We start from the raw sequence: 57,671 nt of genomic DNA on the forward strand, positions 1-57,671 counted from the left end.
ATGGCGGTGCTGCCGGGGATGGCGGGGCGGCCGTCGGGGGCGCTGTCCGTACCCAGGCAGTGCTCGTACGGCGGGATGGCCGGCGGCTTGGCGGTGGTGCGGACGTCGTCGGGCAGCGCGTCGAGGTCGCCGTACGCGGCGAGCACCCGCAGCCGCTCGATCTCGCTGCCGTCCTCCGCGAACTGGACGAGGCTGGCGGTGCCGGTCGACATCGTGCGGCCGCTGCGGACCACGTCGGTACGGATCACGGCGGGGCCGGGGACCGAGGCCGTCAGGTAGTGCGCGGTGACGGAGAGCGGGTCGGGGTGCGGGAGAGCGTCGCTCAGGGCGCGGCCCATGAGCGCGAGGAGGTAGCCGCCGTTCACCGCCTGGATGATCGTCCAGCCGGCGGAGAGGTGGGCGTCGTAGACGCCGGGGGCGCGGCGGGTGACCGCCGTATCGCGGTCGAACTCGCTGTTGCCTTGGGTCACCAGAGCCATGGGTTGCACGCTACACCGGATAGTTACCGACCGGTAGTGTCAACTTTCCCGGCCTCGGGCGGAAGCGCTCGTTCCGCGCCTGCCATGATGTGCGCCATGCTTCACGTCCTCTACCTGGTCGGTGTGGCCGCCTTCGCCGCGAGCGGGGTGCTGGCCGCCTACCGCGCCAACATGGACCCCTTCGGCGGCCTGGTGCTCGCGTTCGCCGCGTCGATCTCCGGTGGCACGCTGCGCGACGTCATCCTCGACCGGCGGCCGCTGTACTGGACGCACGACTGGGTGCTGCTGACCGTGATCATCTGTGTCGGCGTCGGCACCATGGTCTATCTGCGATTCTGGCAGCTGCCGCACAAATCACTGCTGGTGGTCGACGCCATCGGGCTGTCCGTGGTCACGGTGATCGGGGCCCGGGCCGCGATCGATGCGGGGGCCACCCCGCTCGCCGTGATCATCCTGGCGGTCCTGACCGGGGTCGCCGGCGAGGTCATCCGCGATGTGCTGTGCGGGGAGTTCCCGCCGCTGCTGCTGCGGGAGGACGTCTATGCGATCGCCGCGCTGGCCGGCGGCTGCTGCTATCTCCTGCTGTACCACCTCGGCACCGGGGCCACCCCCGCCGCGGCGATCTCGGCGGGGGTGGTGTTCGCGCTGCGGATGGGGGCGGTCTACCTCGGTCTGCACCTGCCGCGCCCGCAGCAGCTCCGCAGCCGCCGCGGGCAGCAGGACTCCGGCTGACCGCGGCGGCCGGTGCTCACTTCGCCGGGAGCGCCGGCTTGCTGTCCGTATTCAGCCAGGTGGCGAAGAGGTCGTCCAACTGCTGCCCGGAGATCTTCTCGGCGAGCGCGATGAACTGGGCGGTGTTGGCGTTGCCGTAGCGGTGCGCGGAGGTCCAGGCCGGCAGCAGCTTGAAGAACGCCCGGTCCCCGATCCGCTCGCGCAGCGCCTGCAGCGTCATCGCCCCCCGGGAGTAGACCGCCTGCGCGAACATGGTGTCCCGCTGCGGATCGCCGACCTTCACCTTCCAGAAGGCATCGCCGGCCGGCCGGGCGTCGTACGCCCTGCGGAAGGCGTCATGGGCGCTCAGGGTGCCGCGGTGCTCGGTCCACAGCCACTGCGCATAGCTGGCGAAGCCCTCGTTGAGCCAGATGTCCTTCCACTGCTTGACGGAGACCGAGTCACCGAACCACTGGTGCGCCAGCTCGTGGACGATGGTCCCCTCGCTGCGCACGGCCGAGTAGGCGGGCTTGGACTGCACTTCCAGCGAGAAGCCGGCCTGCGGCATGTCGTCGACGATCGCCCCGGTCTCCTCGAAGGGGTAGGGGCCGAAGACCTTCGACCAGTAGTCGGTGACCTCGGCGGTGACCCCGTAGACATCGACGGTGCCGGTGGGCAGGGTCGGGTCGATGGCGACGTAGACGGGAGTGCCGCCGGGGGTGGTGCCGGTACGGACGTCGAACCTGCCGATGGTGGCGGTGGCCAGGTACGTCGCCATCGGGCGGCTCTCGCGCCAGTGGGCGTACGAGCGCCCGTGCGCCTCCCCGGAGCTGATCAGGCGCCCGTTGGAGACACCGGTCAGGCCCTTGGGGGCGTCGATGCGGATGTCGTAGGTCGCCTTGTCGCCGGGGTGGTCGCTGGAGGGGAACCACGTCGAGGCGGCGTTCGGCTCGCAGGCGACGAAGACGCCGTCCTTGGTCTTCATCCAGCCGTAGTCGGAGCCGAAGACGATCGGACCGCTCAGCGCCCGGGGGACGCCGTGGTAGGCGAGGGTGACGGTGAACTTTGTGCCGCGGCGCAGCGGGAAGTCGGGGCGCAGGGATATCTCGTCGCCGGATCTGGAGAAGTGCGCCCGCCGGCCGTTCACCCGCACCGAGTCGACCGTCAGCTTCTGCAGGTCCAGGTCGAAGGCGGAGAGGTTCTGGGTGGCCCTGGCGGTGAGCGTGGTGCGGCCGTCGAGGCGGCCGCTGCCGGGGTGGTAGCTGACGCCGAGGTCGTAGTGCAGGGCGTCGAAGCCGCCGTTGCCCAGCCGGGGGAAGTACGGGTCGCCGATGCCCGGGGCGCCGGGGGACGCGGCGGGTGCGGCGGCGATGGTGGCGGCCGAGGCCACCGCGGTGGCCAGTGCGAGCCAGCGGGAGGTGCGACGTGCGGAACGGGAGAGTGCCATGAGCCATCCCTTCGGACACACGGATGAAGTTCGCCTCAAGATCGAACAACCGTGCTGACTCTGCACTCTCCCGCCGCGTTCCACCCAGGACTTTGCCAAGTCCCAAGTGTTACTTGCCGGTTGCGGCCTTACCGCCCGCCGGTCCGGTGTTCCCCGAGCCTGCTGTGTCCGCTGCGCCTGCCGTGGCCGCTGCGCCTGCCGTGGTCTCCGCGTTCTCCGGGTGGTGGCAGGCCACCTGATGCCCCGTCCGCAGCGCGACCAGCGGCGGCTCGGTGGTGGCGCACACCTCGGTCGCCTTCCAGCAGCGGGTACGGAACCGGCAGCCGGAGGGCGGGTTGATCGGCGAGGGCACATCGCCCTTGAGCAGGATCCGGTCGCGCTGGGTGCGCCGCTTGGGGTCGGGCACCGGCACCGCGGACAGCAGCGCCTTGGTGTACGGGTGCATCGGCGACTCGTAGAGCCCCTTGCGGTCGCTCAACTCCACGATCTTGCCGAGGTACATCACCGCGATCCGGTCCGACACATGCCGGATGACCGAGAGGTCGTGGGCGATGATGACGTACGTCAGGCCCAGCTCCTCCTGCAGGTCGTCCATGAGGTTGACGACCTGCGCCTGGATCGACACGTCGAGCGCGGAGACCGGCTCGTCGGCGACCACCAGCTTGGGCTTGAGCGCCAGCGCACGGGCGATGCCGATGCGCTGCCGCTGGCCGCCGGAGAATTCGTGCGGGTAGCGGTTGTAGTGCTCCGGGCTCAGGCCCACCAGCTCCAGCAGCCGCTGCACCTCCTTCTTCACCCCGCCCTCGGGCTCGACGCCCTGGAGGCGGAAGGGGGTGGAGACGATCCCGCCGATGGTGTGCCGCGGGTTCAGCGAGCCGTACGGGTCCTGGAAGATCATCTGGACGTCCCGGCGCATCGGCCGCAGCCGGCCCGGGGACAGATGGGTGATGTCCTGGCCCTGGAACTCGATGGAGCCGCCGGTCGGCTCGTCGAGCCGGGTGATCAGCCGGCCCATCGTCGACTTGCCGCAGCCGGACTCGCCAACGACGCCCAGGGTCTCCCCGGGACGGACGTCGAAGTCGATGCCGTCGACCGCCTGCACCGCCCCGACCTGCCGCTTGAGCAGGCCCTTGGTGATCGGGAAGTGCCGGACCAGACCCCGGACCCGCAGCAGCGGCTCGGCGTCGGAGGAGGTCTCCGCGGCAGGCCCCGCGGGGGCGTCCGCCGTCTTCTGGAGCGGAAGCTTCTTGTTCTGGTCGTCAGTCGTCTCGGTCACAGCTTCGGCGCAATCTCTTCGGTCCAGATACGCTCCCGCTCCTCCTGCGACATATGGCAGGCGGAGAAGTGCCCGCCGCCGGCCTCGCGCAGTTCGGGGCGGACCGTACGGGTGAGGTTGTCCTTGGGGACGTCCGCGTACGGGCAACGGGGGTTGAAGGCGCAGCCGGACGGGACGTTGATCAGGCTGGGCGGGGCACCCTTCACCGGGATCAGCCGGTCCGTCTGGTCACGGTCGATGCGCGGCATGGAGCCGAGCAGACCCCAGGTGTAGGGGTGCTGGGGCTCGTAGAAGACCTTCTCGGCCGGGCCGCGCTCGATGCACCGTCCGCCGTACATCACCAGCAGGTCGTCGGCGAGTTCGGCGACCACCCCGAGGTCGTGGGTGATGATGATGACCGCGGAGCCGAACTCCTTCTGCAGATCGCGGATCAGGTCCAGGATCTGCGCCTGGACGGTGACGTCCAGGGCGGTCGTGGGCTCGTCCGCGATCAAGAGCTCCGGGTTGTTGACCAGCGCCATCGCGATCATGGCGCGCTGGCGCATACCGCCGGAGAACTGGTGCGGATGGTCGTCCACCCGCTTGTCGGGCTGCGGGATGCCGACCCGGTCCAGCATCTCGATGGCCCGCTTGCGCGCGGTCTTCTTGTCCACGTTGTTGTGGACCCGGTAGGCCTCCACGATCTGGCTGCCGACCGAGTAGAAGGGATGCAGCGCGGACAGCGGGTCCTGGAAGATCATCGCCATCTCGCGGCCGCGCAGCCGGCGCACCTCGTCCGGATCGGCGGAGACCAGCTCCTTGCCGTCCAGCCAGATCTCGCCGGACATGTTCACCTTGCTGCGCTGCTGGCGCGAGGCGCGGTGCAGGCCCATCACGGCGAGCGAGGTCACGGACTTGCCGGAGCCGGACTCGCCGACGATGCCGAGCGTCTTGCCCTTCTCCAGGGTGAAGTTCAGGCCGTCGACCGACTTCACGATCCCGTCGTCGGTGTTGAAGTGGACCTTCAGGTCCCGCACTTCGAGGAAGGCGGAGGGGGGCCGGGAGCCTGCCGCGGTGGGTTCGCCCACGGCGGCCTCGGTCTTGTCCTCGGAGGAGTCGGTCACGAGAGCCTCACCCGCGGGTCGACGGCGGCGTACAGAACGTCCACCACCAGGTTGCAAATGACGATGAAGAACGCGGCGAGCAGGGTGACGCCGAGGATGTTCGGGAGGTCGTTGGCGTTGATCGCCTCGACGGCGAAGGCACCGACCCCCTTGAGCGAGAAGACCTGTTCGGTGATCAGCGCACCGCCGAGCAGCAGGCCCAGGTCCATGCCGAAGACCGTGATGATCGGGGTGAGCGCGGCCCGCAGGCCGTGCCGGACGACCACCTTGCGCTCGCGCAGACCCTTGGCACGGGCCGTACGGATGTAGTCCTCGCTCAGCGTCTCCAGCATGCCCGCCCGGGTGAGCCGGGCGTAGAGCGCGGAGTAGAGGAAGGCCAGGGTGACCCAGGGCAGGACCAGGGTCCGGGCCCAGCCGAACGGATCGTCCGTCAGATAGATGTAGTCGCTGCGCTCGAAGATCGGCCACTGGTAGGTGAACAGGGCCAGGGCCAGGGCTCCCGTGAAGAACATCGGGAGGGAGACGCCGGCCAGCGCGACGCCCATGGCCATCCGGTCGAAGAGCGAGCCGGGGCGCAGCGCGGAGAGCACGCCGGTGGCGACACCGGAGACGACCCACAGCACGGCCGCGCCGGCGGCCAGCGAGAGCGTCACCGGAAGCCGGTTCTGGATCTCCGGCCAGACCTCGATATGGGTTTTGAAGGAGTAACCGAAGCACGGCACATGGCACTTGGCCGCTTCCGGACCGAATTTGTAGTCGACGCCGACGAAAATGCCCTTGAGGAAATCCCAGTACTGCTCGTACACGGGCTTGTCCAGGCCGAGATTCTTCTTGACCGCGGCGATGTCCGCGGGCGTGGGGGCCTTTCCGATGTACTGCTGGGCAAGCTGGTCGGTGCTCTGCCCGGCCAGCTTCGGCAGCAGGAAGAAGATGCCGAAAGTGACCGCGCTGACGATCAGCAGCAGGACCACTGCGCTGATCAACCTGCGGATGATGTACGAGAACACGGGGATGCGGCGTCGGCGCCGCGAGCCGGTTCACCACCGGCCCGCGGACACCAATGCCTTCACCTGCCTTCCAGGGCTGCTACTTCTTGACGCCGATGTTGAGGTAGTCGTACTGACCGCTGAAGGCCGAGGTGGACACCAGGTTGGTGGCCTTGGGCGAGCGGTACATCAGAACCTTGAAGTAGGTGAGCGGGACCAGCGCCGCCTGCTCCATCGTCTTCTTGTCGATCTCGGCGTACGCCTTCTCGCGGGCCGCCTTGTCGGTGTTGGCGATGGCGGTGTCGAGCAGCTTGTTGATCTCCGGGTCGTCCAGCTCCGAGAGGTTGGCGTTACCGGACTGGCTGATCGCCTTGCCGTTCAGGATCTGCTGGAGGTAGCCGTAGCCGGTCGGGAAGTCCGAGCCCCACTGCATCATGATCATGCCGACGTTGTTCTTCTTGTTGAACTTCGGCACACCGGCGTAGTCCGAGAAGTACTTGCTGGTCGGGTACGACTGGATCTTGGCGGTGACGCCGATCTTCTTCAGCGAGTCGATGACCGAGGTGGCCGCGTCGACCTCGTCCTGGCGGTCGTTGCGGGCCAGGATCGTGGTCGTGGTCTTGCCGGCGCCGCACTTCGCCCAGTGCTTCTTGGCCTCGGTCAGGTCCAGCTTGTCGCCGTCGTACTTCTGCGGGTACAGGTCGTACTTCTGGTAGCCCTCGATGTCGGTCGGCAGGACCGTGGAGGCCAGCTCACCGCGGATCGGGCCGCCCAGGGAGGTCTGTACGGCCTTCTTGTCGATGGCGTACTCGACGGCCTTGCGGCACTCGATGTTGTCGAACGGCTTCACGTTGGTGTTGAGCGCCGTATAGACCAGGCGCTGCCCCAGGGTGTTGTCGGTGTTGCCCTTCTCCTTGGAGTTCGTCAGGAGCTGGGCCTGGGTCTGCCCGTCGACACCGCGGCCGGCCAGGTCCACCAGGGTGTTACCGGACTGGAGGTCCTTGTCGATGGTCGACTGGGCGACCTTCAGGTTCAGGACGATCTTGTCCGGCAGCTGCTTGCGCAGCGGGTCCGTCTTCGCGGACCACTGCGGGTTGCGGACCAGGGTGAGCTTCTTGCCCTCCTGGTAGCTCTCGAACTTGTACGAGCCGGTGGACACCACGGACTTGGTGTAGTCCGCGCCCTTGTCCTTGGCCTGCGGGACCGGGGCGGTCTGCGGGGCGCTCACCAGGTAGTCGAACTCCGCGAACGGCCGCTTGAGGTGGAAGACGACGGTCTGGTCGTCCGGGGTCTCGATCGACTTCAGACCGGCCTTGCTCTTGTCCTTGTAGGGACCCTTGTAGCCGCCGTCGTTGTCCTTGAGGAACTGCTGGAAGTAGTTCGGGCCCAGCGAGAGGGTGTCACGCGCGAAGTTGCTGCGCTCGACGGCGTACTTGACGTCCTGCGAGGTGACCTCGGTGCCGTCGTCGTACTTGACGCCCTTGCGGAGCTTGTACGTCCAGGTCTTGCCGCCGTCGGTGGGCTTGCCCATCGACTCGGCGAGGTCCGGGACCAGCTCGTTGCCCTTGGCGCCGGGGCCCGGCTTGAAGGTGGTCAGCGGGCGCGCGTAGAGCCGGCTGAAGTTGTAGATGAAGGCGTAGTAGGTGTTGCCCGGGTCGAACGACTCGGGGGCGTCGCTGATCGCGTAGGTGACCGTGCCGCCCTTCGCGTCCGAGGCGTTGACGATGCCCTTGGTGGCGGCGTTCGCCTCGCCGGAGCCCCCTGAGGAGCCCTTGCCCCCGCTGCAGCCGGCCAGCAAAAGGCCCGCACTGGTGATGGCCGCGACAGCCGCGACCGGAACTGACCTTCGCATGATGGTCGGTGTCCCCTTCGTTCGTCGAGAAAGGTCAAACCTCAAAACGCAGTAACGCAGTAACACGGAAACGCAGTAATGCAGTTGGGGGCGTCGGAGCGGGCGCCCGCGGCAGCCGTCAGCGGCTGCGCGGGTCCAGCGCGTCCCTCAGTCCGTCACCGAGCAGGTTGAACGCGAGCACGGTGACGAAGATCGCGAGGCCGGGGACGATCATGTACTGGGGGTCGACCTCGTAGTACTTGACCGCCTGGTTGAGCATGCCGCCCCACGACGCCTGGGGCGGCTGGATGCCGACGCCCAGGAAGCTCAGGGCCGCTTCGAAGAGGATGTTGGAGGGGATCAGCAGCGTCGAGTAGACGATGATCGGCCCGACCAGGTTGGGCAGCAGTTCCCGGAAGAGGATGAACGGCCCGCGCGCGCCCATGCCGCGGGCGGCGTCGACGAATTCCCGCTCACGCAGCGACAGGGTCTGCGCGCGCACGATCCGGCCCATGTAGGGCCAGTTGAAGAAGCCGATCACGAAGATCAGCACCGAGATGTGGAGCGGCAGGCCGTCCATGCCGAAGGCGCCGCCCTGCAGCGAGGCGGAGATCGCGATGGCGAACAGCAGCAGCGGGAAGGCCAGGAAGACGTCCATCATCCGGCTGATGAAGGCGTCCACCCGCCCGCGGTAGAAGCCGGCGACCACACCGAGCACGGTGCCGATGGCCACCGACAGCAGCGTCGCGCCGAACGCCACGATCAGCGACACCCAGGAGCCCTCCAGGATCCGGGCGAGCAGATCGCGGCCGAACTTCGGGTCCACGCCCAGGGGATGGCCCCCGCTCATGCCACCGAGGTCGCCCTTGGGGAGCGTGGTGTTGGGGTCGATCAGCGACTGGTTGGGATTGTTCGGGTCCAGCCCCAGCAGGGCCTGGATCGGACGGGAGAGCGCGGCGACGACGATGAGCAGGATGACAACGATGGCACCGGCCACCGCGACCTTGTCCCGCCTGAAGCGCAGCCATGCGATCTGACCGAGCGAACGCCCCTCGATCCGCTTTGCCTCGACGCCCTTCAGCACCGCTTCCGGCTGCGCCTCAGCAGCCGCCCCGGTGGTCTCGATCGGTGCGGTCACAGTGCCTTTGACCCCTCTCGGCCGACGGTGGCCGGCCCCTGCCCGCCGCGGATTGCGGCCTGGTTCACATCACTGGTGCAATTCGGTGCAGCAAGCGCTGCGGGCATCGCGGAAGTTCGCACTATGGAAGTTCTCAGGCTTACGCGACGCCGTTGGGATGACGCTCGTACAAAGGACCGAGGTCCGTTGTTTCCGGAGTCTTCATCCCTTTCTCGATCAGTCACCAGTCCTGACGGGGAATGGATGCGCAACTGTGATGTGCTCCACGGCTTTCCGTTATACGGACAGCAGTTCGGGCTGAGCGGAGCGATCGCCCGCGGGAGAGGTCCTCAACCGCGGGGCATACAGGGGCGATTCACCACAAGACCGGCGCCCGGGCGTTACTCCCGGGGCGCCGGAGACAGACTGTCAGTAAGCGCGCGGGTAGCCGTAGCCGTACGACGGCGCGGGAGCCGGCTGACCCGGTGGCTGGGCGTAGCCGTCACGGTCGAAGAAGGGGCGCGTGGAGGCCCGCATCCACATGCCGACCGGGTCGAACTCGTCGTTCATCGCGACGGTCGAGACGGGCAGACCGTCCGGAACCGCGCCGATCGACTGCTGGATCATCAACCGCACCGAATCCACCGCTTGTTGGCCGGTGTCGTACAGATCCAGACCAATCGCCAGATAGGGGGCACCGAGGGCCGGCTGCACCCAGGCCCGGCGCAGCGACCGCACGGCGGGCGTCCGGTGCGCGTTCTGAGCGAGCAGCGCGTAGAACTGCGGGATGTCGATGACCGGTTCGGAGATCCGCAGCGGGCCGGCCGGCAGCCGGTCCAGACCACCGGCGATACGGCGCAGATCCAGCCACGGGATGCCGATACCCCCGCCGGGGGCATGCGGATTCAGCCACAGGCCCCAGCGGTCGGGGAAGAGCGAGGCGGCGATCTCCGGGCCGGTGACGACTTCGTGGTCGCGGTTCCAGCCGGAGGCGGCGAGTTCGGGCGCCGAGGTCACACACGGCGCGTAGCCGAGGCCTTCGACCTCCATGTTTCCGTACTGCGCATCGGGCGAACCGGCCCGGCCGTGCCACAGCAGCATCCAGACCTGGCCCGCGGCGAGCGCGTGCAGCAGCGCCTCATAGGCGTCGTAACGGCCGGGCGAGACCTGCTGGAGCAGTTGCTCCAGCGCTCCGGCCGCCGCCGGCCCCTGATGCGCACCCGCGCTCACGTGGTCCGTCCCTTCTGTCCGCAGGGCACGTCATGGGTGCGCCCGCCCGTCATCCGTCCAGCTTACGAGTGGTCCCGAGAGTAGAAGGGCCGCACACGCTCCAGCATCCAGTCGGCGACCGGGTCACCCTGGGCGAGGTCGAGCATGACGAGCTGTACGGGCCAGGGCACCGGCACTGCGCCGAGCGCACGTCCGAGGGCTGACAGTACCGCCTCGCGGGCGGTGCCGTCGTGCAGTGCCGCGGCGTCCGCACCGATCTGCACACCGACGAACAGCGCGGGCGTGTCGCCCTCGACACTTGCCAGGGCACGCCGGGCAGTCAGGACAATTCCGGCGCCGGAGAACTCCAGTCCGGCGGCGGCCAGGAAGTCCACCGGCTCGTCCTGCCAGTCCGGCTCGAAGAGCCGCACCCGGCCGCCGCTGGGCAGACCGGCCTGCTCCTGGCGCCCCTCCCGGCACAATTCGGCCACCGCGGGGGGCGGCAACGGGACGCCGATCGTGCCGTCCGGGTTGACCGCGATGCCGATGCGCGGGGGCAGCCCGCGGGCGAACTCCCGGGCCGGGGCGACGGTGAACGACATATGCGCGCCGACCACCCGCAAGAACTCCTGCTCGGAGCTGTAGACCGGGACATAGGCCGCACCGTCGAGCTCGACGGTGGGCAGATCGAGGCCGCGGGCGCCGGGACCCGCGCTCTCCGGTCCACCGCCGTTGGGCAGCGGCACCCAGACCCTGCTGCGGCCCAGCACCTCGACGATCCGGCCACCGGCGCCCGGGTGCCCGGCCGAGGCGGCCAGCACCTCTTCGAGCTCGTTCGCCGGCCACGCCAGCTGCGGTATCCCCTGCTGCGGAAATGTCATGTGCACCCACCCGTTCCGAACCGCGCCATCTGGCCAAAGACCCTAGACGAGAAGGCGTGCGGAGGGACCCTCGGGGCACGGTGGCGGTGCACTCAGTCGAAGCTGACCGTCTCCAGGGCGCTCGCCGCCCGCCGGTCGAGCAGAACGGCCGAGTCGCAGCCCTTCGGCAGCCGGGCCGACTCCGCCGCGCCGACCAGCCTGCCCACCGCCCCGCGGTGCCGCGCGAAGGCGTACCCCGACACCCCGCGCCCCCGCGACTCCTGGCCGGACAGCGCCACCTCGGGCGCCACATCGAGCAGCACCAGATGCAGCCCGCGGCCGCGGCGCACCGCCGACCGCGCGATCCAGCCACGCACCCAGGCCAGGGTGCCGCAGTCGTGCACCACCACGCTGTCCCCCGAGCGCAGCGCACGGCCCAGCGTCAGGTAGTGGGCGGCCCGGACCAGCGGACGGTAGAGGGCGTACGGCAGCCGGCGCAGCCTGCCGTGCTCCCAGCGCTCGCGGACGTCCTGCGAATCGATGCGGTGCACCACGGCGCCGTGCGCGTCCAGCGGCGGTACGACACGGTGCATCAGGGTGCTCTTGCCGCTGCCCGGCAGACCGGAGACCACCACCAGGTCGCCGGCCGGGAACCGCAGCTCGGTGGCCCCCCTCACCCGTCCGTGGCCCCTCAGATCCACGATTTTCGCACCGCGCCCCGGCCGGACGACGGGCCGCGGCATCCGGCCTGCCCGGGGCCCGGCGGCGGGCGGCACCGCGGGCGCGGTGGCCGGAGGCGCGACGGCCGGAGGCGCGACGGCCGGAGGCACGAGGCCTGAAGTGGCTCCGAATGCCGCTTCACTGTGCACGCGATCGTCCTCCCCGTCCGGTTCTGCTCCGGTTCGAGTCCGTCCCCTACCCGCAGAGTGTCAAGAAAAGGTAATGCCCATCAAGGCTATTGTCCGATCTGCCCACGTCATGGGCGGGGCGGCGGCGGGGGCTCCTCTATCGGGCGATCCCGTGCAATGATGTGGCCGCCACGTGCACATCTCGTCTCACCTGTGCACCGCCAACTGCATACCGGCCGCTTGTAACCCGCGCGGGAGAGTCCCCGGCCGCCATGGCGGGGCGCCGAAGGAGCAAGTCCTCCCTTGAATCTCTCAGGCCCCTATACCGCGCAGGCGAGGCAGATCTGAAAAGCGAGCCGCAGCCCGGCACACGGGGCGGCTCCACCCAAGGTGCAAACCGGGTCCGTTCGCGGGATCCCGGTGAACCTCTCAGGTTCCGATGACAGATGGGGAGAACGTCTTGTCACCCCTGCCTGGGAGCCCGGAACCATGACTGATGCCCCCCGCCGTACCGCGCTGGACGCCACCCATCGTGCGCTCGGCGCCACCATGACCGACTTCGCCGGCTGGGACATGCCGCTGCGCTACAGCAGCGAGCGTGACGAACACGTCGCCGTCCGGACCCGCGCCGGCCTGTTCGACCTCTCCCACATGGGCGAGATCACCGTCACCGGCCCGCAGGCCGCCGACCTCCTCGACTATGCGCTGGTCGGCAACATCGGCGGCGTGAAGACCGGCCGCGCCCGCTACACCATGATCTGCGAGGCCGGGGGCGGCATCCTCGACGACCTGATCGTCTACCGCCTGGCCGACCAGGAGTACATGGTCGTCGCCAACGCCTCCAACGCCCAGGTGGTGCTCGACGCACTGACCGCGCGGGCGGGCGGCTTCGACGCCGCGATCCGCGACGACCGGGACGCCTACGCGCTGCTCGCGGTGCAGGGCCCGGAGTCGCCCGGCATCCTCAAGAAGGTCACCGACGCCGACCTGGACGGCCTGAAGTACTACGCGGGCCTGCCCGGCACCGTCGCCGGCGTCGAGGCGCTGATCGCCCGTACCGGATACACCGGCGAGGACGGCTTCGAGCTGTTCGTCCGGCCGGCCGACGCGGTCGCCCTCTGGGAGGCCCTGACCGAGGCCGGCAAGGACGCCGGTCTGGTGCCCTGCGGCCTGTCCTGCCGGGACACCCTGCGCCTGGAGGCGGGCATGCCGCTGTACGGGCACGAGCTGACGACCTCGACCACACCGTTCGACGCGGGTCTGGGCCGGGTCGTGAAGTTCGAGAAGACGACCAACAACGGCGACTTCGTCGGCCGCAGCGCGCTGGCGGCGGCCGCCGAGCGCGCCGAGGCGAACCCGCCGCGCAAGCTGGTCGGCCTGATCGCCACGGGCCGCCGGGTCCCGCGCGCCGGCTACCCGGTCGTCACGGCCGACGGCACGGTCATCGGTGAGGTCACCTCCGGGGCCCCCTCTCCCACCCTGGGCAAGCCGGTCGCCATCGCCTACGTCGATGCCGCCTACGCCACACCGGGCGCCGAGGGTGTGTGCGTGGACATCCGTGGAAGCCATGAGCCGTACGAGGTCACCGCTCTGCCGTTCTACAAGCGGCAGAAGTAGCAGAAGCGGGAGCTCACCCGGGGCGGACCCGGCAGCGGCGCGCACCCGCGCGCACCCGCGTGTTTCACCGTGCAAGACCCTCCCCCTTGGCGTCACCAGGGGCGACCCCCTTCACGACCACACCCTCGCGTACAGGAGAATCGAGCCATGAGCAACCCCCAGCAGCTGCGCTACAGCAAGGAGCACGAGTGGCTGTCGGGCGCCGAGGAAGGCGTCTCGACGGTCGGCATCACCGAGCACGCGGCCAACGCGCTCGGCGACGTCGTCTACGTGCAGCTCCCCGAGGTCGGTGCCACGGTCGCGGCGGGCGAGACCTGCGGCGAGCTGGAGTCGACCAAGTCGGTCAGCGATCTCTACTCGCCCGTCGACGGTGAGATCACCGAGATCAACGAGGATGTCGTCAACGACCCCTCGCTGGTGAACTCCGCCCCGTTCGAGGGCGGTTGGCTGTTCAAGGTGAAGCTCAGCGGTGAGCCGGGCGAACTGCTCTCGGCCGACGAGTACGCCGCCTTCATCCAGAGCTGAGCCACCCGGCCCCCTACGCCACCGCCCCCGTGGAAGCTCCCCCGGGCTCCGTCCGGGGGACCCCCTCGCGCCCCTGACTCCCCCAGGAAGACTCATGTCGCTTCTGAACAGCTCCCTCCACGAGCTCGACCCCGATGTCGCCGCCGCCGTCGACGCCGAACTCCACCGCCAGCAGTCCACCCTCGAAATGATCGCGTCGGAGAACTTCGCCCCCGTCGCCGTCATGGAGGCCCAGGGCTCCGTCCTCACCAACAAGTACGCCGAGGGCTACCCCGGCCGCCGCTACTACGGCGGCTGCGAGCACGTCGACGTCGTCGAGCAGATCGCGATCGACCGCATCAAGGCCCTGTTCGGTGCCGAGGCCGCCAACGTCCAGCCGCACTCCGGCGCCCAGGCCAACGCCGCCGCCATGTTCGCCCTCATCAAGCCGGGCGACACCATCCTGGGTCTCAACCTCGCCCACGGCGGGCACCTGACCCACGGCATGAAGATCAACTTCAGTGGCAAGCTCTACAACGTGGTGCCCTACCACGTCGACGAGAAGACCAACCTCGTCGACATGGAGGAGGTCGAGCGCCTGGCCAAGGAGCACCGCCCCAAGCTGATCGTGGCCGGCTGGTCCGCCTACCCGCGCCAGCTCGACTTCGCCGCCTTCAGGCGCATCGCCGACGAGGTCGGCGCCTACCTCATGGTCGACATGGCGCACTTCGCCGGCCTGGTCGCCGCCGGCCTGCACCCCAGCCCGGTGCCGCACGCCCACGTCGTGACCACCACCACCCACAAGACCCTCGGTGGCCCCCGCGGCGGCGTGATCCTCTCCACCCAGGAGCTGGCCAAGAAGATCAACTCTGCGGTCTTCCCCGGCCAGCAGGGCGGGCCCCTGGAGCACGTCATCGCCGCCAAGGCCGTCTCCTTCAAGGTCGCCGCCTCCGAGGACTTCAAGGAGCGCCAGCAGCGCACCCTCGACGGCGCCCGGATCCTGGCCGAACGCCTCGTCCAAGGCGACGTCACGCAGCACGGCGTCTCGGTCCTGTCCGGCGGCACCGACGTCCACCTCGTCCTCGTCGACCTGCGCGACAGCGAGCTCGACGGCCAGCAGGCCGAGGACCGCCTCCACGAGGTCGGCATCACGGTCAACCGCAACGCGATCCCCAACGACCCGCGGCCCCCGATGGTCACCTCCGGCCTGCGCATCGGCACCCCGGCGCTGGCCACCCGCGGCTTCCAGGCCGAGGACTTCCGCGAGGTCGCCGACATCATCGCCGAAGCCCTCAAGCCCGCCTACGACGCCGAAGCCCTCAAGGCCCGCGTCACCGCACTCGCGGAGAAGTTCCCGCTGTACCCGTCCCTGTGACGCGACTCACGCACTGAGCCCGCTGCCCGCCGGTGACCGGCGGGCGCGGGGTGCACGACGGCGCACGACGGTGAGCCCGGGGTCGTCGGTCCCGGGCTCATTGCCTGCGCTTCGCGCGGGTACCGTGCCGCCGGTGGGGCGGGCGTGGCATGCATGACCGGTGCGGTGGCGGGCAGCCGCCCTCTCATGGAAGGGAAGGCGGTTTCCGGCCGGTTCCCCCGCAACGCGGATCAGGACCGGGCACGAAGCAGGCACGGCCGAACACCACCGGCCACACGCCTGCTCGACAGGCGGACCGGCCGGTGCACGGCCCGGTACCGCCACCTGCCCCTGGTCTCCAGGCCTCCCCGCCACCCCGGCCGCTCTCCACACCCGCCGCTCTCCACACCGACCGACGACGCCCGCTGCCCCCAGCGCCACCCATTACCGCCCGTCACCCTTCGTTACCCGCGGCGTCGCGAACCCGACGGCTTCCGTCCGACGGCACCGGACCGCGTCCGCGTTACGCTCGACCAACGGCGCAGAAACGTCCCCTCTGCCCCATAACTCCACCGCTTCACCGCTCCACCGTCCACCACGAGCAGACAAGGGAGTCCGCCCCCGTGGCCATCTCCGTCTTCGACCTCTTCTCCATCGGCATCGGCCCCTCCAGTTCCCACACCGTCGGCCCGATGCGCGCCGCCCGGATGTTCGTGGGACGCCTCAAGAAGGACGGTCTGCTCGCCCAGACGACCACCGTGCGCGCCGAGCTCTTCGGTTCGCTGGGCGCCACCGGCCACGGCCACGGCACCCCCAAGGCCGTCCTCCTCGGCCTGGAGGGCCACTCCCCCCGCACCGTCGACGTCGAGTCCGCCGACGCCGAGGTCGAGCGCATCCGGCAGACCAAGCGTCTGCGGCTGATGGGCGCGGAGATAGGCGCCGCGCACGAGATCGACTTCGACGAGTCGGCCGAACTGATCCTGCACCGCCGCCGGGCCCTGCCCTACCACGCCAACGGCATGACGCTCTTCGCGTACGACGCCTCCGGCGCACCCCTGCTGGAGAAGACCTACTACTCGGTGGGTGGCGGTTTCGTCGTCGACGAGGACGCGGTCGCCGGCGAAAACCCGATCGTGCCCGACGACACCGTCCTGACCCACCCCTTCCGTACCGGCGACGAACTGCTGCGGCTGTCCCAGCAGACCGGCCTGTCCATCTCCGCCCTGATGCTGGAGAACGAGAAGGCCTGGCGCACCGAGGAGGAGATCCGGGCCGGGCTGCTGGAGATCTGGCAGGTCATGCAGGCCTGCGTCACCCGCGGCATGTCCCGCGAGGGGATCCTTCCCGGCGGCCTGAAGGTGCGGAGGCGGGCCGCCAACGCCGCCCGCGCCCTGCGCTCCGAGGGCGACGCGGCCGCCCGCGCGATGGAGTGGACCACCCTCTACGCGATGGCCGTCAACGAGGAGAACGCGGCCGGGGGCCGGGTGGTGACCGCCCCCACCAACGGCGCCGCCGGCATCATCCCCGCGGTCCTGCACTACTACATCAACTTCGTGCCCGGCGCCGACGAGGACGGCGTGGTCCGCTTCCTCCTCGCCGCCAGTGCGATCGGCATGCTCTTCAAGGAGAACGCCTCCATCTCCGGCGCCGAGGTCGGCTGCCAGGGCGAGGTCGGCTCCGCCTGCTCGATGGCCGCCGGCGGCCTCGCCGAGGTCCTGGGCGGCTCCCCCGAGCAGGTCGAGAACGCCGCCGAGATCGGCATGGAACACAACCTGGGCCTGACCTGCGACCCCGTCGGCGGCCTCGTCCAGATCCCGTGCATCGAGCGCAACGGCATGGCCGCCGTCAAGGCCGTCACCGCCGCCCGCATGGCCCTGCGCGGCGACGGCCGCCACCACGTCTCCCTCGACAAGGTCATCAAGACCATGAAGGACACCGGCGCCGACATGAGCGTCAAGTACAAGGAGACCGCCCGCGGCGGCCTCGCCGTCAACATCATCGAGTGCTGAGGGAACAGGCCCTGACCAGCGCGTTCGTGCCTTTCGGCGCTGTCGGGGCCTTCCCTGCTTGCGCGGTGGGAAGTCCCTGAGATCTCCCTCGGGCAGAGCTGAAAGTCCCTGAAAAGTCCCTGGGAAATCCTTCGCGGATCGGTGTCTGACCTGGGGGTTCATCGCACCTGCTCGACGACCTGCCCTCCCTCTGGCGCCCTTCGAGCAGTACCACTACGACGACTAGGTAGGCGCTGTCTGCGCGAGGACCGGCCACGGGTAGCGAGCACCCAATAACAAGAGTTTTGTTAAAATGGATCCATGGCTATCTCCTCCGCTCCCGGCGAAGGCCCTGTCCGTCCGGTCTCCGTCTCCCTCCATGAAGGCACCATCGCCGCGCTCAAGGCACGTACCGGCAAGCGAGGCATGTCTGCCTACGTCGAAGCCCTCATCCAGCGCCAGTTGGAGCGGGATCGGCTGCGTGAACTCATCGAAGACGCCGAAGCCGAACACGGCCCGGTGGACCAGGCAGCGGTCGAGGCCAAACGAGCCATCCTGCGCGGTGACACGGCCGGCTCGGCGGACGCCGCGTGAGCGGGACACTCATCCTGGACTGCGAGGGGCTCTCCAAACTCGTGCGACGCTCCCCTGAACTCACCGAGTGGCTGGGTGCCGCCGAGGCCGAGGACATCCGCGTGGTCACCAGCTCCGTCACGCTGGTCGAAGCCCGCGACCCCAAGGTCAACCAGGCCCGCTTCGACTACGCCGTCTCCCGCGTGAACATCGTCCCGCCCACTGAAGCCATCGCCCGCCACGCCAGCAAGCTCCTCGCCGCAGCTGGGCTGCACGGCCACAAATACGCCCTCGACGCCATCGTGACCGCCACCGCACTCGCCTCGCCCGCCCCTGTGACCGTCCTGACGTCGGACCCCGAGGACCTCCTCATGCTGTGCGGCCCCGGCATCCGCATCGTCAAGGTGTGACCGCGAGACCGCGGCTCAACGGAACGCGGGTATCCCTGCGTGTGGAGCGCGCCGCGCACAGCCCGCAGCCCGTCTTCGTCCCATCCTTCGGCCACGGCCCCGACGGTAGCGTGCCACCGAGGACGTACGACGCCGGGACCCATCCGCTTCCCGCTGCCCGATCCGTACACAGGCGCCGGTCTCGCCCGGCGCCGGCGGGGTGGACGATATTGTTCCACTCAGCGGCGCCGCTGGCGGCCGCTCTTGCCTGCGGGGCGCCTGGGCTTCCGGGCGCGGCCGAGGAGAGCACCGGGGGTACCCAGTGCCCGTGCCGCCAGCTGCCTGAGCTCGTCGAGTCCGGACCGATCCGGGTGCGCGGAGTCCAGTGCGGCGGCAACCGCATCCCTGGCCTCGATGCCCTGGGCGCGCAGCGCCTCCTCGGCGCCGTCCCGGCCGCCCGCCAGCTCCACGAGCTGGAGCAGGCTCTCGGCGAGCACCAGCAGATGCTCGGCGTCGGTCATGTCCTCGGGAGGCAGCAATTCATGGTGCGCCAGTTCGCTCAGCGCGAGCGGCGCGAGCTGAGCATCGCCACGCAACTGGCGCAGCAGCCGTTCGCCCTCGCCGTCCGGCAACGCCGCCAGAAGTACAGCGAGCATCGCCTGCGCACGCACCCGGAAAGGCATGGAACCTACGGCTTCGACGAGTTGACGCAGTGCGGCATCCCGCTCGCCGCGTGCCGAAATCCAGCCGGCCAGCTCCGCGCGGGCGGTGTCCGGGGGGTAATCGTCGGCCAGCACGCCCAGCAGGCCGGCCGCCGAGGCATGGGTCAGTTCGCCGACCAGCGGCGCGTCCCGGCCGACCGCCAGGAGCCGCTGCCGTACCGCCCGGGTGCCCAGGTCAGTGAGGCGGAAAAGCTCGACCGGCCCGGCGGTCAGCTCCTCACGCTGGGCGCGCGCACGCTCCTGCGCCGCCGGGTCCGCGGCCGCCCCCGCGACGCCCAGCAGCTCCGCGAGTTCCGGCGGTAGGTCCGCAGGCAGCTCGTCTCCGGCGTCGGAGAGGTCGGTATCGAGGAACACCGGATCGGCCATCCCCCGATCGCGCTTGATCGCACCCAGGTTGACCAGCACGTCGAGCACCGTGCGCAGGTCCCGGTCGGCATGCTCGAACCACATCCGGTGCGCGGCGTCCGACCCGCCGTCCAGCTGGAACTGGGCCCGGTAGCCCAGGTATACGGAGTCACGCAGCCGCGGCCAGGGCATCGGGTACGGCAGGCTGTAGAGCGTGTTCAGTACGTCCTCCAGCACGTCCTCGTAGAATGCGAAGAGCATCGACTCCAGATGCCAGCCGCTGCGCGCACCTTTCAGGGCCTGCCGCAGCTCGACGCACGCGTCGAAGGCGCGCAGCCACAGCTGAAGCGGGTCGGCCAGCACCGGCCGGGCCTTGGCCACCGCGTACAACCGCCCCTTGACCACCCGGACCAGCCGCGCCTTCTTCGCCCACTCCACGAGCAACTCCAGCCGGGGCAGGTCGGCTGAGGAGCGTACCCCCTCGGCGTTGTCGCCGGTGCCCAGCACGTCCACCAGCTCGCGGGCATCGGCCATCCGCAGCCGCCCAGCCGCCGTCACCGCACGGCCGTCCCGCCCCGCCCACTCGGCGAGCCCCCGCAACTGCGCCACGATCGCTGACTCCTCGGCCCGTCGGCGCAGTTCGCCGTCCGGAGGGAGTGCCACAGGCAGCTGTGGCTCTGCACGGGCCGCGTCGGACAGCGCACAGCCGGTCATCCGCCGTTCCATGATCGCGCCGAGAGCCTGCTCGTCGTAGGCGGCCTCCCCTCGCTGGGCCCGCTCCGCGAATCGCTGCAACGCCGCCCCGTTTCGGACGTCCACGCCCTGCTCGGCAGCCGCCGTCGCCCAGAACTTCGCCAGACCCCAGCGGCTACGGTCCGCCATCGCCGCCGGGTACTGCTCCGCTGCCGCGTCGACCGCTGCGAGGGAGTCCTGAAATGCGGGACCGCGCGGGTCCGCCAGTTGCGCGGCGTGCAGATAGCGCAGCAGCGTGCGCAACGTGCCCGGGGCGTCGCCGCGTTCCTCCCCGGGGAGTTCGGTGACCGTCTGCGGCAGCCAGAAGAGCACCAACTCCTCCACATGCCGCGGCTCCCACAGCCCCAGCCGACCGTCGGCAGTCGCCTCGTGCCGGTAGTCCAGCGCCACCTCGGCCAGGAACTCGTCCACCGGCAGCCCCTGCTCGCCAGCCCACCGGACCAGCCGGTCGACCAGCAACCCGCGCGCCGCCTCGTACTCCTCCTCGGCCCCGGCTTCGAACCGCATCCGCATGAGCCCATCCAACGTGTCCGCAGCACTCCTTGCCACGCAACGCTACCGCCCAGCCGCGACGCGCAACGGTAGCCGAGGACAAGTCGCCGGCTACCCCATGGGCAGCACATAGTGGTGGTTGCCCTCGCCCGACCGCGGCTTCGAGCGTCCGGATGACGACAGACGGGGCCTCGTCGTACGGATCTGCGACGTAGAACGGTACGCAGTCCCGGCCGAACTCGATCGGCACCGCGCCGCGTGCGACGACCGTTACCTGGTACCGGGACAATGCACATCCTGGTGGCGGGCGTGCATCCCTTGAGCAGGCCCGTTCACCAAGTGCCGGCAGCCAAGTCGCGGGCCTATCCGCCCGCGACCACCACCCGCACCGGAAAGTCCGGACTGGCGCTACTCATGCCTTCCTCGAATCCGCGCGGATTATCAATGCGGCGGGCGGGATCGTAAATGACGGCGAACAAGCCGGCGGCTTCCGGGTGGTGTCGATACCCGAAAATGTCGGCCACAAGCTGATCCCGAATCTTCTTGGCGCCCAGCGACGACGAGGCCATTTTCGCTTCCACCGCTACCCTCTCCCTCTTGAGGAGAAAGTCGATGCGATAGAAGCCGCCGGCCCAGCTGGGGGTGGACTCCTCCGGGCGGACATCCGCAAAGTGCAGTACGAGCAGCGCATGGAGAAAACGCTGTAGATCGTACTCATCTTCGAGACGAAATCCAGGTCGCCCCCGGCTCTCGCGCCGGACGATCGCCAGCCCCTGCGCCAACCGCTCCGACATGCCAGCAAGACGCTCCAGCGTCCCCAGCACCCCGGCCTCTGCAGCCACCTGCCCGAGCGCCAGCAACAGAAGCCGCTTCTGCTCCCGAAGCGGCTCGAGGAAGCTGCTGTCGACGGGATACTGCCATGGGCCGTGACCCTTCAAGAATCTTGGAACCTTCGTGTATAGCACCCACTTCTCGCGGGGATTTTTCATGAAATGCTTGATCTTCGGCCGGATCGGGTAACTTCCTTCATGCTCCCCCTGAAACCGCGCACGCAATTCACTGGGCAATGCGCCGAGGGCCAGCGCATACCACCGCGCATAGCGCTCTTGCAGCTCGCGGACAAATAATTCGACTTCCTCCGCCTGCTCACACTGCGACAGCCGCCCGAGCTCCTCCAGCCGCTGCACCTCGTCCACCAGAGAACCGAGCTGGTGGACGCCACCGGGAGATTCCATACAGCGAGGTTACCGCCGGGCCACCAGGAGCCCCTCGGGCCAAGTGAACCCGCACCGTCGCCCCCCCTTCGGCCTGACGCAGGCACACAACCCCGCACACCATGCACGCCCGCCCCAACGCAACGAACCAGCCAACCCTCGCCGCTCCAGATTCGGCCCGGGCGCAGCGCTCACGACAGCCAACACGCCGTATTGACGGTTGAGTTAGACGCTTCCTCCGTCCGGTCTCAAGCGATGGGTTTCAGACACCTTGGAATCTCTCCCCGAGAGCCGACAGCCATGGCCCCTAACCTGGGTCGCCACATCGCGCCCTCCGGGGCGCTGGCGCCACGTGTCAACGGGGGAAGGGACTCCACGGTCATGGAGCCGATCACAGCAACTGCCCTCGCGGCAGCAGCTCTTGTCGCCAAGGGCGCACTCGAGTCAGCGGGTGGCGAGGCAGGGCGGAGCACGTGGCAGGGAGTGACACAGCTGGTCGAGCGGATCAGACAGCGCTTCGGTGGCGACGCGGATGCCACGGCCGCACTCGGGATTGCCCTCGACAGTCCGGACGATGAGCAGGCGGTGGACGCACTGAGGCGCCTCGTCCACGCGTACATGCTGAGGGACCCGCAGTTCGAGGCAGACGTCACGACGCTGGTCCACGCGTCCGTGGCGGCCCGAGCCTCCAAAGGGACGGGTTCGGTGAACGCCGCGGTCATCAAGAACGCGACAACCTTCAATGAGAAGGTTGAGTTCCAGGGCGACTTCAACATCAACTGACCGCGGCGTAGTCGACGCCGCGCCTCTCCCACCTCATTTTGCCCCTCAGCGACTTTTGTCTGTCCGCGGGGACACAAGGCCGGAAGGTAGTACATCGATGACCGGCTCCACCGGCACTGAGCCCGGAGCGTCCGATGAGCGTGATCGTGAGGACGGCGCCCCGGGGCCCGGTGCCGAAGGCGCCTCGAAGGCCGCCTCGGACACCAGCCTCACCACCGAGACCACCGAACCCGCCGATGGGGACGGTCCGGTCGACGAGGCCGATGCCTTGCGTCTGCTGACGTCGGGCAGCGAGGACGCGGCCGAACGTGCCGAAGCGGCTCAGGCGGCCTCTCTCGCCGATCTGATCACCGAACGTCTGCAGAAGGACGCGTCCGGCCTCCGCATCGGGACGCTCGCGCTCTTCCAGGACACGGTCTCGTTCGGCGGAGGATTCACCGTGGGTGGCGGGCTGCGCGGCAGCGGTCCCTCCGCCGTCGAGTGTGTCCCTATCGAGGAGGATCAACAAGACGCCCACAGTACCGACTTCGTGCCACCCGCCCATTACACCGCGATGCTGGAGTCCTTGCGCGCGTCGCGTCTGCTGATCCTTGCCGTTCCCCCTGGAACGGGGCGTGAGGCCTGCGCGGTCAACCTGCTCGCGGAGGCGCTCGCCGAGGACGGAGCGGGCACCGAGACCACGTGCCACCGCGTCACCGACCCCGTCGCCGTCCTGAGCCCCGGCTGGAAGCCGCATCGCAAGTACGCCGGCTATGTGACCGCCCTCGACGAGACGGATATGGAGGCGACCCGTGCGCTGGACCTCAACCAGCTCACCTCCACCGCCGCCGCGCTGAAATCCGCCGACTGCTTCATGGTGGTGGCGACAGGCCCGCCACGGGGCGCCCTCGCAAGGGCCGCCGACCGGTCCTCGTATGTCTGGCGGGAGCTGGGCGCCCTCGACCCGTACCGGATCGTGGAGCGTCGCGTCCTGGGGGCGTCGCCCGACGAGTCGGCAATCGAAGAACTCCAGCGCGCCCTGGCCTCATCGGGCGCACGGGATCTTCTGCGCGAGCAGCCTCAGCCCGACATCGCGGCACGCGTGTCCTCCGCTCTACGCGCCGGCCGGGACCTGGCCGCAGAGGTGGCCCGGATGCGTGATCCCAGCGATCAGGTGCACCAGTGGTTCGTACGGCACGACAACCCGGCCGCGGTCTGCTTCGCTCTGGCGGCGGCGGTACTGGAAGGCTCCGGCTATCTGACCGTCGCCGACGCCGCGTGGAAGCTGTACGCGGCGGTGGCCACGGATCTGGGAGCCTCGCCCGCGCCGTCCCCGGTCGCCCTGCGCTTCAGCGACCGGCTGGCCCATGAACAGCCGTGGATCGTCGTGGACCCGCCGGCAGCGGGGAAGGGCTGGCCGCCACAGGTCAGATTCCGCAGCCCGCTGCTGCGGCAGACCGTCCTCACCTATGCCTGGACCTCTCTCGACGGCTACCGGGGGCTCGTCGTGGACTGGCTGCGCCAACTTCTGTTCCGTGGGCGGGACACGGAGGTGCGGGCGAAGGCCGCCGTCGCGGCCGGTGTCCTCGCCTGGAGCGACCCGCAGCACGCGCTCCACCGCTACCTCAGATCCTGGGCGGGAAGTCAGTCGTGGCCCTTGCGGCAGGGCGCCGCCACCGCCCTTTCCGTCGTCGCAGGCCGGCCGGAACACTCCGCATGGGCCTGGGACCTGCTCGACGAGTGGGTGACCCCCGGCGGCTCGGCGGCCGACCGCCGACTCGCCAAGACCGCGGCGACCGCGGTCGGCGGCCTGCTCGGCAGGCAGGATCCCCGGCGGGCCATGGACGTCTTGCGCACCGCCCTCGGCTGGCGGGACGACTGGGCCAATCTCCTGCCCGTCGCGTGGAGCGCGGTGCATCTGATCGACCAGGGATGTGGCCGGGACGTACTGTCGGCCTTCCTGCAGTGGTCGGTCCCGCAGGACCGGTCGCCCATGGTGTCCAAGACCCTCTCGGCGTTCTTGTTCACCGCACTTCAGCCGGGTTCGGACACGGGGACCTCCGGCGCACGGCGCTCCGAGCCGCTGCCGTATCTCCTCGCACGCTGCTCGCACTTCCAGCCGCAACTCGAGGAACTCTGGGCCCGGTCTCTTGCCCGTAGGCCTGTCCAGGACAGGGCGCTCGAAGCGCTGCGGACATGGGTCACCACGTACGGAAACGGCGACCGGGACGTCCTTGCTTCGCTGCGCCCCTTGGTCACCGGAGTCGCCAGAAGGCCGGGCAAGCACCGTGACCGGCTCGACTACTACCTCGGCCAATGGGCCGCCGACCCCGACCGGCCGTCACCGGCCGCGGCGGAACTCCTGCACGCCGTACGCCGTCTCCCCTGACTTCCGGCCCCCGTTCGCACCCCGACCTCGCCGCCTCTCTCTGCCGGTCCAGCCCCGTCCGGAGGACACCGTGCAACAGACCACCTACGATCCGATCCTGGAGACCGAGGACCTCTCGGCCTTCCGGCTGCTCAGCCCCCTGCGGCCGCCGGCGCCCGGCCGCGCCTTGGTCCTTGTCCCCCACAGCGGACCGGCGCTCACGGTACGGCCTGGTGAGGCCATCCCGTCATCCCGCTTCGGCGCCTACCAGACGGCCTACACCGTCGACACCGGGGACCACTGGCTTGTGCTCGACCTTCCGCTGCTGAGCCGGGACGCCACCTTCGCCTTCCAGAGCTCGGTCGCCCTGACCTGCCGGGTGACCGACCCGGCGGCCGTGGTCGCCCGAGGCATCCGCGATATGAGCGCCGCCCTGGTCGAGCACATGCGCCGCATGCTGCGGCAGGTCTCGCGGCGCTACGACATCGCGGAGTTCCACGAGGCCGAGGAGGCGCTCAACGAGGCAGTGCGGGACTTCGAAGGGGACGATGCCGTCCGGCTCTCCTCCCTCCATGTCGAACTGCTGGTCGATGCAGATGAAGTGTCCTCCAGCGGACGGCAGTTCCGGGATGTCGTACGCGCATCCCGCCTCGCCGGGATGCGGCGCCAGCGTCACTTGGACATGATGCGCGCGGACGGCGTGGAGGGCCTGATCGCCGAGATCCTGGAAAAGGACGGCGCGGCGGCCGCGATGGCATACATCGAGAAGGCGGAGGCCGCCGAACGCGCGGAGCTGCGCGACACCCTGCGCATGATTCTGGAGCGCGGGGACAAGGACCGGGAGCCCTTCGAGATCGCCGAGGCCGAACGGGCCGTACTGGGCCGGGTCCTTGGCGGGTCGGAGGCACCGTTCGGCGGAACGCGGCGAAGCAGGATCCGGGGGGCCCTGCTGCCGTCCGACCCCCCGTCGTCATCCGTCCCGCGGGCGCATGAGTACGCCGCGGAGCCGGAGGTGCCGGCCACGTATCTCCCCGAGCCCGACGAGCCGGGCCACACAAGTGCCGGGGCTCCGGCAGACAGCGTGCACGACGGCGGAGCGTACGGGTCGTACGAGGGCCCGCATACGGTCACCGCGCCGCCCAAGGACGGACCGCCCGAGGATGAGCCCATCGGTGCACCACCGGAAGCGGACACGGGCGACGGCTATGGGAAGACGCCGGTCGACCGCCGCTACGATCCGCGTCGCCGCCCCGGCACGGACGATGCGCCCATGGACGCCGGTGCCGCCCCCGCGGGAACGGGAGGCACGTCAGGGGCCACAGCTCCACCGGCCAGCCGGGTACGCGGCATCCGTCGCGGGAGCGGCCGATGACGCTGCCACTGACCCACCATGCTGCCCGGCGCCCGGTCAGCTCCCACACCGAGCCGGGTCTCATGGCCTTGGGAGTCTGGACCGAGCGGCGGCCCGGCCAGGGAGAGGACGCCGACCCGCTTCTTCTGCACCACCGCCCCACCCGCTGCGGTGTGCTCGGCGTCTTCGACGGCCTGGGCGGCGCGGGCTCGTCGATTGCGTGGCACGACGCCGACGGCAACGCCCGGACCGGCGCCTGGGTGGCCTCGCGCATGGCCCGCCTCGCCACGGAGTCCTGGTTCGCCGGAGAGATGGACGACCGTACGGCCTGGGACAGCGAAAACCAGGCTTCTGATGCCTACACCGACCTGGGCGCACACCTTCGGCAGCTGTTCGCGGGCGTCCGGCCGATCGGGCGGCGCAGCAAGGTGGTCGGTACCATGCGCCGCCGGCTCCCCACCACCGTGGCCGCTCTCCGGTACACGGCACGCGATTCCGACGTCGTATGCGAGGCGCTGTGGGCGGGTGACTCCCGCGCGTACGTCCTGACGCCTGATGCCGGACTGCAGACGCTCACCCGTGATCATGCCGACGATCCGGATGCGCTCAGCCAGCTCGTCCAGGACCCGCAGATGACGAACATGGTCAGCGCGGACCGGGAGTTCTTCGTCCAGCGCCAGCCATACGGCCGCATTCCGCTGCCGTGTGTGCTGCTCTGTGCGACGGATGGCTTCTTCGGCTACGTACAGACTCCTGGAGACTTTGAACACGTGCTGCTGAACACGCTGTGCCGGTCCACGGACCTCGACGACTGGGCCGCGCGCCTGACCTCAACCGTTGTCTCGTACACGGGAGACGACGCCTCGCTGGCTCTCGTCGCGCTCGGCTTCCGTACCTTTGATGAGCTGCGTGCGGGGTGCGCGGAGCGCTTCGCATGGCTCGACCGGGACGCGTCGGCCATGCCGGATCCCCGCGGCGCCGAGGCGATGCGGCACTGGCGCGCTCGGGCCTGGGAACGCTACCGGCCCGGCTACGAAGCGCGGCTGCCGCCTCCGCTCGCGTCAGACGCCAGGTCACAGGGACGGACACGGGATGAGGGAGGGACAGCGTGAAGCAAGGGGAGGTCGTCGGCGGTTACCGCATCACCACCCGGCCCACCAATGCGGGCGGCGGTAAGTGCATGTGGGCGTTCGCGGAAAAGAGCGGTGAAGAGTTCTTCATCAAGCAGTTCCTGGCGCCCAAACGTCCACGCCCAGGCGGCGGCAGCGCGCACAGCCGGGAAGCGCGACTGCGGCTGTGTGAGCAGTTCGAGGAGCGGCACCGGTCGATCATGGAGCGGCTCCGGCCGAATATGCACGGCGGCGGCCACCTCGTCCTTGCCACGGACTTCTTCGCACACGAGTCGACGTACTACAAGGTCACGGCCCGCATAGACACCTCCACCCTCGAAAAGCCGCAGCTGCTTGCCCCCCGCCACAAGACGGTGCTGCTCAAGACTCTCGCGGTCAGTCTGAACCTGCTGCACGGCATCGGCATCGTGCACAGCGATCTCAAGCCGGCCAATGTGCTGGTGCAGAAATACGGGGGCAACGCCTTCCATATCGCGAAGCTGATCGACTTCGACGACTCCTACCTGAGCGGGAACCCGCCCGGCCGTGACGTCATCGCGGGTGACTCGCTCTACGGCGCTCCGGAGTGGCGCCGCTATGTGCAGGAGGATGAGAAGATCCAGCCGCGGCATCTCACCACTGCCGTGGATGTGTTCGCGCTCGGCCTGATGATGCACCACTACCTCACGGGCGCGCTGCCGCGCCACGACGACCGCTTCGGCTCGCCGGCCGACGCGGTCAATGCCCGTGAGGAACTCGCGCTCGACAGCCGCCTGACCGACGCAATGCGCAACCTGATGCGGGTGATGCTGTCACGCGCCCCCTCAAGCCGCCCCCGCATCTCGACGGTAATCTCGGCGCTTAAGGACCCGGACGTGTGTGCACTGCGACACCGCCGGCCGGGAACGAGCACGGCGACACCGACCTCACCTTCGGCGCCGGAGCCGCCGTCGCGGACGGAGACCCGGGCGGCCACGGAATCGAAGGACTCATCAGCCGCGGACGGCACCCCATCGCGCACCAGCCGCCTGCGCACCAATCTGCCCCGGTCGCAACCGGCCGCAGCCGATCCGCGGCCGTCAGCTCCCGAAGACACCCCCCGTGTGTCTCGCGTCCGTATCAACCTCGGCGGCCGCACGTCCGGAACCCCTGCGACCAGCCCTTCCCCGACGAGCAAGGAGAAGAAGAACCCATGAGCTCATCCGCCGGTCAGTACCAGGGCAACCTCCAGTACGCCGTGGACATCGTGCTGTGCATAGACGCGACCGCCAGCATGACCCCGGTACTGGACTCCGTGAAGGAGAGCGCACTCACCTTCCAGCAGCGCCTGGAGACGGTGATGCACGAAAAGGGCAAGGCCATCAGCCAACTGCGCGTACGTTCCGTCGTCTTCCGCGATTTCGGCGACAACGAGGACGACGCCATTGAGACGACGGACTTTCTGACCCTGCCCGACCAAGCGGAGAAATTTCGCACGTTCCTCAACGGCGTCGAGGCCCAGGGCGGTGGCGACCGTCCCGAGTCCGGGCTCGAAGCGCTCGCGCTCGCCGTGGATTCTCCCTGGGAGACGGGCCTCGACCGGCGGCGCCACGTGATCGTCATGTTCACGGATGCTCCCGCCCACCCGCTCGGAGGGCCGCACTCGGCACTGCAGTCCTACCCCGCCGCCGTGCCGCGGAGCACAGATGAGCTGTTCGAGCGATGGGGCTACTCCGGCAGCCAGTTGTCCGTGATGGAGCAGTCCGCAAAACGGCTGGTGCTGTTCGCTCCGGACGAGGAACCATGGAACGACATGCAGCAGGACTGGGACATGACGCTCCACTTCCCGTCCAAGGCCGGGCATGGCCTTCAGGAGTTCGAGATGGACGAAATCATCGACACGATTGCGAACAGCCTGTAGCCCATGGGGGATTCAGGAGACACGAACACGGTCGGCACCGGGGACGGGGCGGGCGGCCACCTTGCGGTGTGCACGGGGGCCACTCTCGCCCTGCGCGGTGAATCGCTCCAGGTGGCATGGGCGGACGGCGGTCACCTCGCCCTACCTGTCACCTGGTGCCGGACGGCAGAGGCCCAGCACGTCGGGGAAGAGACGGGGGCAGGAGTTCAGATCGTCTTGCGATTCGCCCCGCCCCGGCTGGCAGACAGGGCGGGCGTCGAGGGCCTGATCGCGGTACGCCTGTCCGCCGACCAGGAACAGACCCTGGACACCCACGAGTTCCTCGAGATTCTCCGGATCCGGGCCGGGCTCAAAGCCGCTGCGTACCCCGCCCCCGCACCCCACGAGGGCGAAGCGGGAGCCGAAGCCGCGGACGAGGAAGAGGGCGCGTCCGGCAGGGCCGTCGCCATCCCCGGCCCCTCGTCGCCGATGCGGCCCGGCATGCGCCGTGCACCGCGTTCCCACCCGGACTGGCTCGTCTTCAACGCGGCCGACAATGCGGAGGCCCTGTACCAAGACGTGCAACGGCAGTTGTCCATGAACGGTGAAGGGTGAGCGCGTAGTGGCGAGCCCGACGTGGAAGTGCACCGACTGCGCCACGCACAACTCTCCGAGCCGGCGCACCTGCCTGGTGTGCGACGCGCCGAAGTCCGTGCGCCCCAAGACATCTACCACCATCAGAGCCTGGGACTGCCCCGACTGCAAAACACACAACAAGGCGGGCACTACAGCCTGCGTGGTCTGCGACGCTTCATGGAAGAAGGTGGCAGGAGCCAAGAAGTCTCCCGGACCGAAGACGTCACCCGGCGCGTCGCGGCCCGCTGGTCCGCGGGACTCCTCCGGGGCGAAGAAGTCTGCCGGCCCGGCGGGCGGCATGTCCACGGGTCGGCCCGGCAGGCCATCGGCCGACCGGTCCGGCACCTCGGCGAAGCGCACGGGAGGCGGGGCGTCGGGCGGCTCACCGGGCGGATCCTCCACTACCGGGTCCGGGAAGCCGGGCGCACCGCGGCGCCCCGCCGGCGCCCGCCCTGCCGGTACGCGGAAGACGCCCGCAGGCTCCCGTACCTCACGCCCGCGGAGCAGTGCACCACGCCCCCGCCCGTCCGAGCCCGCCCCGCTCTTCTTCCCTCCCCCCGCGGCCCCGGAACCGCCGGCTCCTCCCCCACCACCACCTGCCTATGCAAGGCCGACACCACCGCCGTACACCGCCGCCCCGCGCCGGCCCGCATCCAACGGATCGACGGGGGGCAGCTGCCTCAAAGCGCTGGGCATCGCGGCCGCCGTGCTCTTCCTCGGTCCCAAACTGCTGAGCGGCTGCACGTCTATTTTCGACTCGGCCACCACCCCCGACCCGTCGTCCACCACGGCCTCGCCCTCCGGGCCGTCCTGCCCCTCACGTATCGCGGCCAAGCTCCCCGACGGCGAGGGCGCCACCCTCGTCCGTGCCTACCGCACGCACAACAAGCAGATCACGCTGTGCCGCACACTCGGTCAACACCTCTACTACTACGGAGAGTTCACCGGCCGCTCCGGCACCGGCATCGCCATGCGGGCCAAGAAGACCAGTGACGGCTACATCGCCTGGAACAAGCCCTATGAGTACGAGATCAACGGGGAAACCGTCACCGTGACCGAGAACGGCCGACGCATAGGCAAGGAGCAGCTGCAACGCGTCGCGTCTCCGCGCTGACGACACTCGGCGCCAGGCGCCATCGCGACGGATGGTTGAACGTGGACATGCCCACATCCCGCCTCCATGAAGACCGCTACCGCAGAGCACGTCCGAGACCACGGCCACGGAGACAGCGCGCCGACGGCGCCGCACCGCCACACCCACTGATCCAAACAGCCCCCGCTTAGAGACTTCCTGAGCTCGGGCTTCGCATAGCCGCCGTCGGGATTCGAACCCGAGACCTACGCATTACGAGTACGGCGGCCAGATGAAGCAATCGAACGTCCGCATGGGCGCCAAAGATCCCACCAGTACAGGCATGCCACACGCCGGTCGGATACCTTGTAGCCAATTGCCCGGCAAGAAGTCCCTGCAAAATCCCTGACGTGTCGCACGGCACGCTTGCCACGCCAAATTCGCAGGTCAGAGTCATGATCAAAAGTGGCCGACATGAGCGTCAAGTACAAGGAGACCGCCCGCGGCGGCCTCGCCGTCAACATCATCGAGTGCTGACCCAGAGTCTCTGAAGGCCCTGAAGGCCCTGAAGGCCCTGACCAGCGCGTTTGCATCATTCCGCGCGGTCAGGGCCTTGTCTCGCCTTGCCTTGCTTTCCTTCCTCACACAGCCGAAAGCCCCTCAGCTTCCCTCAGATTCCCTCTGAGGGCTCATCTGCCCCGATGGGCACGACCGTGCTCGAAAGCGGCCCTGAGAGCGGGCTCTGAAAGCGGGCCCTGGAGGTGAGCCGCCGGGGCGTGGCCCCTGTGCCCGACGGGCCGGCCGTCTGCCGGGGCGCCTGTCCGGCTATCTGCCGATCTCCCAGGCGAAGGGCGGGAGTTCGCGGGCCCGGGAGTAGATGTCCAGGGCCTGGCTCGTGGGGACGAAGGGGTGGACCCGGGCGCCTTCGAGGCCGGCCAGCAGGCGGGCGCAGTGGTGGACGCAGCCGGCGACCTCCCTGCCCTGGCGGTCAACGATGGTGGCGGCGTCCCGAGAGCCCTCGCACGGAGTGGGGTCCTTGGCGGCCGCGGCCGGGCAGCGGCCCGGCGGGGCACTGGACGCGCCGGTCCGGTCGGCTGACCGGCGCGGCGGGGAGGGGTTGAGCGGCTGGTTCATCGGTGGGTCCCCCTGGTGTTGCGGTGGTTCGTGCTGTGGGCGGCGCCGTGGCGGAATCGCTTCCGTCGTCCCGGCGCCCAGGACAGTGCTGCTCGGCGTGGGACGCGTCCATGCGGCCTTGGGGAAGACCTGGTCCGATCGTCAGCTATTCATGGGAATGTGCGCTATGCGGGGCTGCTACCGGCCGGGTCCGGGCTGTTTTGGCGGGGGCAGGCGAAGGGCTCCAGGAGCAGTGCGAGGGCGAGCAGCGTGGCCGCCAGCAGCCAGCCGGCCAGGACATCGCCCGGCCAGTGGACGCTCAGATAGACGCGGGTGAGGCCGACTCCGGCGGCCCAGAGGGCGAGTACCACGCACCAGGTGCGGGCCACGGCGGGTCGGGCGCGCCGGGCGATACCCCAGGCCAGGACTCCGGCTGCCAGCGCCGAAGTGGTGGCGTGGCCGGAGGGGAACGCGTAGCCGGAGGCGTACGCGGCCCAGTCGGCGGTCGGCGGCCGTGGACGGGCGAGCAGTTCCATCAGGCCGTAACGGATCGCCTGGCCGACGGCGAGGACGGCGACGGCGAAGATCACCGCGCGCAGCCGGCCCGCCGCACCGCGGCCGGCCAGCAGGCCGGCGAGCACCGCCAGCAGATAGGGAACCGGCCCGCTGCCGGTGGCGGTCAGCGCGCGGGCCAGGGAGCGCAGCGGCTCGCCGTGGTGAGCGGTGGACCAGTGGAGAGCGGCCCGTTCGGGGGCGAGTGGGGCTCCGTGCCGCAGGGACACGGTGAGGGCCACGGCGGCGAAGAGGGCGGCGCAGACCGCGGCAATGGTCAGGAGTGGGGCGGTGGCGGGGCGCCGCCCCGGGTCGGGGTGCGGGGCCGGCTCAGGGCGCGAGCGGGCAGTCTGCTCCGGGCCAGGATGGGGAGCCGGCTCCGGCCCGGGCCGGGGAGCCAACCCCGGGTCCGGCCGCCGCGGCCCCGGTTCCGGTGCCCGTTCCGGTTCGGCTTCCCGTTCCGGTTCCGGTGCTCCTCCCGGTTCCGGTGCCCCTCCCTGTTCCCGTTCCCGTCCCGGTTCCCGTGCCGATTCAGGTGCCCGTCCCGGTTCCGGTTCTGACGGCGTCACCGCGCGGCCACCAGGGGGCGGAGCCGGGTGGTCCGGAGCCGGTCGACGGTGGGAGCCGCTCGGCGGGCGAGTGGGGTGAGCAGACGGGCCACGAGGGCGCCGGCGATCAGGCCGGCGGCGACGTCGTGCGGGTAGTGCGCGCCGACCCAGACGCGTGAGGCCGCCATCAGGAGCGCGGCCGGTACGGCGATCCGGCCCAGTTGCCGGTCGCACAGCAGCAGGGCGACCGCGGCCGCCGCGGCGATGGCGGAGTGGTTGCTGGGGAAGGACCAGTCGCCGGGGCCGGGACAGGCTTCGACGGTGGCGGTGTGGAGTGTCCGGCAGGGCCGCTGTTCGTCGAAGAGGGTCTTGACGAGGTCGTTGACGAGGAAGGCGGCGACCACGACGAGAGGGGTGGCCAGCGCCAGCGCCATGGCACCGGAGGCGCCTCTTCTCGCGCGCCACCAGCCGATCAGCATCAGCGCTGCGAAGAGGGCGAGGCCGTAGTCGGTCCAGTAGGAGAGGAGGGTGTTGAGGGCGTGCGGGGCGTGCTGGGCGAGGGCGGCGATCCGGGTGTACGGGCCGCCGTCGATCGAGGCTCCCCCGAAGGCGAGGTGGTTCACGGGTTCTCCTTGGCGGCTCGGCGCTCCCCGGCTCTGCGCTGTGCGGTTCTGCGCTGTGCGGCTCGGGCACTGGGCGGCTCGGGCGCTGGGCGGTTTCGCGCTCCCCGGCTCTGCGCTCCCCGGTCTGCGCTGTGCGGCTCGGTGCGGAGGGCGCCGGACGGGAGGGCGGGTGGACGGGTGGGCGTGGTTCGTCGTGGGGCATGTTGAGGCGCCGTGGGGCGTGATTCAGGGGCCGGGGACGTGGTTCAGGCGTCGGGCGGCGGGGTGGGGCGGCCGGCCGTTTGGGGGCGTCTGCGGGAGCGGAGCAGTTCGACGGCGAGCGGGGCCAGCGACACCAGGACCACCAGGGCGACCAGCGGCAGGAGGTAACGGTCGACGTTCGGTACCGATGCGCCCAGGGCGTATCCGGCGAGGGTGAGGCCGAGCGTCCAGAGCAGGCCGCCGGCGATCTGCCAGAGGACGAAGGTGCGGGCGGGCACGCCCAGGGCGCCGGCCAGCGGGCTCAGCACGGTACGGACGACGGGGACGAAGCGGGCGAGGACGATGGCCTTGCCGTGGCCGTAGCGGGCCAGGAACTCCTCGGCGCGGGCGGCGCCCTCGTGCAGCCGGCGGGCGCGGCTGCGGGCCAGCAGGGCGCGGCCGCCGCGACGGCCGATCCAGTAGCCGGTCTGGGATCCGGCGAGCGCACCGACGGCGGCAGCCGTGAGGACCTGGGGCAGTACGAGGTGGACGTCGCCGCCGGTGCCCGGGGCGCACAGCAGTCCGGCGGTGAACAGCAGGGAGTCGCCGGGCAGCAAGAAGCCCACCAGCAGCCCGGTCTCGGCGAACAGCACGACGGCGACACCCAGTGCACCGAACGCGGCCAGCAGGGACCCGGCATCGAGCACGTTAACGGCCTGGACGACCGCTGTCACCTGCGGAAATGTGGCGGCTGCGGACATGTCAGCGGCCCCTCCCATAATGGGTTGCGGGCCGGGCTTCCGGCCGGCCCGACTGACTACAGTCTCGTAGACGGTCTACGGCACTGTAGACGACGAACAGGTGAAGGGCGTTCCATGTCGGAGACATCACCCGTGCAGCGGCGCCCGGCCGGGGAGCTGGAGGCGAGCGTGCTCGCGGCGCTCTGGGCGGCCGGCGGGCCGCTGAGCCCCGCCGAGGTGCAGAGCGCGCTGGGCGGCCGGCTCGCGCGGACCACCGTCACCACGATCCTCACCCGGCTGCACGACAAGGGGGCGGTCTCCCGCTCCCGGGCCGGCCGAGGTTTCGTGTACTCCCCCATACAGGACTCCGCCGGGCTGACCGCCCGGCGGATGCGCAGCGAGCTCGACAAGCAGGACGACCGCGGCACCGCGCTCGCCCGCTTCGTCTCCCAGCTGACCAGCGAGGACGAGCAGTTGCTGCGGTCCCTTCTGGAGGGCGCGGAAGGCGCCCCCGAGGGCCCGGACGCCGGCTTGCGGCCCGACGCTGACCCCGGCACCAGCCTCGGCACCGACCCCAGTTCCGGCCCCAGTTCCAGCCCCGGCCCCGGCCCCGGTGCCGCACCATGATCTTCGCCGTATGGATCCCGCTGCTGATGCCGCTGCTCGCGGTACCGGCCGCCCGCCGTCTGGCGGAGTCACTGCCGCCGCGCGCCGCGGCATGGCTGCTGACCGGCTGCGCGGTCGTGCTGGCCGGCTGTACGACCGCGGCGCTCGGCCTGCTGCTGATGGCCGGGGCGCTGCGGCTGCCGCCGGTCGCCGCGCTCGGCCATCTCTCCCTGCCACTGCTGGGCGACGATCCGGTCGTGTCGGTCCCCGCTGCCGGTGCCGCCGCCTGCCTGCTCGGCGCCGGTGCCCTCGCCATCGCCCATCGCACCCGCCGCCACCACACCGAACTGCGCACCGCCCGGCTCGCCGCCGAAGCCCACCCCACCTCCGGCGACCTGTGCGTCCTGCCGCACGCCGCACCCGACGCCTACGCCCTGCCGGGACGGCCGGGCCGGGTGGTGGTCACGGCCGGGATGCTGCGGGCGCTGCCCGCGGACGAGCGCGAGGCGCTGTTCGCCCATGAACGCGCCCATCTCGCGGGCCGGCACCACCTCTTCCTCCTCACGGCCGCGCTGGCCGCGGTCTGCCATCCGCTGCTCCGGTCGCTGCGCGCCCCGCTGGCCTACGCCCTGGAGCGCTGGGCCGATGAAACCGCCGCGGCCCGGGTGGGCGACCGCCGGGTCACGGCCCGCGCCATCGGCCGCGCCGCGCTCGCCGCCCGCCCCGGCGCCGCGGGTGCACACCGTCCCGGCACCGTCCTCGCCGCGACCACCGGCCCGGTGCCCCGCCGGGTCGCCGCCCTGCTGGCTCCCGAGCGTCCCCCGGGCCACCCTCCGATACGCGCCGGCCTCCAGGGCCGCCGGCTGATCGCCGCGGCCCTGCTCGCCTGTGTCGCCTTCTCCGCGGCCGCCGCCCTGGACGCCGCGGCGGATCTGCACGAGACGGTGGAGGTGGCGCAGGGGGAGGCGGTGCACTGACTGCCTGGAGAAGCACGAGCTCGGGAGGGTATGGCCCTGGGAGGGCATAGGCCGGGGCGGCACGGGCCGGGGCGGGCACGGGCACGAGCCCAGCTCACCAAAAGCCCAGCTCACCGGAGGCTACGCCCCCGGCGCCCCGCCCCCCACCGGCGCTCCGGCTCCCGTGCCGCCGTCCCTTCCCCGCCCGACCGTGAAACCCAGCGTGGCGCCGCCGCCGGGGCGGCGGGTGGCGAAGGCATGGCCGCCGTGGGCGGTGGCGATCTCGCGGACGATGGCGAGGCCGAGTCCGGAGCCCGGCAGACCGCGGGCCGCCGCGGCCCGGTAGAAGCGGTCGAAGACCCGGGTGAGGTCGGCGTCCGCGATGCCGGGGCCGCGGTCCAGCACCTCGATGCGGGCTCCGGTGACGACGACCTCGATCGGCTCCGTCCCGCCCGCGTCGAATTTGGCGGCGTTCTCCAGCAGATTGGTGAGCGCACGGTGCAGCGCGGCGGACCGGCCCTCGACCACCGCCGGGCGGACGGTCCGTACGGTGATCTCCCGGCCGGTGCGGCGGCGGGCCGAGGCGGCTGCCTTCTCGGCGACCTCGGCCAGGCTCACCTCCGAGAGCGGGTCGTCGTCCCGCTGCCCGGCCGCCAGATCCACCAGCTCATTGACCAGGTCGCTGAGTTCCCGGGCCTCGCCCGCCAGATCGGTCAGCAGTTCGTCGCGGGCGTCCGGCGGCAGTTCGTCGAACCGCTTCAGCAGCGAGATGTTCGTACGGAGCGAGGTCAGCGGGGTGCGCAGCTCATGGCCTGCGTCCTGGACGAGGCGCTGCTGGTCCTGGACGGCGCTGGCCAGCCGGCCGAGCATGTCGTCGAAGGCCCGCCCGAGCCGGGCGACCTCGTCCCGCCCCGCCACCGGAACCGGGACGTCCAGCCGTCCGTGCTCCGCCACGTTCTCGGCGACCGAGGTCAGCCGCACCAGCCGGCCGGTGATCCGGCGCGCCAGCCACCAGCCGCCCGCGCCGGACAGCGCGATGACCGCGGCGGCCAGCAGGGCGGTGCGCTGCTGGAGCGCGGAGAGCAGATCCTCGGTCTCGCTGAACTTCTGCGCGACCTGCACGGCGCCACGGCCGCCGCCGAGCGCCACGGTCGCGACGTGGTACTCCTCGTCGCCGATCTCCGCTTCCCGCTCGGCGAGGTGGCCGGCGCGCGCGTCACCGGCGACCCGGCGTTCCCCGGTACCGGCCGGGAGGGCCGGGTGTCCCGCCTCCACGATCCGGCCGTCGGCGCCCAGGATCTGCACATCGGTACGGGTGGGCCGGGTGAGGTCGTCGCGCGGCCCGTCGTGGTCGGGGTCGACGGTCGTGTAGTCGGTGGGCTGGAAGGGCTTTTCCTGGACCTGGGTCCGCAGATCCCGTACGACCTGTGAGAACACCGACCGCTCGTCGACCCGCACCAGCCGGGCCGCCGCGTCGTAGCTGAGGAACCCGACCAGGACGGTCACCGCGGCAGCCCCCATGGCGAACGCCACCGCGAAGGCGGTGCGCAGGCTGGCGGGCTTGCGGGTGCGCAGCCAGGCGGCCGACCCGCCCCTGCGCCAGGAGCCCGCCCGGGCCCGCAGCCGGGCGCGCATCCTGGCCGGCAGCCGGCGGCCGGCCCGGCTGCGGGGCCCGGTGCCGGACCGGTCGCGGGCCCGGAACATCTCAGTCCTCCCGCAGCACGTAACCGACGCCACGCACTGTGTGGATCAGCGGGCGGTTGCCCGGGACATCGACCTTGCGCCGCAGATAGCCCACGTACACCGCGAGGTTCTTCGAACCGGGACCGAAGTCGTAGCCCCAGATCCGGTCGTAGATCGTCGAATGGTCCAGGACGATTCCGGCGTTGCGGGCCAGCAGCTCCAGCAGCTCGAATTCGGTCCGGGTCAGCTCCAGCTCCCGCTCTCCGCGCCAGGCGCGGCGCGAGGGCCCGTCGATCCGCAGATCCGCGGCCTCGACCACGCCGCTGTCCGCCACCCGCGCGTCGTACGTCTCCTCGGCCTTCTCGGCCTCGTCCGTCGCAGCGGCGCCCTCGCCGCCCCCGTCCGCCGGCGCCCCCGCCGTCGTCCGCCGCAGCAGCGCCCGCAGCCGGGCGAAGACCTCCTCGACCTCGAACGGCTTGACCACGTAGTCGTCCGCACCGGCGTCCAGACCGGCGATCCGGTCCGCGGTCTCGACCCGCGCGGTGAGCATCAGGATCGGGGTGCGGTCCTGCTCGGCCCGCAGCACCTGGCACACCTGCAGCCCGTCGATTCCCGGCATCATCACGTCCAGCAGGATCACATCGGGCCGCTCACGGTGCGCGGCGGCGAGCGCCTGGATCCCGTCGGCGACGGCGGTGACCTGGTACCCCTCCAGGGTCAGGGCACGCTCCAGCGCGGTGCGGATGGGGCGGTCGTCCTCGGCGAGCAGTACGGAATGGGTCACGCGGCAAGTCTGCCAAGGGCCCGGAGGTGCGAGGTCGGGCGGACGGTCCCGCCGTGGCTTTCTTACCCGGATCTCACCCGTGGTTCTTACCGGGCTCTCACCCTCGCCACGCCATCGGCTTACCCCTTACCGCCACGGTGGCCCGGTGCCGGACGGGCCGGTCGCGACGACGCGGCCGCGAGCGTACCGGCCGGTCGGACGACTCGGCACATCTCGGGAAGAGCACCACACCGCATGAAGATCACCCTCCTGCTGCACAACGCCTATGCCATCGGCGGCACCGTCCGCACCACCTTCAACCTCGCCGCAGCGCTCGCCGACCGGCACGACGTCGAGATCGTCTCGATGCTGCGGCACCGCGAGGTCCCGCGCTTCACCGTGGACCCCCGGGTGCGGCTGGTGCCGCTGGTGGACAGCCGCGTCGGCAGCGAGGACATGGCCGATCCGCTGTTCGGGGAGCCCGCGCAGGACTTCCCGCTCGCCGAGAAGCGGCACCACCAGTACAGCCGGCTGACCGACATCCGGGCCGCGGAGTTTCTGCGCACCACCGAGGCGGACGTGCTGATCGGCACCCGGCCCGGCATCAATGTCTACCTGGCGCGGTTCGGCCCCCGCCGGGCCCTGCGGATCGCCCAGGAACACCTGCGCCACGACGCCCACAGCAAGCGGCTCCGGGCCGAAATCGCCCGCCATTACCGGACGCTGGACGCCCTGGTCACCACCACCGAGGCGGATGCCGCGGTCTACCGCGCGCGGATGCCGCTGCCGGGCGTACGGGTCCTGGCGGTGCCGAACATCGTGCCCGCACCGGACGGGCCGCCCTCCAAGGGCACCTCGAAGGTGATCGCGGCGGCCGGCCGGCTGGTCCGCGGCAAGCGCTTCGACCTGCTGATCGAGGCGTTCTCCGCGGTCGCCGCCAAGCACCCCGACTGGCGGCTGCGGATACACGGCGGCGGCGCCGAGCGCGCACAGCTCCAGGGGCTGATCGACGGGCTCGGACTGACCGGGCAGGCGGAGCTGACCGGGCCGCGGTCCCCGATAGAGGCGGAGTTCGCCAAGGCGTCGATCGTCGCCTCGGCCTCGGACGCCGAGTCCTTCGGCATGACCCTCGTCGAGGCGATGCGCTGCGGCGTTCCCGTCGTCAGCACCGACTGCCCGCTGGGCCCGGGCGAGATCATTCGCGACGGTACGGACGGGCTGCTGGTGCCGCGCGGCGACGGCCGGGCGATGGCCGGCGCACTCCTCCGGCTCATCGAGGACCCGCAGCGCCGGCGCGACATGGCCGGGGCCGCGCTGGAGAGCTCGCACCGGTACGACCCGGAGCCGATCGCCGAGCGCTACGAGCTTCTTTTCCAGGAGCTCCACTCGACGCGCGCCGCCCGCGCCTGGCGGCGCACCCTCGCCCGGGCCCGGGCCGTCGCCCGGCGGCTGGTGCGGCGGGCACTGCGGCGCTGAAGCACAGGGAGCTCACTTGACCGCGGTACAAGGACTCAACTTGACCGCGGCACAAGGAACTTCCCGACCACAATCTGGCGTCCCCGGTGGCAAACATGCTGAACTGCTGGAACGAGACTGCTTCGCACGCAGGAACGCCGGCTCGCAGAAGCACCTGATCACGGGAGTGCAGAAACACGAGGAAGCAGCAGGCCCGGCACCGCGGCAACGCAGTTGAGGATTCACGCAGTTGACGCTTCGAATCCGCAGGTCCGATCGGCAGGAGGCCGTTCATGCTGCATGGTGTCGATGTCAGCTCCTACAACACCTCGTACTCCGCCGAGGGGCTGGACTTCGTTCTCGTCAAAGCCACCGAGGGCCGCTCCTACATCAATCCGCACCAGTCCGCACAGGCGTCAAAGGCCCGTAAAGCGGGCTGTGTGGTGGGTTTCTACCACTTCCTGTGGCCGGGGAATATCGCCGCCCAGGCGGAATACTTCGTCGAGAAATGCGCATCGGTCCAGGGCGACCTCCTCGCCTGCGACTGGGAGCGCACCGGTGAGGGGACCTACGCGAGCAATGCGCAAAAGGACCAGTTCCTGCGCGCGGTGAAGAAGCTCCGCCCCACCCACCGGGTGCTGCTCTACTGCAACCGCGACTTCTGGCTGAACCACGACACCACGTCCTACGCGGCCGACGGCCTGTGGATCGCCGACTACGTCTCCGCCGGACATCCGCGGATCAAGGCGAAGTGGCGCTTTCATCAGTACACCGACCAGCCGCTGGACAAGGACGTCGCGGACTTCTCGACCAAGGCCGCCCTCAAGAAGTGGGCGCACCCGGCATAAGATTTGCTGTCGGCACGCCTTTCCGCGCCACCGGAAACCGCGCGTACGCAGAGCAGAAGAACGAAGTGGAACACTGCGTAGCCGGCACCGGAACAACGCGTCACCGCACCATGCGACGCGGCACGAGAACACGCCGCGGACGCAGCACGAGCACCAGCCGATGCAGCACCAGAACAAGAGGAGCAGCCGTGACCGACCCGGCGTCCAAGGCCCTGCAGCAGGAGATCGCCCGGGATCTCCAGGTGACCGCGTCCTTCGACGCCGAGCAGGAGATCGAGCGCCGGGTGGCCTTCCTCACGGAGCGGCTGACCTCCACGGGCCTGCGCTCGCTGGTCCTGGGGATCAGCGGCGGCGTCGACTCCACGACCACGGGCCGGCTCTGCCAGCTCGCCGTGGAGCGGGCCCGCGCCGCCGGGCACGAGGCGACGTTCTACGCGATGCGGCTGCCGTACGGCGTCCAGGCGGACGAGAAGGACGCGCAGCGGGCGCTGGAGTTCATCCGCGCCGACCGGGAGCTGACCGTCGACATCCGCCCGGCGAGCGATGCGGCGCTGCAGGCCGCGGTGGACGGCGGGCTCGTCTTCCGTGACGCCCACCACCAGGACTTCGTCCAGGGCAACATCAAGGCGCGCCAGCGCATGATCGCGCAGTACGCCGTCGCGGGCGCCCACGACGGCCTGGTCGTGGGCACCGACCACGCGGCCGAGGCGGTCTCCGGCTTCTTCACGAAGTTCGGTGACGGCGCGGCCGATGTGGTGCCGCTCACCGGGCTGACCAAGCGCCGGGTGCGCGCGGTGTCCGCGGCCCTGGGCGCCCCCGGCGAGCTGGTGTACAAGGTGCCGACGGCCGACCTGGAAACCCTCGACCCGGGCAAGCCGGACGAGGACGCGCTGGGTGTGAGCTACGACCAGATCGACGACTACCTGGAGGGCAACCCGGTCGACGCCGCGGCCGCCCAGGCCATCGTCCGCCGCTACCGCCTCACCGAGCACAAGCGGGCGCTGCCGATCGCCCCCTGAGGGGGCGGGGCTTGCCTGAGGAGTGGCCGGGGGTTCTCCCCGGCCCCGGCGCGTGCCCGTCCCCCTCCCCGTCCCGTCATGGACCGGCAAGGGGACCGTCACCGTCCCGGTGCTAAATCGTGGGCGTGAGCGGGCATGCATCCGGCCATGGGAAGCCGCGAAGTGCGATCGGAAGATCAACTGTCAGTGGGTCCGCCTACGCTCCGAGGCATGGGTTACGCAAACCTGCGCGAACTCCAGACCGCGCTGACCACCGCCTCCGACCTTGCCTCGTCCCTGCAGTCCGCGCCGACCCGGCGCGACGCGGACCAGCTCGTCGACGTCCTCCGGCAAGCACTGGCCGCTGCCGGCTCGCTGGGGGCCGAGACCGGCCCGACCGGCTGCGCCATACATCCCCACGGCGCGGTCGACCCGTTGTACGGCGACCCGGAAGATCCGCTTCCGCCGGGCTACGGCAAGTGCCTGCTCTGCAACGACCGCCGGCGCCGGGCGGACGCCCACCCGGCGCACGCCCGCCCGCGTCCCCATCCGCATCCACGCTGGCGGCGCCGGCTGAGCGCCTAGAGCTGTCTGGCGCCTGCCGTCTGCTGCCTGCCGCCTGCTGCCTGCTGCCTGCTGCCTGCCGTCTGCCGCCTGCTGCCTGCTGCCTGCCGTCTTCGGTCCTTGGGGGCGCCTCCCCCAGGTGTGCTGTCCGGGCAGGTCGGTGACGCGGGTCCCCGGACCACCGGCCGGCTCCCGTCCGGCGGGGCAGGGCTACCATCCGCGCATGCGACCTGCCACATACAGCGATGAGGACCTAGAGCAGCACTCCCTCCGGCGACGGGTGCCCGACGACGGGCAGCGGTCCGGCTTCGAGCACGACGTCGACCGGATCCTGTATTCGACCCAGTGGCGGGCGCTGGCCGGCAAGAGCCAGGTGGTGGCGAGCGCCGAGCTGGGCGCGTACCACACCCGGCTGACCCACTCCATGAAGGTGGCGCAGCTCGGCCGGCGGATGGCGGAGCGGCTGGAGCGCCGGTACGGCGGGCCCAATCCGGCGCTCGTCGAGGCGGCGTGCATGGCCCACGACATCGGCCACCCGCCCTTCGGGCACGCGGGTGAGCTGGCGCTGCGCGCCACCATGGACGAGCTGCACTTCGCCGACGGTGTGCTGGACAGCTTCGAGGGCAATGCGCAGACCCTGCGGGTGCTGACCTTCCTCGCCGCCCACAAGTACCCGGGCCATCGCGGACTGCACCTGACCCGCGCCTGCCTGGACGCCGCCACCAAATACCCGTGGGAGCGGGCGCCCGTCGACCAGGACCCGGCGCGGCATGTGAAGTGGGGGGTGTACGTCGCCGACCGGGAGGCGTTCTCCTGGGTGCGGGCCGGCCGTACGGACACCGCCGTACCGGTGGAGGAGCAGGTCATGGACTGGGCGGACGATGTCACCTACGCCTGCCACGACGTGGAGGACTTCTACCGTACGGGCCTGATTCCGCTGGCCGCGCTGTTCCCGCCGGACGGGGCGGCGGGCGCCGACACCGAGCGGGAGATCCGCCGCTTCCTGGACTACGTGCAGGCCAAGCGGGCGCGCGAGGGCGAGCCCTTCGACCGCGACGCGGCGCTGGTGATGATGGCGGACATCGGCAAGCGGCTGGCGGTGCCCGCTCCGTACAGCGGCAGCCATGAGGACGCGGTCGCGGTCAATCGCCGCACCTCCGATCTGATCTCGTACTTCACCCGCGGGATCGAGCTGGAGGTGGGCGGCGAGGCGGCGATCCGCTACGGCGCGCGGCTGGTGATCCCGCCGGAGCGGCGGGCCGCCTGCGATCTGCTCAAGGAGCTGGTGTGGTGCTACGTCATCGACCGCCCCGCGCTGGCCACCCAGCAGCACGGCAAGCGGCGGGTGGTGAGCGAGCTGCTGCGCTGGACCCATGACGCACCCGAGCTGCTGCCGCCGGACCGCGCCGAGGAGCTGGCACTGCACGGCGACCGGCTGCGTGCCTGTGCGGACCATGTGGCCTCGCTGACCGAGGACCAGGCGCTGGCCCTGCACCGGCGGCTGTCCGGCACCGGCCTGGGATCGGTCAACGACAACGTGTGGCTGTGAGAGAGCAGGTGAGCCCCGGGGGCCGCCCGGGGGCCGGAGTCCGGTGCCGTTCCACAACGGCCCGGCCCTCCGGCCCCGCCACCGGCACTCCGCCGCTACTCCGCCCCTTCCCGTGGCCGTTGTGCCCCGGCCGCCGAAGGGTCGGCTCCGTCATGCGGCTTCTTCTCCGGCCGTAGCGCGATACGGCCGAGCACCGCGGCGACGATCAGCGCGGCCACCGCGATCAGTGCGTAGTCCGGTACGGCGTTCCCGATCCGCGCCGCCCATTCCTCGGCCCGGAATTCGTCATCCGCGTCGAGGATGCCGGGCAGCGCACTGGTCCCGTTGAAGCGCAGGAACAGCACGCCGATACCGATGAAGAACACCCCGGACAGCACCGAGGTGGTGTGCAGCCGCAGCTTTCCGAGGGCGAATTCACGGCCCCGCAGCCATTTCCGGGTACCGAGTTTGCAGCGGTCCCACAACAGCGCCAGCACGAACAGCGGCAGTGCCATGCCCAGTGCGTAGACGGCGAGCATCGAGGCGCCGTACACCGGTGAGCCGCTGACCGCCGTCACCGTCAGCACCGCGCCGAGAATCGGGCCCGCGCAGAAGCCGGCGAGCCCGTAGACGCAGCCGAGCAGAAAGGTGGAGACGGCCGACCGCGGGGTGATCCTCGCCGCGGCCGCCTGGGCGCGCCGGGAGGCGAAGCCCAGGCCGAGGATCTGGGCCAGCCCCATCGCGATGACGACCCAGCCGCCGACGGCGATCAGCAGATCGCGGTGGCCGTTGAACAGCCGGCTGGCCACCGTACTGGCCGCGCCGAGCGGGACCAGCGTCGTGGCCAGCCCCAGGTAGAACACCCCGGTACGGGCCACCAGCCGGCCGGGCGTCGAGAGGGAGTACGCGAAGAACGCGGGCAGCAGCAGTGCGCTGCACGGGCTGAGCAGCGCCAGCGCACCGCCCAGGAACGCCGCGAGGTAGCCGATGTCGTTCATTCCCCGGCCCCCTTGGCCGCCGGTCCGTCCTTCGCCGTCGACCCGCTCTTGCCCGTCGACCCGTCCTTCGCCTTCGACCCGTTCTTGTCCGCCGGCCCCTTCTTGTCCGCCCGCGCCGCGGCGTCCTTGATGCCCTGGGCGAAGACCTCGGCGGGCTGGGCCCCGGCGACCGGCCGGCCGTTGATGAGGAAGGACGGCGTGGACTGCACTCCGAGCTGGTAGCCCTCGGCCTGGTCCTTCTTCAGCGCCCGCTCGGCGTCCTCGCTCTTCATGTCCGCACGGAACTTGTCGATATCGGCCACACCGCTGCTGCGGGCCAGCTCGACGAGCTTGTCCTCGGCGAGCGCCTTGCCCTTACGGGTCTTGGCGTACAGCGTGTCGTGGAGCTGCCAGAACTTGCCCTGCTGCCCGGCGGCCCAGGAGGCACGGGCGGCCCGCTCGGAGTCGGCGCCGAAGACGGTGAAGTTGCGGAATTCGATGCGCAGGGTACCCGCGTTGACGAACTTCTTGATCAGTCCGGGCTGGGTCTCGCGGGTGAAGCGGCCGCAGAACGAGCACTGGTAATCGGCGTATTCGACCAGGACCACCGGGGCGTCCTTCCTGCCGACGGCCAGCGGATCGCCGTCCTCGCGCCGGGTGGTCCGCTTGGCGAGGTCATCGAACGTCTTCTGCTGTGCGGGGTCCTCCTCGGGCGCGTCGGAGGCGGCGGCCTCGGGGGCGTTGCTGCGGCCGGTGCCGCGGTCGCCCTCGACGGACTTGCCGACGGCGACCCCGATGGCGATGACGGCCACGACGAGGGCGATGACCGCGCCGATGGCGGCCAGTTTGCGGGTGGGAGAGGCGGAAACAGGCATGCGGAAGCTCCAGACGTACGGAGGGGAAAGTCAGGCCGTGTGCGTCGGGGCAGCGGCCTATATCCGCAGTACGGGCAGGAGCGGGGTGCGGTCGCGGGCGGGCGCGCTGTCGGTCGGTGGCCGGGCGAGCGCGCACTGCGCGGGCAGATCCGCGGCGAGCGGGCCCGGGCCGGTGGTGGCGGGGGCCAGGGGCTCACCACGGTGCGGTGTGGGCAGCGGGGCGGACTCCGCGGGCCCCGGCGCATGGCGGCCCGAGCACTTCTTGGGCGCATGGGCCACGGCGATCGGGGCACCGGGGTCGAGCCGCGGGCCGCCGAGGGCGGCAGACGGCAGCGCCGGTGCGTCCCCGTCCGCGGATGCGCCGTCCGCGGATGCGTCCCCGTCCGCTGATGCGTCCCCGTCCGCCGGGCTCGCGGCCTGGCTCGCCGCCGCCGGGGAAGCCGCCGTCGCGCCGCCGGTCCTCCAGGCAGCGGTGGCCGCTGCCGCCCGGCCTGCCAGCCAGGCCTGGTCACCGCCGATGCGGCACAGCAGCGGCCCGAAGGTGACGGCGAGGAGGAGCAGCAGCGTCAGCGTGGCCGAGCGGCGCGCGTGGTGCATGTCGCCCTCCTCTCCGGGCCTGGTCGCGAACATGAATATCCCATCCTACGGATCGTCATCGCGCGAGCGGAGCACTGACCGGAGCGGACCTCAGGGCCGTGGGACACAGGGGCCGTCGGGGCGCAGGGACCGTCAGGACACAAGTACCGTCGGGCACGGTCAGCAGGGACAAGCCGGGCAGGAGCAAGCTGGACCGGGGCGAGGCGGGCCAGGGCGAGGCGGGGCAAGGCGGGCCCGGCCGGACAGGGCCGGGGCCGGACCGCGCGGCGCCGGCCCCGGTCGTGGGCAAACCGGCCGTCAGCGGTCGGCGATCCGCATCTCGAACCAGGTGGTCTTGCCGCGGGGCAGCAGATCCACCCCCCAGCGGTCGGAGAGCTTGTCGACGAGGAAGAGGCCGCGGCCGCTGATGTCCATCTCCTGGACCGGCATCAGGCAGGGCAGGCCGCGCGACGGGTCACGCACCTCGATCCGGATCCAGCCGCGGCGGCGGAGCATCCGCAGCCCGAACGTGCGGGCGCCGGTGTGCCGCACGGCGTTGCCGACGAGCTCGGACACCAGCAACACGGCGTGCTCGGCGAGCTGGGGCGTCAGGGACCACTGTCTGAGGAGTACGGCGGCGGTCAGCCGGCGGGCGATACCGGCGGACTGGGGGCGTGAGGGCAGCCGCACCTCTCCGAGAGCCGGGTCGCCGACCGGATCGGATGCCGCAAAGACCGGTGCGCGAGGGGCCGGTGCGGTGTCTGCGTCCGGACCGGGGACGCCCCATCGCGCGGCGCCCGGATCGCTCCGCGGCCGCGGCTGCTCCATTCCTTCGAGGCCCGCCATGCCACCCATCATGGCCGTTGCACGGCGTCCAGGGGAGCGGAACCGACGGAATCGATTGTCCGGAATCGTCGGTTCCAGCCCTCCGGCCAGACATATGCCAACGGCAGTTAAGGATCCGGCGCACCCCGGCTGACCTGCCAGGACGCCGGGCCCACGAGGAAGCGGCCGGCCACCTCAACAAGGTTGCCTTAAGGTGCAATTAAGCCTTCCTCCGTTCGCCCACACGAGGCATTGCACCCGGCCCAAACCTCACCAGCACCGCCAACAACAGTCGTTTCAGAGGAACTTGGCCTTGCCCGGCCCTTCCTCGACGAAGCTGCGCATGCCGGTCTCCCGGTCCTCGGTCGCGAACAGCCCCGCGAACCAGTTGCGTTCGATCGTCAGGCCGGTGTCGATGTCGGTCTCCAGGCCCGCGTCGACGGATTCCTTGGCGGCCCGCAGCGCCAGCGCGGGACCGGCCGCAAGCCGTGCCGCCCAGGCGTGCGCCCGCTCGTAGACCTCCGCGGCCGGCACCACCCGGTCGACCAGGCCGAGCGCAAGGGCCTCGTCGGCCTTCACATGACGGCCGGTGAAGATCAGGTCCTTGGCCTTGGACGGGCCCACCAGCCGCGCCAGCCGCTGGGTGCCGCCGGCCCCGGGGATGAGGCCCAGCAAAATCTCCGGCTGGCCGAGCTTGGCGTTGTCGCCCGCGATCCGGAAGTCGGCACAGAGCGCCAACTCGCAGCCCCCGCCCAGCGCGTAGCCGGTGACCGCGGCGACCACCGGCTTGGGGATCCGGGCCACGGCGGTGAACGAGTCCTGCAGGGCCTTGGAGCGCACCACCATGGCCGGGTGGTCCATGGCCTGCATTTCCTTGATGTCCGCGCCGGCCGCGAACACCTTCTCGCCGCCCCAGACGACGACGGCGCGCACATCGTCGCGGCGGGTGACCTCCTCGGCCAGCTCGCGCAGCCGGTCCTGGGTGGCGATGTCCAGTGCGTTCATCGGGGGACGGTCCAGGCGGATGGTGCCGACGCCGTCGGCGACCTCGAGATTCACAGTCATGCGGGAAGGTTAGTACGCGTTAACGACATCGGGCCCGGTGCACTGCGTCACAGTGCGCCGGGCCCGGTCGTCTGCCGGCCGCCCTGCTGCCGGGGCCACCGATGCCCCTGCGGGCGGGTCCGCCGGCGGGCCTGCTCGTGGGCCTACTGGCGGGCCTTCCACTTCTCCCAGGAGAGGTTCCAGTCGCTGAAGCCGTTGTCCGGCTGGATCGTTTCGTCGTGGGAGTTCTTGACGATGACCACATCGCCGACGACGGAGTTGCGGAAGAACCACGCCGCCGGGGTGGAGCTGTCACCGCCACCGCGCTGGTCGAAGAGGCCCACACAGCCGTGGCTGGCGTTGCGGGTGCCGAACGTCGCGCGGCCCGACCAGTAGTTGCCGTGGATGAACGTGCCGGAGGTGCTCAGCCGCATCGCATGCGGGACGTCCTTGATGTCGTACTCGCCGCCGAAGCCGACGGTGTCACCGTTCATCCGCGTCACCAGGTGCTTCTCGCTGATCACCATCTTGCCGTTGTACGTCTCGGTGCCCGGCCCGCCCGAGGTGATCGGGATGGTCTTGATCTTCTTGCCGTCGCGGACCACGGTCATCTTCTTCGACTCGGCGTCGACCGTGCTGACCTGGCTGCGGCCGACGGTGAAGGAGACCTCCTTGGCCTGGGTGCCGTAGACCCCGGGCCGGCCCTCGACGCCGTTGAGGTCGAGCTTGAGGGTGACCTTGGTGCCGGCCGCCCAGTACTTCTCGGGGCGGAAGTCGAGCCGGTCGTTGCCGAACCAGTGGCCCTCGATGGGGACCGACGGCTTCGCGCTGACCTTGATGGCGTCCTCGACGGCCTCGGGGTCGGTGATACCGCGGGTGAAGTGGATCGAGACCGGCATACCGACGCCGACCTGCTGGCCGTTCTCGGGGGTGTACTGGCCGACGAAGGTGTTCTTCGGGACGAGGGTGGTGAAGCTGGAGTGCTCGGCGGCCTCCCGGCCCTTGCCGTCCACCGCTATGGCGTCGACGGTGTACTCCGTCGAGGCGCCCAGATGGCCGCTCGGCTGCCACAGAGCGCCGCTGCCCGCTGTCTTCCCGTCGACCTCGTTGCCCTTGCCGTCCTTGACCTTGACGGACTTGAGCCTGCCCTTCCGGGCGGTCACCTTCAGCGCGCCGCTGGTGGCGACGTCATGCGCGCCGTCCTTGGGCGCTATCGTCACGGCCGCCTGCGAGGCATCCTTCTCCCCCGCCTTGCCGGCCGGTTTGTCGTCATCGACGTCACCGCCGCATGCGGTCACCAGCAGCAGCATCGCGCCGACCAGCAGGGCCGGCGCACCCCCGCCCCTGACCGGCCACCGACGCCGGCGAGCCGGCACCCCCGAATTCGGCTGGACGTTCACGACTGGCCCCTTCCCCCTCGCACGGCCCGCGATCCCCGCGCGCGCGGACGCGGACAGCCGCGCGCTCGCCGTTAGATAACCACACCGCGGTGACAGTGAACTCCCCGTGAACGTCACCGTTTAGTCCCAACTGCGGGGGTGGTGCGGAGGCAGGGGGCGGACGGCCGCAGGGACGCCCGCCGGTCAGCCCCGCGCGGACCCGGCCCGCCACAGCTCCCAGGTCATGTTCCAGCCGCCGAGGCCGTTGTCCGGCGCGACCGTACGCTCCGGGGAGTGCTCCACCACGACGGTGTCGCCGACGATCGAGTGGCCGAAGAACCAGCCGGCCGGGGTGTGGGGTCCGCCGCCCTTGATGTCCTTCAGCCCGACGCAGCCGTGACTGGTGTTGAGACCGCCGAAGACCTCGGGCGGCGCCCAGTAATTGCCGTGCAGGAAGGTCCCCGACCTGGTGAGCCGCATGGCGTGCGGCACGTCCGGGATGTCGTACTCGGCGCCGAAGCCGACGGTGTCGCCGTCCATCCGCGTCACTGACTGCCGCTCCAGGATCACCATCCTCCCGTTGTAGGTGGGGTTCGCGTCGTTGCCCGCGGTAACCGGAAGCACCGCCACCACCCGGCCGCCCTGGCGCACCGTCATGGTGTGCCGGGCGGCATCGATGACGCTGACCTGATCCCGGCCCACCCGGTAGCGGACGGTCCGGCGCTGCGTCCCGTAGGCGCCCGGCCCGGCCTTCACGCCGCGCAGCCGCAGGTCCACGGTGATCACGGTGCCCGGCCGCCAGCGCTCCCGGGGCCGGAAGTCCAGCCGGCGGTGGCCGAACCAGTGGGCGGCGATCTCGACGGCCGGCCGGGCGCTGACCCTGACCGCGCGTTCGACGGCCGCGCGGTCGGCGACCGGCCGGTTGAAGACCAGCGAGAAGATCAGGCCGGTGCCGACCGTGGCGTCGCCCTGCGGCGAGAAGTGGGCGGTGAAGCGGCGGACGGGCACGGCGGTGGTGAAGGTGGTGTGGCGGGCCGAGCGCCGGCCCGCGCCGTCCAGCGCCACCGCGTCGACGGTGTACTTCGCGCCGGGTTGGAGGCGCCCGGCCGCCGGACGCCAGGTCATACCGTCCGGGGTGATCCGCCCGGCGACGGGCTGCCGGCCGGCGCCACCGGTCCGGCTGACCTCGACCCGCTCCAGCCGCCCCTCGGGCACCCGGACCTCGAAACGCCCGTCGGCCCGTACACCGTGCGCCCCGTCGTGCGGGACGACCCTGATCGCCGCCCCCGGGGAGCGCGGTTTGCCGACGACGAACCCCTCGGCGTCCCCGCAGCCGGCCAGCGCCACCGCCCCGGCGAGCCCGGCCGCGGCGGCGAGGACGACGCGGACCCGGCGGGCCGCCCGCACCGCCGCTCCCCCGCCCGTCCGGCCCCGGTCCGGCACCCGGCCCCGCACACGGACGTCCGCACGGCTCTTCGCTCGGTCCCCTGCTCGGTTCTGCTGATGGGCGGTCATATACCGAATTGTGACGGATGATGCCCAGGTTAGGAGGTATACCGCGTAACGGGATGTCACGGGCACTGCGGGGCAGACCGATGAGCCTCCGTCGCGGGAAGCGTGAGGCAACGCCTGGTTGCGGGAAGAACAACGGGGAGGGCGGGGGACACCTGCACGGCCGGACTCTCCCGGTGGACGCCGGGAGGTACCCCGTGCCGGGGGCCCGCCGCCCGACCGAGCCATGAGCCGCAGGAGGCCGGCACGTGTCGAGCGCACCCGAGCAGGAGGCGGTGGCGGATGAACCACTCGCCCGACCCGCGGATATCCGCCCCGGCAGCCCCACACCACTGGGCGCCCGCTATCGCACCGGCCCCGACGGCATCGCCGGCACCAACTTCGCCCTGTGGGCGGGCGGCGCCGAGGCCGTGGAACTGTGTCTCTTCGACGACGCGGAGCGCGAGACGCGCCATGCGCTGACCGAGCTCACCCATGAGATCTGGCACGGCTTTCTGCCCGGTGTCCACCCCGGCCAGCGTTATGGCTACCGGGTGCACGGCCGCTGGGATCCCTGGAGCGGCGCCCGCTGGAATCCGGCGAAGCTGCTGCTGGACCCGTATGCCAGGGCCGTGGACGGCGACTTCGGCACCCGTACGGAACCGTCCGGCGCGGGGCCGGCGCTGCCGGCCCAGCTCTACGGCCATGTCCGTGACTGGCCGGAGCAGCAGGTCGCCGACACCGTGCGCGACGACCGGGACTCGGCGCCGTACGTCCCCAAGGGCGTCGTGGTCGGCGAGGACACCGGGGACGAGGGCGGCGTCGACGAATGGCAGGACGACCGCCGGCCCAAGACGCCCTGGCCGGATTCCGTGCTCTACGAACTGCATGTGCGCGGCTTCACGATGCGCCATCCCGGTATCCCGGAGCGGCTGCGCGGCACCTATGCGGGGCTCGCGCACCCCGCGGCGCTGGAGCACCTGGTCCGGCTCGGCGTCACCGCCGTCGAGCTGCTGCCCGTCCACCAGTTCGCGCACGAGGACCACCTGGTGCGCCGGGGGCTGCGCAACTACTGGGGCTACAACTCCCTCGGCTACTTCGCGCCCCACGCCGGATACGCCGCCACGGGCACCCGGGGGCAGCAGGTCGGTGAGTTCAAGCGGATGGTGCGGGCGCTGCACGACGCGGGCATCGAGGTGATCCTCGACGTCGTCTACAACCACACGGCGGAGGCCGGCGAGCTGGGCCCGACGCTCTCCCTGCGGGGCATCGACAACCGCGGCTACTACCGTCTGGCCGGCGAGGCCCGCCGCTACACCGACTACACGGGCTGCGGCAACACCCTGCACGTCGTCCAGCCCCATGTTCTGCGGCTGATCACCGATTCGCTGCGCTACTGGGTCACCGAGATGGGCGTGGACGGCTTCCGCTTCGATCTTGCGGCCGCCCTGGCCCGCTCCATGCACGATGTCGACATGCTCTCGCCGTTCCTCGCGGTGATCGCCCAGGACCCGGTGCTGCGCCGGGTCAAGCTGATCGCCGAGCCCTGGGACGTGGGCTCCGGCGGCTATCAGGTCGGTGCCTTCCCGCCGTTGTGGACGGAGTGGAACGACCGCTACCGCGACACCGTCCGCGACTTCTGGCGCGGCGCCCAGCACGACGTCCGGGACCTGGGCTACCGGCTTTCCGGATCGAGCGACCTCTACGCCTGGGGCGGCCGCCGCCCCTACGCCTCGGTCAACTTCATCACCGCCCACGACGGCTTCACCCTCCGTGACCTGGTCACCTACGAGCACAAGCGCAACGCGGACAACGGCGAGGGCAACCGCGACGGCACCGGTGACAACCGCTCCTGGAACTGCGGCGCCGAGGGCGAGAGCGACGACCAGGAGGTCCGCGCACTGCGCCGCCGCCAGCTGCGCAACCTGCTGACCACCCTGCTGCTGTCGACGGGCGTGCCGATGCTGGTGGCCGGCGACGAGATGGGCCGCACCCAGCACGGCAACAACAACGCCTACTGCCAGGACAACGAGACCAGTTGGCTGGACTGGTCACTGCTGGACGACCCGGAATGGCGCCCGCTGGCCGGCCTCGCCGCCCGTCTCATCGCCCTGCGCCGCGCGCACCCCGTGCTCCGCCGCCGGGCGTTCTTCTCCGGGCGGCCGCATCAGCAGGGCGGTCTGCGCGACCTCGCCTGGTTCACCGCGGACGGTACGGAGATGACCGAACAGGACTGGTACACCCCGGGGGCCACGCTGGGCATGTACCTCTCCGGGAACGACATCTCCCAACGTGACACCCGGGGCATCCGCATCGTCGACGACAGCTTCCTGGCCGTGCTCCACGCCGCCGACCGGCCCTGTCCGTTCACGCTCCCCGGACCGCCCTGGGCCCGCGCCTACGAACTCCTCGTCGACACGGCACGGGAGGACCAGCCGGGGGTGGCAGGGGAGGACCGGCCGGGGACGGCACAGCCGCCGTACCCGGCGGGCGGCTCGCTCACGCTGGCCGGGCGGTCGGTGGTGCTGTTCCGGGCCGTGCCGGGCTGAGGGGGCTGGGGCGGTCGCGGGGCGGATGGATGGACAGTGGTGGGGCGGCGGTGGCGCGGCGCGGCACAGCGGGCGAGGCCGCCGGACGGAAAATGGCATGAGCGTTGTCAGTGACGCGCCTTACGCTCGCGAGTGATGGCCGACACCGCGCAGACCTCGCCCCCGCCCGACCGGACCGACTTACCTCAGCGCTCCGCAGTGCGCTCGCTGTTGCGCCTGTGGCCGTTCATCCGCCCGGTGCGGGCGCGCATGGGCACGGCCGCGTGCGTGGCGATACTCGCCTCGTGCATCAGCTTGATCATCCCGCTGGTGCTCAAGTGGCTGGTGGACGGGCCGGTGGCCGAGCGCGATCCGGGCGGGATATGGCTCGGTGGTGCCTTCCTCCTGCTGCTCGGGCTGGCGGAGGCGCTGTTGTTCGGACTGCGGCGCTGGCTGGTGGCGCGCCCGCTGGCCGGGGTCGAGGCGGCGATGCGCGAGGCGCTGTACCGCCATGTGCAGCGGCTGCCGGTCGCCTTCCACGACCGCTGGCCCTCGGGCCAGTTGCTGTCGCGGGGGACCACCGACCTTCAGCTGTTACGGATGTTCTTCACCTTCCCGCTGACGTTCCTGCTCGTCAACGGGGTGACCATCCTGGTGGGCGCGGTGCTCCTCATGGTCCAGCGCTGGTCGCTGGGCCTGGTGCTGCTGGCACCGCTGCCACCGCTGATGGTGCTGTGCTCGGTCTTCGAGGCGAAGTACGGGCGCGCGGCCCGCCAGGCCCAGGACCAGGTCGGCGATCTGACGACGGTGGTCGAGGAATCGGTGCTCGGCATCCGCATCATCAAGGGCTTCGGACGCCATCGCAGCCAGGCCAGGTCCTTCCGGAAGCTGACGCATGCGCTGCGTACCTCCGAACTCCGCAAGGCCCGGCTGCTGGCCTGGATCCTGGTCTTCATCACCGCACTTCCGGAGATCGCCATCGGCGGCGCCCTGGTGCTCGGCTCGCTCCAGGTGGCCGACGGTGCGCTGTCCGCGGGCACCCTCGTCGCCTTCCTCTCGACCGCGCTGGCGCTGCGCTGGCCCGTGGAGTCGATCGGCTTCCTGCTGGCCATGAGCAACGAGGCGGCAACGGCCACCGACCGGTATTTCGAGGTCATGGACGAGCCCGCGGTGGAGGAATCGTCGACGGGCAGGGATACCGGGGACGTAGCGGGCGGGGACGTAAGGGGCGGGGGCATACGGGCCGGGGGCGTAGGGGACGGCGACATACGGGCCGGGGACGTAGGGGACGGGGGCATACGGGCCGGGAACGATCCGCCCACGGACACCCCGGACCCGCACGTCCCCGCGGCGCCCGGCACCGGCGGGCTGGTCTTCTCCGGCGTCGAGTTCCGCTACCCCGATGCGCCGCCGGAGGCACCGCCCCTCCTCAAGGACATCACCCTGCACATCCGGCCCGGCGAGACGATGGCGCTGGTCGGGGCGACGGGCAGCGGGAAGACCACGCTCACGGCGCTGGTGCCGCGGCTGTACGACCCGACCGCGGGCCGGATCACGCTCGACGGGCGCGATCTGGCGACGCTCAGCAGGGACGAGGCCCGTGCGCTGGTCGCGGTGGCCTTCGAGGAGCCCACGCTCTTCTCGGCGACCGCCGCGGAGAACGTGCTGATGGGCGGAGAGGGTGCCCAGGACGGCGATCTCCGGCGGGCGCTGGCGGTGGCGCAGGCGGAGGAATTCGTCGACGCCCTCCCCCAGGGCAGCGCGACCCAGGTCGGTGAGCAGGGACTGAGCCTGTCCGGCGGGCAGCGGCAACGGCTCGCCCTGGCCCGTGCCGTGGTCGGCCGGCCGCGCTTCCTGATCCTCGACGATCCGCTCTCCGCCCTCGACGTGCACACCGAGGCCCTGGTGGAGGCGGCGCTGCGCCGGGCCCTGGCGGGCACCACCGCCCTGGTCGTCGCCCACCGGCCGTCCACGGTCCTGCTCGCCGACCGGGTGGCGCTGCTGTCCGGCGGCCGGATCACCGCCGTCGGCACCCACCACCAACTGCTCCGGGACAACCCCGAGTACGCCGTCTTGATGTCCGGCGAGGGAGAGAGCGCCCGATGACCACCACCGCAACCGGCCTCCCGCCCGACGAACCCGAGGGGCACCGCGCCCCGCAGCAACGCCCGCCTGCCACACCGCACCCCCGGGAGACCGAGGGCTCCTCGCAGACCCTGGGCACCCCGAAGACCCTGGGCGCCCCGAAGACCGAGGGCTCCCGGGAGACCGAGGAGTCCCCCGCCACCGACGCCTTCGCACACGATCTGCTCCCCACCGCCAAGGGGGCCGCGCGCACCCTCCTGGCTTCCCTGCTGGCGCCGCACCGGCGCCGGGTCCGGTGGGTGGCCGTCGCGCTGCTGCTCCAGCAGGCCGCCGTGCAGGCCGGCCCGCTGCTGGTCGCCTACGCCCTCGACCGCGCGGTACCGGCCCTGCGGGCGGGCGATCACGGGCCGTTGATCGCCGTGGCGGTGGCTGCGGTGCTGTGCGCGGTGGCGTCCGGCGGGCTGCAGTTCGGCTTCATCCAGCTCTCGGCCCGGGTCAGCCAGGATGTGCTGCTCGACCTCCGCGGCCGGATCTTCCGGCATGCGCAGGCGCTGAGCCTGGACTTCCACGAGCGCTATACGTCCGGCCGGCTGATCTCCCGCGCCACCACGGACGTGGAGTCGCTGCGTGAACTCCTCGAGGAGGGGTTGCAGGAGCTGATCACGGTCGTGCTCTCGGCGGTCTACATCACCGCCACCCTGCTCTGGCTGGACTGGGGATTCGGGGCGGCCGCCCTGGTCTCCGCCGGTCCGCTCGCCCTCCTCGTACGCTCCTTCCGGCACCGCTCGCACCGGGTCTACAGCGCGAAGTCCACGGCGATGGCGAGTGTGATCGTGAAGTTCACCGAGACCCTGGGCGGCATCCGCCCGGTGCAGGCGTTCCGCCGCGAGCTGCCGAACGACGCCGCCTTCGCCCGGCTGAACCACCAGCACGCCCGGATCAACGGCGCCACCTCCCTGGAGATGGCGCGCTACGTCGTCTCCTCCCGGCTGGTGGCCAACACCACGGTCGCCGCGCTCGTCCTGTGGGGCGCCTACCGTGTGGCCACGGGAGGGCTGGCGCTCGGTGTGCTGGCAGCCGCGGTGCTCTATCTCCGGCGGCTGTACGACCCCATCGACCGGCTCGGGATGTTCCTCAACGCCTATGAATCCGCCGCCGCTTCCCTCCAGAAGATCGCCGGCCTGCTGGCCCTGCGCCCCGGCGTCCCGGAGCCCGGGGCACCTGCCGCGCTGCCGGCCGTCGCGGCGGGCCGGCCGGGCCGCGAGGTCGCCTTCCGCGGCGTCCGGTTCGCCTACCGCTCAGGCGGCGAGGTGCTGCCCCGCTTCGATCTGACCCTGGCGGCGGGCGCGACCGTGGCCGTGGTGGGTGCCACCGGCGCGGGCAAGTCCACCCTCGCCAAGCTGCTGGCCCGCTTCTACGACCCCACCGAGGGCGAGGTGCTGCTCGACGGCGTCGATCTGCGGGCGCTGTCGACCACCGCCCTGCGCCGCGGTGTCGTCATGGTCACCCAGGAGGCCTTCCTGTTCTCCGGCACGGTCGCCGACAACATCGCCCTCGGCCGCCCGGACGCCACCCGCGCGGAGATCGAAGGCGCCGCGAAGGCCATCGGCGCCCATGACTTCATCACCGCCCTGCCGGACGGCTACGACACCGATGTCCGCAAGCGGGGCGGCCGGATCTCCGCCGGCCAGCGCCAACTGGTCGGCTTCGCCCGCGCCCTGCTCGCCGACCCCGCCGTC

49 protein-coding genes, 1 pseudogene and 1 riboswitch (2 of these 51 running past the window's edge) are annotated in these 57,671 nt (G+C 70.9%); of the genes and pseudogenes, 25 read left to right on the plus strand and 25 right to left on the minus strand.

Going from position 1 to position 57,671, the window contains the following annotated elements; genetic code table 11:
• Positions 1–479, minus strand: partial view of a thioesterase family protein gene (locus tag ACGFR7_RS18660; protein ID WP_393319984.1) — the 5' portion only. It extends 370 nt beyond the left edge of the window; 479 of the gene's 849 nt are visible here — the first part of the coding sequence; it begins with the start codon at positions 477–479; the stop codon falls past the left edge of the window.
• A gap of 96 nt (positions 480–575) precedes the next feature.
• Here ACGFR7_RS18660 and ACGFR7_RS18665 point away from each other — a divergent pair, with 96 nt between their 5' ends.
• A complete protein-coding gene (locus ACGFR7_RS18665; RefSeq protein WP_393319987.1) occupies positions 576–1,211 on the plus strand; it encodes a trimeric intracellular cation channel family protein in 636 nt (211 codons plus the stop codon).
• A gap of 16 nt (positions 1,212–1,227) precedes the next feature.
• On the opposite strand, the gene ACGFR7_RS18670 is transcribed toward ACGFR7_RS18665, so the two are convergent.
• The 9 genes from ACGFR7_RS18670 to ACGFR7_RS18710 form a co-directional block, all read right to left on the minus strand.
• Positions 1,228–2,637, minus strand: coding sequence for a M1 family metallopeptidase (locus tag ACGFR7_RS18670; RefSeq protein ID WP_393319989.1), 1,410 nt, complete (start codon positions 2,635–2,637; stop codon positions 1,228–1,230).
• A 109-nt stretch (positions 2,638–2,746) separates the two neighbouring features.
• Positions 2,747–3,913 carry an ABC transporter ATP-binding protein gene (locus ACGFR7_RS18675; RefSeq protein WP_393319992.1) on the minus strand — a complete coding sequence of 389 codons (1,167 nt, stop codon included), beginning with the start codon at positions 3,911–3,913 and terminating at the stop codon, positions 2,747–2,749.
• Complete coding sequence (locus tag ACGFR7_RS18680) at positions 3,910–5,016, minus strand: ABC transporter ATP-binding protein (RefSeq protein WP_393319995.1); 1,107 nt, start codon at positions 5,014–5,016, stop codon at positions 3,910–3,912. The genes ACGFR7_RS18675 and ACGFR7_RS18680 overlap by 4 nt, the downstream gene beginning before the upstream one ends.
• On the minus strand, positions 5,013–6,023 hold the full coding sequence (locus ACGFR7_RS18685) for an ABC transporter permease (RefSeq protein ID WP_392373283.1): 1,011 nt from the start codon (positions 6,021–6,023) through the stop codon (positions 5,013–5,015). The genes ACGFR7_RS18680 and ACGFR7_RS18685 overlap by 4 nt, the downstream gene beginning before the upstream one ends.
• A gap of 79 nt (positions 6,024–6,102) precedes the next feature.
• Positions 6,103–7,854: an ABC transporter substrate-binding protein gene (locus tag ACGFR7_RS18690; RefSeq protein WP_393319997.1), complete on the minus strand. Its 1,752-nt coding sequence runs from the start codon at positions 7,852–7,854 to the stop codon at positions 6,103–6,105.
• Positions 7,855–7,972: 118 nt separating this feature from the next.
• Positions 7,973–8,971, minus strand: coding sequence for an ABC transporter permease (locus tag ACGFR7_RS18695; protein WP_393320000.1), 999 nt, complete (start codon positions 8,969–8,971; stop codon positions 7,973–7,975).
• A 408-nt stretch (positions 8,972–9,379) separates the two neighbouring features.
• The gene (locus ACGFR7_RS18700) at positions 9,380–10,180 is read right to left on the minus strand and encodes an enhanced serine sensitivity protein SseB C-terminal domain-containing protein (protein WP_393320002.1); all 801 of its coding nucleotides are present in this window, start codon (positions 10,178–10,180) and stop codon (positions 9,380–9,382) included.
• Between the two features lie 62 nt (positions 10,181–10,242).
• A complete protein-coding gene (locus ACGFR7_RS18705; RefSeq protein ID WP_393320005.1) occupies positions 10,243–11,040 on the minus strand; it encodes an enhanced serine sensitivity protein SseB in 798 nt (265 codons plus the stop codon).
• A gap of 92 nt (positions 11,041–11,132) precedes the next feature.
• On the minus strand, positions 11,133–11,762 hold the full coding sequence (locus ACGFR7_RS18710; protein ID WP_393320008.1) for an AAA family ATPase: 630 nt from the start codon (positions 11,760–11,762) through the stop codon (positions 11,133–11,135).
• Positions 11,763–12,109: 347 nt separating this feature from the next.
• Positions 12,110–12,205, plus strand: a riboswitch (glycine riboswitch).
• Positions 12,206–12,356: 151 nt separating this feature from the next.
• Here ACGFR7_RS18710 and gcvT point away from each other — a divergent pair.
• From gcvT to ACGFR7_RS18740, 6 genes are all read left to right on the plus strand, one after another.
• On the plus strand, positions 12,357–13,484 hold the full coding sequence (gene gcvT / locus ACGFR7_RS18715; RefSeq protein ID WP_393320010.1) for a glycine cleavage system aminomethyltransferase GcvT: 1,128 nt from the start codon (positions 12,357–12,359) through the stop codon (positions 13,482–13,484).
• A 147-nt stretch (positions 13,485–13,631) separates the two neighbouring features.
• Positions 13,632–14,009, plus strand: coding sequence for a glycine cleavage system protein GcvH (gene gcvH / locus ACGFR7_RS18720; protein WP_393320013.1), 378 nt, complete (start codon positions 13,632–13,634; stop codon positions 14,007–14,009).
• Positions 14,010–14,103: 94 nt separating this feature from the next.
• Complete coding sequence (gene glyA, locus ACGFR7_RS18725) at positions 14,104–15,363, plus strand: serine hydroxymethyltransferase (RefSeq protein ID WP_393320015.1); 1,260 nt, start codon at positions 14,104–14,106, stop codon at positions 15,361–15,363.
• 602 nt (positions 15,364–15,965) lie between these two features.
• Positions 15,966–17,351, plus strand: a complete 1,386-nt coding sequence (locus ACGFR7_RS18730) for an L-serine ammonia-lyase (RefSeq protein WP_393320017.1) — start codon at positions 15,966–15,968, stop codon at positions 17,349–17,351.
• A 300-nt stretch (positions 17,352–17,651) separates the two neighbouring features.
• A complete protein-coding gene (locus ACGFR7_RS18735; protein ID WP_393320019.1) occupies positions 17,652–17,924 on the plus strand; it encodes a hypothetical protein in 273 nt (90 codons plus the stop codon).
• The gene (locus ACGFR7_RS18740; RefSeq protein WP_393320022.1) at positions 17,921–18,313 is read left to right on the plus strand and encodes a type II toxin-antitoxin system VapC family toxin; all 393 of its coding nucleotides are present in this window, start codon (positions 17,921–17,923) and stop codon (positions 18,311–18,313) included. The genes ACGFR7_RS18735 and ACGFR7_RS18740 overlap by 4 nt, the downstream gene beginning before the upstream one ends.
• 218 nt (positions 18,314–18,531) lie before the next feature.
• Here the strand turns inward: ACGFR7_RS18740 and ACGFR7_RS18745 are convergent, their stop codons facing one another.
• Positions 18,532–20,637, minus strand: a complete 2,106-nt coding sequence (locus tag ACGFR7_RS18745) for a hypothetical protein (RefSeq protein WP_393320025.1) — start codon at positions 20,635–20,637, stop codon at positions 18,532–18,534.
• A gap of 329 nt (positions 20,638–20,966) precedes the next feature.
• Positions 20,967–21,839 carry a hypothetical protein gene (locus ACGFR7_RS18750; RefSeq protein WP_393320028.1) on the minus strand — a complete coding sequence of 291 codons (873 nt, stop codon included), beginning with the start codon at positions 21,837–21,839 and terminating at the stop codon, positions 20,967–20,969.
• Positions 21,840–22,199: 360 nt separating this feature from the next.
• Here ACGFR7_RS18750 and ACGFR7_RS18755 point away from each other — a divergent pair, with 360 nt between their 5' ends.
• From ACGFR7_RS18755 to ACGFR7_RS18790, 8 genes are all read left to right on the plus strand, one after another.
• The gene (locus ACGFR7_RS18755; RefSeq protein WP_393320031.1) at positions 22,200–22,601 is read left to right on the plus strand and encodes a hypothetical protein; all 402 of its coding nucleotides are present in this window, start codon (positions 22,200–22,202) and stop codon (positions 22,599–22,601) included.
• A 97-nt stretch (positions 22,602–22,698) separates the two neighbouring features.
• Positions 22,699–24,969: a hypothetical protein gene (locus ACGFR7_RS18760; RefSeq protein ID WP_393320034.1), complete on the plus strand. Its 2,271-nt coding sequence runs from the start codon at positions 22,699–22,701 to the stop codon at positions 24,967–24,969.
• 70 nt (positions 24,970–25,039) lie between these two features.
• A complete protein-coding gene (locus ACGFR7_RS18765) occupies positions 25,040–26,320 on the plus strand; it encodes a hypothetical protein (RefSeq protein ID WP_393320036.1) in 1,281 nt (426 codons plus the stop codon).
• Positions 26,317–27,411, plus strand: coding sequence for a serine/threonine protein phosphatase (locus ACGFR7_RS18770; RefSeq protein ID WP_393320038.1), 1,095 nt, complete (start codon positions 26,317–26,319; stop codon positions 27,409–27,411). Before ACGFR7_RS18765 ends, ACGFR7_RS18770 begins: the two co-directional genes overlap by 4 nt.
• Positions 27,408–28,604: a protein kinase gene (locus ACGFR7_RS18775; RefSeq protein ID WP_393320040.1), complete on the plus strand. Its 1,197-nt coding sequence runs from the start codon at positions 27,408–27,410 to the stop codon at positions 28,602–28,604. Before ACGFR7_RS18770 ends, ACGFR7_RS18775 begins: the two co-directional genes overlap by 4 nt.
• On the plus strand, positions 28,601–29,308 hold the full coding sequence (locus ACGFR7_RS18780; protein WP_393320042.1) for a vWA domain-containing protein: 708 nt from the start codon (positions 28,601–28,603) through the stop codon (positions 29,306–29,308). Before ACGFR7_RS18775 ends, ACGFR7_RS18780 begins: the two co-directional genes overlap by 4 nt.
• A gap of 3 nt (positions 29,309–29,311) precedes the next feature.
• A complete protein-coding gene (locus ACGFR7_RS18785; protein ID WP_393320045.1) occupies positions 29,312–29,902 on the plus strand; it encodes a hypothetical protein in 591 nt (196 codons plus the stop codon).
• A gap of 727 nt (positions 29,903–30,629) precedes the next feature.
• Positions 30,630–31,037, plus strand: coding sequence for a hypothetical protein (locus tag ACGFR7_RS18790; protein WP_393320048.1), 408 nt, complete (start codon positions 30,630–30,632; stop codon positions 31,035–31,037).
• 783 nt (positions 31,038–31,820) lie between these two features.
• Here ACGFR7_RS18790 and ACGFR7_RS18795 read toward each other — a convergent pair.
• The 4 genes from ACGFR7_RS18795 to ACGFR7_RS18810 form a co-directional block, all read right to left on the minus strand.
• A complete protein-coding gene (locus tag ACGFR7_RS18795; RefSeq protein ID WP_393320050.1) occupies positions 31,821–32,129 on the minus strand; it encodes a hypothetical protein in 309 nt (102 codons plus the stop codon).
• Positions 32,130–32,293: 164 nt separating this feature from the next.
• Positions 32,294–32,902: a phosphatase PAP2 family protein gene (locus ACGFR7_RS18800; protein ID WP_393320053.1), complete on the minus strand. Its 609-nt coding sequence runs from the start codon at positions 32,900–32,902 to the stop codon at positions 32,294–32,296.
• A gap of 323 nt (positions 32,903–33,225) precedes the next feature.
• Entirely contained in the window at positions 33,226–33,831 is a 606-nt protein-coding gene (locus ACGFR7_RS18805; protein ID WP_393320055.1) for a phosphatase PAP2 family protein, read from the minus strand.
• A gap of 245 nt (positions 33,832–34,076) precedes the next feature.
• Positions 34,077–34,772, minus strand: a complete 696-nt coding sequence (locus ACGFR7_RS18810) for a DedA family protein (RefSeq protein ID WP_393320058.1) — start codon at positions 34,770–34,772, stop codon at positions 34,077–34,079.
• A gap of 114 nt (positions 34,773–34,886) precedes the next feature.
• Between ACGFR7_RS18810 and ACGFR7_RS18815 the strand changes: the two are divergent.
• Positions 34,887–35,264: pseudogene (locus tag ACGFR7_RS18815) on the plus strand (BlaI/MecI/CopY family transcriptional regulator); the annotation flags it as partial.
• A 110-nt stretch (positions 35,265–35,374) separates the two neighbouring features.
• The gene (locus tag ACGFR7_RS18820) at positions 35,375–36,334 is read left to right on the plus strand and encodes a M56 family metallopeptidase (protein ID WP_393320061.1); all 960 of its coding nucleotides are present in this window, start codon (positions 35,375–35,377) and stop codon (positions 36,332–36,334) included.
• A gap of 120 nt (positions 36,335–36,454) precedes the next feature.
• Here ACGFR7_RS18820 and ACGFR7_RS18825 read toward each other — a convergent pair whose 3' ends face one another.
• Together ACGFR7_RS18825 and ACGFR7_RS18830 are read right to left on the minus strand one after the other, a co-directional pair.
• Positions 36,455–38,017 (minus strand): ATP-binding protein, encoded by a 1,563-nt coding sequence (locus ACGFR7_RS18825; protein ID WP_393320064.1) that lies wholly within the window; start codon positions 38,015–38,017, stop codon positions 36,455–36,457.
• Position 38,018: 1 nt separating this feature from the next.
• Positions 38,019–38,780 carry a response regulator transcription factor gene (locus ACGFR7_RS18830; protein WP_393320067.1) on the minus strand — a complete coding sequence of 254 codons (762 nt, stop codon included), beginning with the start codon at positions 38,778–38,780 and terminating at the stop codon, positions 38,019–38,021.
• Positions 38,781–39,014: 234 nt separating this feature from the next.
• Here ACGFR7_RS18830 and ACGFR7_RS18835 point away from each other — a divergent pair, with 234 nt between their 5' ends.
• The 5 genes from ACGFR7_RS18835 to dgt all read left to right on the plus strand — a co-directional run bounded on the left by ACGFR7_RS18835 (position 39,015) and on the right by dgt (position 44,173).
• Entirely contained in the window at positions 39,015–40,235 is a 1,221-nt protein-coding gene (locus ACGFR7_RS18835; RefSeq protein WP_393320069.1) for a glycosyltransferase family 4 protein, read from the plus strand.
• Between the two features lie 272 nt (positions 40,236–40,507).
• A complete protein-coding gene (locus ACGFR7_RS18840; protein WP_393320072.1) occupies positions 40,508–41,062 on the plus strand; it encodes a GH25 family lysozyme in 555 nt (184 codons plus the stop codon).
• 188 nt (positions 41,063–41,250) lie between these two features.
• On the plus strand, positions 41,251–42,081 hold the full coding sequence (gene nadE, locus ACGFR7_RS18845) for an ammonia-dependent NAD(+) synthetase (protein ID WP_393320075.1): 831 nt from the start codon (positions 41,251–41,253) through the stop codon (positions 42,079–42,081).
• Between the two features lie 210 nt (positions 42,082–42,291).
• Positions 42,292–42,645 (plus strand): hypothetical protein, encoded by a 354-nt coding sequence (locus ACGFR7_RS18850; protein ID WP_393320078.1) that lies wholly within the window; start codon positions 42,292–42,294, stop codon positions 42,643–42,645.
• Between the two features lie 202 nt (positions 42,646–42,847).
• Entirely contained in the window at positions 42,848–44,173 is a 1,326-nt protein-coding gene (gene dgt, locus ACGFR7_RS18855; protein WP_393320081.1) for a dGTP triphosphohydrolase, read from the plus strand.
• A 95-nt stretch (positions 44,174–44,268) separates the two neighbouring features.
• On the opposite strand, the gene ACGFR7_RS18860 is transcribed toward dgt, so the two are convergent.
• From ACGFR7_RS18860 to ACGFR7_RS18890, 7 genes are all read right to left on the minus strand, one after another.
• Positions 44,269–45,150: a cytochrome c biogenesis CcdA family protein gene (locus tag ACGFR7_RS18860; RefSeq protein ID WP_393320083.1), complete on the minus strand. Its 882-nt coding sequence runs from the start codon at positions 45,148–45,150 to the stop codon at positions 44,269–44,271.
• The gene (locus ACGFR7_RS18865; RefSeq protein WP_393320086.1) at positions 45,147–46,004 is read right to left on the minus strand and encodes a DsbA family protein; all 858 of its coding nucleotides are present in this window, start codon (positions 46,002–46,004) and stop codon (positions 45,147–45,149) included. Before ACGFR7_RS18865 ends, ACGFR7_RS18860 begins: the two co-directional genes overlap by 4 nt.
• A 57-nt stretch (positions 46,005–46,061) precedes the next feature.
• On the minus strand, positions 46,062–46,601 hold the full coding sequence (locus ACGFR7_RS18870; protein WP_393320088.1) for a hypothetical protein: 540 nt from the start codon (positions 46,599–46,601) through the stop codon (positions 46,062–46,064).
• A 297-nt stretch (positions 46,602–46,898) separates the two neighbouring features.
• The gene (locus ACGFR7_RS18875) at positions 46,899–47,426 is read right to left on the minus strand and encodes an ATP-binding protein (RefSeq protein ID WP_393320091.1); all 528 of its coding nucleotides are present in this window, start codon (positions 47,424–47,426) and stop codon (positions 46,899–46,901) included.
• 276 nt (positions 47,427–47,702) lie between these two features.
• Positions 47,703–48,470 (minus strand): enoyl-CoA hydratase/isomerase family protein, encoded by a 768-nt coding sequence (locus ACGFR7_RS18880; protein WP_393320094.1) that lies wholly within the window; start codon positions 48,468–48,470, stop codon positions 47,703–47,705.
• Positions 48,471–48,613: 143 nt separating this feature from the next.
• On the minus strand, positions 48,614–49,849 hold the full coding sequence (locus ACGFR7_RS18885) for an Ig-like domain-containing protein (protein WP_393320097.1): 1,236 nt from the start codon (positions 49,847–49,849) through the stop codon (positions 48,614–48,616).
• 183 nt (positions 49,850–50,032) lie between these two features.
• Positions 50,033–51,343 carry an Ig-like domain-containing protein gene (locus tag ACGFR7_RS18890; protein WP_393320100.1) on the minus strand — a complete coding sequence of 437 codons (1,311 nt, stop codon included), beginning with the start codon at positions 51,341–51,343 and terminating at the stop codon, positions 50,033–50,035.
• Between the two features lie 245 nt (positions 51,344–51,588).
• Between ACGFR7_RS18890 and glgX the strand changes: the two genes are divergently transcribed.
• The 3 genes from glgX to ACGFR7_RS18905 form a co-directional block, all read left to right on the plus strand.
• Entirely contained in the window at positions 51,589–53,868 is a 2,280-nt protein-coding gene (gene glgX / locus ACGFR7_RS18895; RefSeq protein WP_393320103.1) for a glycogen debranching protein GlgX, read from the plus strand.
• A 135-nt stretch (positions 53,869–54,003) separates the two neighbouring features.
• A complete protein-coding gene (locus tag ACGFR7_RS18900; protein WP_393320106.1) occupies positions 54,004–55,953 on the plus strand; it encodes an ABC transporter ATP-binding protein in 1,950 nt (649 codons plus the stop codon).
• Positions 55,950–57,671, plus strand: partial view of an ABC transporter ATP-binding protein gene (locus ACGFR7_RS18905; protein ID WP_393320109.1) — the 5' portion only. The gene runs 252 nt beyond the window's last position; only the first 1,722 of its 1,974 coding nucleotides appear in the window; it begins with the start codon at positions 55,950–55,952; its stop codon lies beyond the right edge, outside the window. The genes ACGFR7_RS18900 and ACGFR7_RS18905 overlap by 4 nt, the downstream gene beginning before the upstream one ends.

The sequence above is a fragment of the Streptomyces sp. NPDC048516 genome (assembly GCF_043199875.1).
Classification (GTDB): Bacteria; Actinomycetota; Actinomycetes; order Streptomycetales; family Streptomycetaceae; genus Streptomyces.

Bases quoted from the DNA above. Each gene is read 5' to 3' on its own strand.
- ACGFR7_RS18870 (WP_393320088.1), bottom strand. From the start codon at position 46,601: ATGCACCACGCGCGCCGCTCGGCCACGCTGACGCTGCTGCTCCTCCTC.
- ACGFR7_RS18710 (WP_393320008.1), bottom strand. From the start codon at position 11,762: ATGCCGCGGCCCGTCGTCCGGCCGGGGCGCGGTGCGAAAATCGTGGAT.
- ACGFR7_RS18850 (WP_393320078.1), top strand. From the start codon at position 42,292: ATGGGTTACGCAAACCTGCGCGAACTCCAGACCGCGCTGACCACCGCC.
- ACGFR7_RS18875 (WP_393320091.1), bottom strand. From the start codon at position 47,426: ATGGCGGGCCTCGAAGGAATGGAGCAGCCGCGGCCGCGGAGCGATCCG.
- ACGFR7_RS18665 (WP_393319987.1), top strand. From the start codon at position 576: ATGCTTCACGTCCTCTACCTGGTCGGTGTGGCCGCCTTCGCCGCGAGC.
- ACGFR7_RS18780 (WP_393320042.1), top strand. From the start codon at position 28,601: ATGAGCTCATCCGCCGGTCAGTACCAGGGCAACCTCCAGTACGCCGTG.
- ACGFR7_RS18795 (WP_393320050.1), bottom strand. From the start codon at position 32,129: ATGAACCAGCCGCTCAACCCCTCCCCGCCGCGCCGGTCAGCCGACCGG.
- ACGFR7_RS18760 (WP_393320034.1), top strand. From the start codon at position 22,699: ATGACCGGCTCCACCGGCACTGAGCCCGGAGCGTCCGATGAGCGTGAT.
- ACGFR7_RS18690 (WP_393319997.1), bottom strand. From the start codon at position 7,854: ATGCGAAGGTCAGTTCCGGTCGCGGCTGTCGCGGCCATCACCAGTGCG.
- ACGFR7_RS18840 (WP_393320072.1), top strand. From the start codon at position 40,508: ATGCTGCATGGTGTCGATGTCAGCTCCTACAACACCTCGTACTCCGCC.
- ACGFR7_RS18785 (WP_393320045.1), top strand. From the start codon at position 29,312: ATGGGGGATTCAGGAGACACGAACACGGTCGGCACCGGGGACGGGGCG.
- ACGFR7_RS18825 (WP_393320064.1), bottom strand. From the start codon at position 38,017: ATGTTCCGGGCCCGCGACCGGTCCGGCACCGGGCCCCGCAGCCGGGCC.
- ACGFR7_RS18755 (WP_393320031.1), top strand. From the start codon at position 22,200: ATGGAGCCGATCACAGCAACTGCCCTCGCGGCAGCAGCTCTTGTCGCC.
- dgt (WP_393320081.1), top strand. From the start codon at position 42,848: ATGCGACCTGCCACATACAGCGATGAGGACCTAGAGCAGCACTCCCTC.
- ACGFR7_RS18810 (WP_393320058.1), bottom strand. From the start codon at position 34,772: ATGTCCGCAGCCGCCACATTTCCGCAGGTGACAGCGGTCGTCCAGGCC.
- gcvT (WP_393320010.1), top strand. From the start codon at position 12,357: ATGACTGATGCCCCCCGCCGTACCGCGCTGGACGCCACCCATCGTGCG.
- ACGFR7_RS18880 (WP_393320094.1), bottom strand. From the start codon at position 48,470: ATGACTGTGAATCTCGAGGTCGCCGACGGCGTCGGCACCATCCGCCTG.
- ACGFR7_RS18705 (WP_393320005.1), bottom strand. From the start codon at position 11,040: ATGACATTTCCGCAGCAGGGGATACCGCAGCTGGCGTGGCCGGCGAAC.
- ACGFR7_RS18670 (WP_393319989.1), bottom strand. From the start codon at position 2,637: ATGGCACTCTCCCGTTCCGCACGTCGCACCTCCCGCTGGCTCGCACTG.
- ACGFR7_RS18900 (WP_393320106.1), top strand. From the start codon at position 54,004: ATGGCCGACACCGCGCAGACCTCGCCCCCGCCCGACCGGACCGACTTA.
- ACGFR7_RS18860 (WP_393320083.1), bottom strand. From the start codon at position 45,150: ATGAACGACATCGGCTACCTCGCGGCGTTCCTGGGCGGTGCGCTGGCG.
- ACGFR7_RS18835 (WP_393320069.1), top strand. From the start codon at position 39,015: ATGAAGATCACCCTCCTGCTGCACAACGCCTATGCCATCGGCGGCACC.
- ACGFR7_RS18770 (WP_393320038.1), top strand. From the start codon at position 26,317: ATGACGCTGCCACTGACCCACCATGCTGCCCGGCGCCCGGTCAGCTCC.
- ACGFR7_RS18890 (WP_393320100.1), bottom strand. From the start codon at position 51,343: ATGACCGCCCATCAGCAGAACCGAGCAGGGGACCGAGCGAAGAGCCGT.
- ACGFR7_RS18865 (WP_393320086.1), bottom strand. From the start codon at position 46,004: ATGCCTGTTTCCGCCTCTCCCACCCGCAAACTGGCCGCCATCGGCGCG.
- ACGFR7_RS18750 (WP_393320028.1), bottom strand. From the start codon at position 21,839: ATGGAATCTCCCGGTGGCGTCCACCAGCTCGGTTCTCTGGTGGACGAG.
- ACGFR7_RS18735 (WP_393320019.1), top strand. From the start codon at position 17,652: ATGGCTATCTCCTCCGCTCCCGGCGAAGGCCCTGTCCGTCCGGTCTCC.
- ACGFR7_RS18820 (WP_393320061.1), top strand. From the start codon at position 35,375: ATGATCTTCGCCGTATGGATCCCGCTGCTGATGCCGCTGCTCGCGGTA.
- gcvH (WP_393320013.1), top strand. From the start codon at position 13,632: ATGAGCAACCCCCAGCAGCTGCGCTACAGCAAGGAGCACGAGTGGCTG.
- glyA (WP_393320015.1), top strand. From the start codon at position 14,104: ATGTCGCTTCTGAACAGCTCCCTCCACGAGCTCGACCCCGATGTCGCC.